This window comes from Leptonema illini DSM 21528 (genome assembly GCF_000243335.1).
Lineage (GTDB): Bacteria > Spirochaetota > Leptospiria > Leptospirales > Leptonemataceae > Leptonema > Leptonema illini.
In genome coordinates, this window is sequence record NZ_JH597773.1 from 669,174 (window position 1) to 726,844 (window position 57,671).

The following is a 57,671-nucleotide window of genomic DNA, read 5'->3' on the forward strand; positions in this document are numbered from 1 at the left end:
GCCCCGCTCGTCTCCTACAAGAAGCCCGGAACGGCTGCGGCCTTTATAGCCGCGCAGGCAGATGAGAACCGATTTTCTCTGGCTTAGCAGAGCAAGTGCAAGCTCGATCGTAACGGGCGTTTTGCCCGTACCGCCCGCAGAGAGATTGCCCACCGAGATGATGCGATGCCCGGGGAAGCTTCGCGAATTTTGCAGCCGACGGGCAAAGGTACGTTTGTGGACGGCCAGATACAGACGTGCAAGCAGTCTACACACAGCTTACACACCAGGACTTTCGTTAAACTGCATCTCGTACAGCTTGCGGTAATGCCCGTTCTTTTCGAGCAGCTCTTCATGTGTGCCGCGCTCGACGACTTCTCCTCGATCAAAGACTAAGATCATATCGGAACGGAACACCGTTCGCAGTCGATGGGCTATCATGATTACGGTTTTGATCCTTGTCAATCGGTCGATGGCCTCTTCAAACATCTTCTCACTTTCGTTATCCAGGGCGGCGGTCGCCTCGTCAAAGATGAGAATGTCGGGATCATGCAGCAGCGCTCTTGCGATGGCGATGCGCTGTCGCTGCCCTCCGGAAAGCATCACGCCGCGCTCACCGACGATCGTATCATAGCCTTCAGGCAGTTCTATGATAAAATCATGCGCATAGGCCGCCTTTGCGCATTCTTCGATTCTTTCCTGAGGCGCCCCTGGCTGAGCAAGCGCAATGTTCTCGGCGATCGTTCCGTTAAAGAGAAACACGTTCTGCGTCACCATGCCGATACATCGGCGCAGATCACGCACGGCAAACTCGCTGATATCGACGCCGTCGAGTAAGATTCGTCCTTCTTCCGGTTCGTAGAATCGCATCAGAAGGTCGACCGTCGTAGATTTGCCGCCGCCCGAATAGCCGACAAGAGAAACAGTCTGCCCTTTTTTGATCTCAAAGTCGACATGCTTCAAGGCACGCTCTTCTTTGTCTGGATAACGATACGAAACGTTATCGAATCGAATGGCAGAACGGAAGCCTTTGAAAGCCGTTCTGCCGCTTCCGGCCGCCGGCTCTGAGGGTATATCAAGTATCTCGAAAATCCGCTCTGCAGCGGCGCCTGCAGCGCTGACGAGGTTGATCATCACCGAAATCTGACTGGCCGGGCGCATGACGAACATCAGAATCAGGAAAAAAGCGAAGAAGAGACCCCGGTCGAGCTGGCCCTCTGAAATCATATAGGCGCCCCATGCGATAAACAGCATGGCCATGAGCGATACGACAACATCGGACAATGCGGGCGAGACCTGATGATAGTAATGCCCGCGATAGGTATTCTGATACAGTTTTTCGTTAATCGAATTGAAACGCATCTCTTCGAACTTTTCCATAGCAAAAGCGCGAATAACGCGAATGCCCGATATGATTTCCTGTAAATGAGCCATCATATCGGCGAGGCGCTCTTGCTGGCCGAGTGCCGCTTTTCTTACTTTCAAGGCGATACGATTCACAGGCGACATGACCAGGGGAACGCCGAGCAAAAGGACGAGTAACATCTCCCATGAAATCATGGCAAGAAGAGCAAGATGCGTGAAAATATACAGGAGATTGGTGATACCTTCTTGAAACTCGACGGATAACGATCTCGATACGAGCTGCACATCGTTCAAAATGCGGCTCATGAGAAACCCCGTGCGCCCCTGCTCGAAATAGGCGATACTGAGATCGCCGAATTTGCGATAGAGATCCATACGCAGATCGCGAGCAGCGTAGGCGCCGGCAGTGCCGATGAAATAGATCGTCAGCGTAAGACAGATAAGCTTAACGATATAGACAGGAAGGATGAACTTCGCGAGAAAGAATATAAGATCCCGGCTATTCATCGCCGCGGCCTTTTCATTTGCCGCAATTTTCAGTCCGGTAATACGTGCGGCCAGGCTCACATGCAGGGGCTGATCTCTGCCAGCCTCATAATCAGCGTAGTTGGTTTTCTCTTCGCCGCCGATATCAAATAATACGACCTTTTCATCAGAACCGAGCGCATTGAAGATCGGGACAAACGAAGTCAATGAGACGAGGTTCGTCAGTGAGACGATGAGCGACAGAAAGACGCCGATCAGCACCCTGAAGCGATACCGTAGCAGATAACGGAAGATGCGCGGAATGGCTCCCTTCATCTCCTGGCCTCAGAATCGATAGTCCCCGATTCCAAAAACGAAATTGAATTTGCTATCGCCGGGAATAGGCGCCCACCGACCATTATTGTAGGCCATCTTCTGAGCCATAAACAGACGAATCGGCAGAACGGGAATCTGGACGCGCAGACCGAATCCCCACGACCAGAGCATTCGATCGAGCGATAGGTTGCGCTGCGTCAGCACGGCCCGTCTCGGGTCGTTCCAATCATAATAGTTGTCGTATGGATACTTATTGTAGTTCACGAGGTTGTGAGTCTGCCTGAACCAAACCTCAAGAGGCGGTCGACCTTCGGCATCCTTGCTGACGGCATCGTCATACTGCTGGACGTATTCAAGGTTATTGCCTGTCAGCTCCCCGAGATTGACGAATCCTGAACCGGCGTCAACGAAAAAGGTCCACCAGAGGGTACTGGGCTCGATGGGAAGACGCAGCTCAAGCGATCCGATCACGAGATGGTTGGATCCGCCGAACTGCCACCAGGGAGCCGGAAAATTCGGGTCATTGCGGTATTCATACCCCCGCAGCGATTCATAGCCACCGAGATACAATCGGTCTCCCGCTTCAAGGAAGGGGTTGATCGTCTTATCCTGATTCTTACCAAAAGGGGCTGTCTCATGCGTGAAGGTCGCCGAAACACGGGATTCTACAACAACGCGCCATCTTTTCAGGTTACGGGATTTAAACAGGCCATAGAAGGAATAGTCGATAGGCCAGAAGTAATGGGAACCCGTAATCTTGTAACGGTTGAAGTGGTCCTGCCCGCCGAGCATCTGACCTGCCATCTCGACCGAAAGGTCAAGGTTAAAGCCCGAAGTAGGATTAAAGACGTTATCGCGGGAATCAAATATCAGTCCGTTCGTAAAGCTCGACTTGAACTGCCATCCAAGGTTGGCGCGACGGATCACTTCGTCGTTTGCAAGCGAGGTGGGGCGAGAGGCCACAGACCAGGACGGACTGTAGCGATGATAGTGCGCCCAGTTTACAAGAAAACTATGTGATACGCCGACTCCGAGTCCCATCGCATTGATGTCGTAACTGGCGCCTTCAAACATATCGTTTGAATCGTTGGAAACGGTAAGCGCCGTGGTCGGTATGCGGTAAGAGCTGTAAACCGCAGAAAGACTCAACGCCCACGGAGACGGGAAACCGCGATAACACTCTTCTTCACGCTCGATGCGGGAGCGCATCAGCGTACGAATTCGCATCTTGATGCGGTCGAGAACGATGACCGGCGCTGTTTTCGCGTTCTTTCCAAGCGATGCCGTCTCTTCGTCGATGATGCTTTTCACGACCTTGCCAAGGCTCTCGTTTTCACTGCGCAGGCTATCGGTTAAAACATTCAACTCAAGCAGACCTGGAGCCTCATCGAATCCACGCTGTTTATTATACCAATAACGTCCTGTAATACCGTCGCAGGATTCGTAGATCCAGGGCTCGATCCACGTCGTGCTGATCTGCCTCGTCGTCGGACCGTACTGTAGCTTACCCGATAGACGCTGGCCCGTACCAAACAGGTTGTTTTCGCCAAGTTCGGTATACACCGAGAATCCGGACGCCGTCCCGTAGGTTCCGCCCAGGGTAATCGTTCCCGTCGGCTGTTCGATGACAGAGATAACCAGGTTCATCTTCTTGTCGTCTGAACCCGGACGCATATCGAGGTTAACCTCTTTAAAGTAGCCGAGGTTAAAGACTTTTTCACGGCTGCGTTCGACAAGCGCCGAATTGAAAAGCTGTCCTTCTTTGATCAGAAGCTCGCGACGGATGACGTTTTCCTGCGTCTTCTTCATGCCTTTGACGATGATATTTTCGATATAGGCAAGATTATTCTCACGCACAACAAAGTGCACATGACGCAGAATACGCCCGCGCATCTTGGGATCATCTTTCAGAAGTTCACGCAGGCGACCGATATCGATGCTCTTGCCGATGTCAGCGCACTGACGGCTATCGTCAGTCGTCGGATTCTTAATCGACTGGCAGGCTTCATATTTATTCAGGTTTTCTTCGGTGAGCGGAATGTTCGTGTAATAGGGCTGTATCTGCGCAAAAACATAGCCATGCGTAGAATAGGCCTGCTGCAAAGTATTACGATCACGGAAATATTTCCCTTCATCGAAAACCTGGCCGGCATCGGAAGGTTCGAATTCGAGAAAGCTGATAAGCTGATCGGCGGTGAATACGGGATTCATATGCTCCCGCCCCTTCTTCTTACGCTCCTTCGGATTGAACTCTTCGTTGATACCCGCCGGATCATGCTCGAGAGAGTAACCGCCGAAATAGCGAATGTCGCCTTCAATCAGTCTGTAGGTTACGACGACAACCCGACCATCTTCAGGTTTCTTCGGATTGCGCCAGCGAATCTCATAGCCCGTTCCTGCCGGATCGATCTCGGCGTTTACGTAGCCGAGCGTTTTCGCATAGGCGAGGATCTTGAATTTGTCTTCCTCAAATTTCGATTCGCGAAAGATGCCGTCTTCGAGAAAACCTTCTTCTTTCTGCTCCAGAATATCGAGTAGCTCAACCGGACTGATCTTTTTGGTGCCGGTGATGTTGATTCGCGTGATGGGGATGTTCTGACCTTCGTCGACCAGATAGGTAATCGTTATCTCGCCAGGAGATAGCTCCTCGGAACGCACCCACAGCTCGGCCAGCAGAAAGCCTTCGTCTCGATACTTTTCTTTAAGCAGTTCGATACCGTCAAGGGCCTGTTGTTCATGGAAGACATCGCCTTCTTTGAAAGGCAATACCGTCTTCAGATCGGCCTCATACAGCTCCTGTTCGCCGACAAAAATGATCTCTTTAATTCGGGGAAGTTCATCAAGGATTACGGAAAGCAGTACTGTTCCATCGGACAGCAGTTTGGCCCGAATCTCAACGTCCTCAAAATCGCCCGTTGCGAAGAGGTTCTTCACCGCCTCATTCAGAGCGTCCTCTTTTAATACATCGCCGCGACGGAACGGCAGGGCATCATACACGCGATCCTCGGAAACGGAGACAAGGCCGTAAAGATCGATCTTCGAGATCTTTTTTCCGACGAAGTTTTTGCGCTCGGAATGAACAGGCAGAAAAACCATGACCAGCATCGAAGCCGTCAGGAAAGTAGCCGTTGCAAAGCGCAGTGAAAGAAGATTTTTCAGGTAGGATTTCAAAAAGTCCGCCAATTCTGACTCTGTTTCAAACAGAAATCCGGATCGGGGTCATGGCAGCAACTTAAAAAAAGGGGGGGCGAAGCCCCCGGTCAGCAACATGGAACGTAAAAAATTCTCAAGGCTCGGCGACAGAGAGCAACCCGCGCACGTGCTGCATGAGAGCGGGGTCGCTACCGCCAAGCATCCGGGCGAGTTCACGCAACCGCTCCTCGCCGCTCAGCCGCTCCACGCGAGAATACGTGCGGGAATTGCGACTGTGCTTCGAGATGCGAAAATGGAACCGGCCCAGAGAGGCGATCTGATGCAGGTGCGTAATAACGATCACCTGACTGCGCTCAGAAAGCTCTTTCAGCCGCTGGCCGATCGTATGAGCGACCTCGCCACCGACGCCTGTATCGACTTCATCAAAGACCATCGTTGCAGGCGACTGTCGATCCAGGATGACGCTCTTTAAGGCCAGCGTGATACGCGAGAGCTCGCCCCCGCTCGCGATCTTTCTAAGCGGCTGCAACGCCTCGCCTTCATTCGCATTAAAAAAGAATTCGATCAGATCAAAGCCCTTCTCGTGCACAACAAAGCGTTCCTCGGAATCGGTGGCGCATTCTCGCGAAACAGAGACCTGGATGCGAGCCCCGGGCATGCCGAGGCCGGCCAGCTCAGATGATAGCTTCTCTTCAAGAGAGGGGATAACGGATCGGCGCCGGATTGACAGCTCTCCTGCGAGTTCTTGTAGATCGGCTTCGGTGGCTGACATCTCGGATTTCAGAAGCGCTGCCTCTTCTTCGCTCATCTCTATAGAAGCAAGCTCACGCAGAAAGGAATCCCGCTTCTGTAGCACGAGCGTCGTCGTTCCGCCATATTTCTTATGCAAGCGCCTGTAGGCCTGCAATCGCTCTTCGACATCCTCAAGACGCTCCGGAGAAAACTGTAGCCTCTGACGCTGTTCACGCAGGAACTCGACTACGGCCTCCAGCTGATAGACGCTCTGACGTATCATGCTCAACTTTTCTTCATAAGACCCTCTCGTCGCATCTCTGGAGTCGCCTGCCCGGCCCTCAACAGACGAAGAAAGGTTGCCGACAAAGAGCTCACCATGCCTGTCAAGCAGACGCTCCACCTGCTCTAATCCCGTAAGTACGGCATGATCGTCTTCATAGAGTAGATTATAGGCCTCAGCCAGGTCCTGGAACACACGACCGGAGTTCTGCATCAGAGCCTTCTCGTTTGTAAGAGCCTCAAACTCACCTTCGGCGGGTTCAAGGTCTTCAATCTCGTCTATTGCAAATCGTAAGAAGTCGAGCCTCTGCTGCTTCTCTTCTTCTTCCATAGACACTGAGCGCAGGCGTTTGCGAATCTCGGTTAGCCTCTGGAACATACGCATGACGCGATCACGCAGCTCCTCGGTACCGGCATAGCTATCGAGAAAATCGAGATGATGAGCCGGATCAAGCAGCCGCTGGTGGTCGTGCTGCCCGTGGATCTCGACAAGGCCGCTGCCGATTGATTTCAGGAGCGGGCCGGTAACATTGACGCCATTCACAAGAGAGCGCGGACGTCCGGTCAGATAAAGCTCTCGCCGGAGAGTCACAAGCCCATCGGAGACGGGAATATCATGCTCGGCCAGAAGATGCAGCAGCTCTTTCTGAAAGGAAGCGTCAAACTCGGCCTCGATGAGGGCACGCGAACTGCCGTTCCGGATGAAACCCGTGGCCGCCCGCGCCCCCAGTGCCATCTGTAGAGCCTGTAGCAATAACGACTTACCGGAGCCCGTCTCACCTGTGATGGTGTTCAAGCCCTGCCCCGGCCGGAAACGTGCATTTTCGACAATGCCGAAATTCTCGATGCGCAGTTCAACTAACATGCACACAAATAAATACGTAACAAATATATGGCAATCAAATTTTCTATGGTCGTGGATTTTCCGGTACGCTCGAGGGTAGAAGGAACAAAAAAACCGCAGAGGACTCAAAGGGCACAGAGAAATCTGAGAACCAGCAAGGGACCTTCATAGAGCCTTAGAAGGCTGCTTTTTCAGCAGCCTTCTATAGTTCCGAATCCGCGTGAGCTCTCTGTGTTCCGGAATCTCTGCGCGGCAAAGGGGCTCGACCCAAAACCCCTGCGAAAAAAATAGGATCGTAATGAGACCGGATCTCGCCAAAGACCGCCAGAAATGGCTTCGCTTCGTTCGCTTCAGTCACATCCTGTGGATCCTGACCCTGATCACGATGGTGCTCGGCCCTTATGTTCGCGCCGAAGACGCCGGCCTTGCCTGCCCTGACTGGCCGCTCTGCTTTGGCCATGTCGTTCCGCCGTACGAATACAGGGTTTATCTTGAATTCATTCACCGCGTCGTTGCCGGTTTCATGGGATTGGTTTTTCTCGGATGGCTCTTCTATTTGATCTCTGTACCGAGCATCCGCCGTACCTTTATCAGACCCGCTCTGCTGGCCTTTGTACTGCTTGCCGTACAGATCCTGCTCGGAGGCGCCACCATCACCGAGCTGCTCAATCCTTACGTCGTAAAATCCCATCTGCTTAACGCCATCCTCTATCTTGCCGTTCTTCTCTATATATGGAAGAAGGGACGGGCGATCGTGTCAGATGCGCCGGCACCGATGGCCGTGCCGCCCCGCTGGCTGCAAACGGTCGTGCTTGTCGCCATTTTCTTTCAGATCTTTCTCGGCGGACGGGTCAGCACCAACCTTGTCGGCGAGGTATGCATGGAGTTCCCGGCCTGCTACGTACAGCATGTGGAGGTCGACGGAGAGGTAGTGGCGAAAACCGTATATTTTCCGTCCATGCACGATCGCCCCTACGAGATGCATATGTCGCATCGTTATATGGGTTATACACTCGTCATCCTCGTCGCCCTGCTTGCATCGTGGAGCATCGGGACGATTCTCGCCGCGCGAAACGGCCTTCTTCTTGCGCTGCTGCTCGTTCAGATCGCTCTCGGCGCCTTCAACGTAAAATGGTCGTTACCCGTTCCCGTGACGGTTATGCATTCGTTCACCGCCATCGTGCTCTTTATGGTGGCCTGGTTGAACCTGCTTGAATTCCGGTATCATGAGCATGATTCGCATACCTGAAATCAAGGCTCTCTATCAGCTTTTCAAGCCGGGTCTTGCGCTTTCGATCGTGCTGACCGTGCTGCCGGCGCTTTTTTCGTCGACGGTCATGCCCGATATCGGCACCATTCTCGGCGCCATCATCGGCACGCTGCTTTCGGCGATGGCCGCCTTCGGCTACAATCAGATCGTCGAACAGCATCGCGACGCGAAGATGGAACGCACCCGACATCGCATCCTCGTTACGGGCCAGGCGAACCCCTATACCGTTTACATCGTCTCTTCAAGCCTTCTCGGCGGAGGATTACTGATCCTCGGTATGTATGCCGGTCCGCTTGCGATGGTTTTTTCGCTTCTTTCGTTTCTAATCTACGTTTTCGTTTATACGATCTGGCTGAAGCCTCGATCGACGACAAACACGCTCATAGGCGGCATCTCAGGCGCCGTCGGACCGCTCATCGGAGAATCGGCCGCAAAAGGCTACGTTACGGAGTACGGCTGGCTGCTCTTTCTCTTTCTCTTTCTGTGGCAGCCGCCGCATTTCTGGGCACTGGCCTGCTACCGAAAAGACGATTATGCTCGCGGCGGTTTCGCCATGCTTCCGGTAGTACGCGGCGTCCGCTATACGTCCATTCAGATGGTTCTCTATCAGCTGATGTTTACGGCTCTGATGATCGCCAGCTTTTATCCGCTCGGCTACACCGATCTTCCGTTCGCCCTGACGGCCGTGCCTTTCTCGGTCTTTGTTCTCGTTTATATGATCCGTTTCGTCAGATCACAGGACATGAAGCACGCCCGCACGGCCTTTTTTCTGACCATCTTTCACAATCTGATCTGGCATGCGGCGTTAACCTTCGAGCAGCTCTACCGCCACCTCTCCTGATCTCAGGACCAGGAGATAGCCGGCGGCATCTGCGGCTAACTCCATAAAGACGCGCAGCCGCCGATCAGAACCGCGACAGACGTACGCCTTCGGCCAGCAGATCGGCGACGCGACGCATGCTTTCGCCTGTGCCGATGGAGATGCGCACAAAACGTTTGATACGCTCCGCCGAGAAATGACGCACGAGAATGTTATGATCGAGCAGGTAGTCGTACACGGCTCTGCCCTCCCCTGACGGAGGAGCGGCAAAGACGAAGTTCGCCTTCGACGGCAGAACGTCAAAGCCCATATTCGTTAGCGACTGCATGAAGACATCGCGCACCCGACAGATCTCGGCTGTATGCTCTTCGATAACGGGAAGATGTTTCAGAGCGGCCAGAGCGGCTGCCTGGGCGAGCGCAGAAAGGTTATACGAATCGCGCAGCTTGTCGATCTCGCGAATCAGATCGGGATGAGCGATCAACCATCCGATGCGCATACCGGCCAGGCTGTAGGCCTTCGAGAAGGTGCTGCATACCATGAGATGGGCGATACGGCCGGCGTCGCGCATCACGCTCTCCGTTCCAAAGGCGGTGTAGGCCTCATCGACGAGAACGGGGCGGTTCCAGCGGTCTGCAAAATCGAGCAGATCGCTCCGGCTAACCTCCATCCCCGTCGGAGCGTTTGGATTCGTGATCACGGCCAGCTTCGCACTCGACAGAAGCATCGAATCAAGATCGGCCGTCCAGTCCTCTTTCAGCGGAATACGTTGCAGGGACGTCTGAAACATCTCAGCGAGCACGGGATAAAGCGAGTAAGAAGGATCAAGAACGACCGCTTCGTCGTCGGGGCCGAGAAAGATCTGAAACAGCAATCGCAGAATCTCATCCGACCCGTTACCTATGAATACGGATTCGGCTCCGCAACCATACAGATCGCCGATACGCTCTCGCAAAGCCGATGAATCGGGGCTCGGATACAGATGCAGCCGGTTGCGATGCAGTTCCGCTTCGAGGTCGGCTAATGCAGCCGGAGGAAGAGGAAACGGGTTTTCGTTCGTATTGAGCTTGAGGATCTGCCTGTCGTTCAGCTGCAAACCCGGCACATAGCCTGTCATCGCGCGCACATGGGGCACGACAAAATCTCGAATATCCGGAGCCATGAGCCGTCTTCTCTCAGCCCCGGATACGATCTATCGAATTTTCAGGGAATCGACAGATGCGAGAAAACCAGGAATACTACCACAGAGGACCGGAGGACACAGAGTGAATGAGAAATGCAGAAGAGCTAATCTCTCTCTTCTCAGTGCGCCCTGAGTCCTCCGAGGTTTATCTCCTCCTCAGTCGAACTTCGGACGCTTGCCTGCCTTCAGGGCGGCAAAGGCTCCCTGGCATTCCGGCAGCACCATCAGCTTCTCGATCTCGTCCAGATCCTGCTCGATCAGTCGCTCGAAGTGATCCCGTGGAATCCAGTGAGCGGCGTTCTTCTTGAGAGAAAGCAACGACGTGCGCGGAAGCCCGGCGATCTTTTTCGCCATCGCCTCGGCCTTCTTAACCGTCGTCTCGTCGTCCTCGCAGATCTCGTCGACGATGTTGTAGCGCAGGCATTCCTCGGCCTTGAAAAGGTTACCCGTAAGCACGGTTTGAAGAACGTTCTGGTAGCCGATTTTGCGGGAGAGGATCTCAAGGCCCGAAGACGGAACCGTCATAGCGAGATTCACTTCCGTAAAACCGATCCGAGCCTTCTTCATGCTCATGAATCGAAAATCGCTGTAGGCGGCGATGAAGGCGCCTCCTCCGGCTGCGTATCCGGTAATGAGCGAAATCGTCGGAAGCGGAAAAAAGAACTGATCGGCGCCCATAACAAGAAGGGCCTTGAAGCTTGCTCTGATCTTATCTTTTGGAGCTCCAAGAAAAACGTCAGGATTGAAGCCGTTTGAGAAGAATCCCTCTTTTGCGGAGCGGATGACCATCACACGAGCCTCGGATTTTTCGACCTCGTTCATGGCATTGCGAAACGAGGTAAGAAAGCGATCGTCGATCGTATTCTTGTCGTCGCCGTCCATGATGAGGTTTGCAATACGTCCGTCGTATTGCAGTCGGATTGGATCGGACATGATTCTCTCCCGAAACATTGATTTATCTGTCAATTTTTCGGGCCCTGCCGAAGAAAGAAACTCGAAAAAGAAGGCGGAAACCGGGTGAACCGCTGAGGACGCGGAGGAGATAGAGGGAACCTCTGAGAGCTCAGAGAGCGCGGAGAAAGCCAGAAGAGGGTGAACCACGGAGGAGATCATGAGGGGCGTTACGTGATGATAGCGCCTCATCGCTTCTGGCAGCAAAATGTGAATGCAGGATTCGGGAAAATCCTTGTTCCGCGAAAAGCGCGAAAGACGCAAACCTCGAATACTGGAATGGAACGACCAACCTATACAGCTATAAGCAAAGCGAGAAGAATGCAGCGGTTTCAATCCATGCTCCTGGCCTTCTTTCGCGCTTTTCGCGTATTTCGCGGTCAAAAAACTCTTCCTCTTCTCTCTTCCCCCGTGCCTCCGTGGTCATTTTTTTCTTCTCTTCGCCGGGCGCAGAGAAAGCCGAAGAGAGTGAACCACGGAGGCATGAACGGGCTTTGCGTAAGAATCACGTCTCATCGCTTCGGTTAGATGGGCGAATATGTGGAGAAGGAAAACCGTTTGACCGCGAAAAGCGCGAAAGACGCGAACCTCGATTATTGGAATTGAATGGTCATCCGGTGCAGGCAACAAGTGAACCGCTATATTACAGTGAGCTCAATCCATGCTCCTGGTTTTCTTTCGCGCCTTTCGCGTATTTCGCGATCAAGAAACTCTCCCTCTTCTCTCTGTGTTCTCGGCGACCTCTGTGGTTATTTCTTCTTCTCTTCGCCGCGAGAAAGCCAGAAAAGTGTTAACCACGAAGAACACCGAGGGCACGAAGGAAATCATAAGAGGGCGGCGAAATATTAACGTCTCATTGCTTCTACACAACAAGCTCGCCAAGCGGAGCCGGCTGGCCTGTGAGGTAACCCTGCACGCTACGGCATCCGTTTTCGATCAGGAAGTTCATCTGCTCCGTCGTCTCAACGCCTTCGGCGACCGTTTCAAGTTCCAGCGTGGAGGCGATGTCAAGCGCCAGACGCACGATCTCTCGTGATTTGCGATTCTCGCCGATACGTCCGATGAAACTGCGGTCGATCTTGATCATGTCGACGGGCAGTTGCATGAGATAGTTGAGAGAGGAGTGCCCGGTGCCAAAATCATCGAGGGCGATGCGGAATCCCATCTCTTTCAGAGCCTGCAGCTTGCGACAGGACTCTTCAAAGAACTGAACGGCTGCCGTTTCGGTGATCTCAAGCACGATGCGGCTTGGGTCGATCTTGCGCGCCTCGACGCGTTCTCTGATAAACTCAAGAAAGGCGGGGTTATGCAGAAGCTTGCCCGAAACGTTGACAGAGACCTCCGGAATCGCGCTACCGGTCGCCCGTAGATCTTCGCTGACGCGTTCAAAAACAAACTCCGTTAGCCGCTGAATCATGCCTGCCTTTTCAGCAGATGGAATAAAGCGAGAGGGAGAGATCCATCCGCGCTCCGGGTGATTCCATCGCAGAAGCGCCTCCATACCAAGCACCCTGCGCGAGAGCGGATCGACCTGCGGCTGATAGTGAACCTGCATATTTACGAAACGATTCTGTATCTCGGTCTGTAGAAGGGCCTGGATTTCAAGAGAATATATTACCTCACGGTCCAGCTCGTAGTTAAAGAGGGCGAAGGCCGACCCTTCCATCTGCTTCGCTCTGTACATCGCCTGATCGGCCTGACGTATCAGGTCCGGAGGATCTTTCGCGTCGGCCGGATAGCAGCTGACGCCGATACTTGCCTGCAAGAAGACCTCGACTTCCTCAACGGGGAACGGCGCCTCAAAGGCCTGGACGATGCGCTGACAGACGACCTGAATATCCGATATATTCTCGAAGTTTTCTACAAGTATCAGGAACTCATCGCCGCCAAGCCTTGAGACCGTATCTTCGGGACGCAGCGCCTGCCGCAATCGAGAGGCTGCTTCGTGGATGAGCTCGTCGCCTGCCCGATGACCGAAGGTATCGTTGATCAGCTTGAATCGGTCGAGATCGATAAAAAGCACGGCCAGCGACGTCTGCTCCCGCTGCGCATGACGCAGGGCCGTTCGCAGACGATCATAGAAAAGGTTCCGGTTCGGCAGGCCGGTTAACGTATCATAATAGGCCATATCGGTAAGCATGGTCTCGGCCTGTCGGCGTCTGAAATATTCGCCAAGCTGAGAACCGACATCGGTTAAAGCAGCCAGGGTTTCCGCATCCTGCGCTTCGGGCGCCGCTTTATACACGAGGATGATGCCGTCCAGACCGCGTCCCGAGGCCATGACCGGGCAGGCAAGAGCTGCTTCAAACGGTCGACTATCGGGAAGAACCCACGAAAAAAGCGGGTTATTCTGCAGGTTCGTGAAAAACGTGCTACGACGGCGATGCTCGACCACGGCGACAAATCCACGGCCTGCCGGCGTCTTCGCAGCTATCATATTTGCATCTACGTCGTCGACGGACCACCGATGCGTTCTCTCATACTCGTCGGGCTTCTTAGCCCAGTATTCGACGATGCAGGCGCCCATGTGCCTGCCGATCGCATGCAATACGGGCAGAAGCCCATCCGGCGACCATGTACCAAGAAGAAGCTCCGAAATCTCAAAGCGCATACGTAGCAAACGTTCCGCCTTGCGGCGCCAGGTAACATCGCGTCCGGTCGATACGAAATGCGTTACCTGTCCTTCTGCGTCGATGATGGGCGTGATGATCTTTTCTTCAAAGTAGAAGGTGCCGTCTTTCTTTCGGTTGATAACCTCTCCATGATACGTCTGACCTATCGAAATGGTTTGCCACAAATTTGAATAGTAGTCGGAATCATGGTAACGTGAACGCAGAATGGACGGAGTCCGTCCCCTTACCTCTTCGACTGCGTAGCCCGTAATCTTTTCAAAAGATCGATTCACATACTGGATACTGCCCGAAGAATCTGTGATGACGACGATATCGTCGGTGTCGTCAAGCACAGCTTGCAGAAGCCTCGGGTCGACGTTGGTTGCGCGAAGATGATCCATATGGGCTCCTCTAAGAATCCGTGTTGAGGCGGGTTCTTTCTCTATCTGCTTCCCCGGCTGCGACAGCCTGCTCTTCCTGAGTTTGCAGCAGCATTCGATCCAGACTGATCGATAAGCTGGTTCGCTTTATGTAAGGCCCGCTGACGGAGCCTCTACAATAAGACGCTTAAATAGCTAAATTTTCTCAACTTTTCGCGGCAACGAAATAAATCAGGAATCATTCTCAGAATGTCCAGCGGATTCCAGCTCCGTAGACGGCTTCCATCGTACCTGGTGTACCGAAAAGCACCGGCTCAGGGCGTGCCTCGATCTCTCCGAAAGGGCGATCGTCATGCTTCAGGGAGCGATAGAGATAGTAGGCGGCGCCGAAAAGCGAGATCGCTCCCAGGCCGGCCAGAACCCTTCCGCTTCGCTCCCATTTCAGCGCCCTGAGGCGAGCATCCTCAAAGGTCTGATACTGGATCAGGCCATAAGAGGGATCTGGATAGAAATACGGAAGCCACGGTGATCGTATGGAATCGCGGATCTCGTTGGCCCGCACATTCGTATACGCCCATCCCATACCGAAGGCGACGCTCTGCAAAAAAAGCCCCAGCGACATATCGTCGTAGGTCCAGTCCTGGATGGCGTAACCGGGATCTGTATAGTATTCAACCGTATCGCCCGGCTTGAGCTGCGCCACGACATCGACCGGGGTTTCGTCTTTCAGCTCGACGCCGTAAAAGCCGTCGATATAGCCCTTCGCAGAAACCCTCACCCTGTGCACGCCAGGCGCAAGATCGACGCGACGCAGCGGCGTTTTGCCGAGGTATTCATGGTTCAAGTAAACATCGGCGCCGTCGGGTACCGACACGACCGATAGAATGGAGCGACCACGATACGTGTTGCACGGCGCCTGAACGTTGACGCTGTCGCCTGGCTTCCATTCCTGCCGATAGATGTTACAGCCATCCTGCTCGACGCGAACGTCGATCTTTGCGCCGGGCACGCGAACCTCAACAGGCGTCTTGCCCGCATAGGCGCCGTTTAAAAAGACAAAGCCCTGTCGGGCGCTGCGGATGCGCAGCCGATGCGGATTTGCAGCGCGTATCTTTTCATCAAGCGCACGTGCCGGCGTGCTGAAATCGGTGCCTTCGTAGGGGTTATCGGCGCGTAACGTGAACGTGTGCGACCAGAGAACGTCTTTCTTCTCAAACGAACGCAGATATAGCCTGACGATGATTTTCTCGGGCCTCTTCTCTTCGAGAAGCTTCTTCCATTGAGCGGGCAACTCTCTGCCCTCGAACTGCTTGCGCAGCTCGGCAGTGATACGAATGCGGCGGCCCTGTGCATCGACGTATTCAGGATCGGGCACAGGCTCATACTCCACCGTTCCGTAGACGAACCATTCCGCGCCGTAGCGTACGGCCGTCTCGGCCGGATCAGCGCTCTGCAGCTCCGCCTCTTTCGCCGGTATCAGCGATAGCTCAGCCGGAATGCCGCGCTGCTTTTCACGCAATGCCGCCGATCGAAAATCAAGAAGAGATGCCGTTAAAAGAACCGGCCCGCTCTGCTGCTGCGGCTCAGCTACAGGCCCTGCCGGTGTAAGCGAACGCTCCGTAAGCGCCGGGCCTTCGATTAAAAAATTCGTGCGAATGCCCGAGAAGATCAACGTCGGAATACCGTAGGATAAATAATCCAGCTCCTTTTCGCCCGTCTGATTCTTCAACGGAATAAAAAGCAGCTTTCGCGTGCGACGCTCTGAAGTCAGATGCCTTGCATCATCGGGCACAGGCTCCGCCTGAAGAATAACCGGAGAGAATAATAGGAAAAGCGCGGTAGCGAGAAGCCCGCCGCACGTTGACCTCGTTAACAATGCCATCATGTAAGACCGAGATGCTCTCGCCTCAAAGAGCCGCACGGTCCTCCATCCTTACCGATACGATTTTCGAAACGCCTGCCTCTTCCTGGGTAACGCCGAAGATCGCATTGGATTTCGACATCGTCAGCTTGTTATGCGTGATGATGATGAACTGCGATCGTGACGAAAAGCCCGAGAGCATCTTCAAAAAGCGCTGCACGTTCTGATCGTCAAGCGGAGCGTCGATCTCGTCAAGAAGACAGAACGGCGACGGACGTACAAGATAAGTCGCAAACATGAGGGCGATGGCCGTCATGTTCTGCTCTCCACCCGACAGAAGAGATAGCGATGAGTTCTTTTTACCGGGAGGCTGCACCATGATCTGAATGCCGCAGTTCAGGGCGTTCTCGGGCTCGGTCAGAGTCAGCGTCGCCTTCCCGCCGCCGAACAGGCTCTGAAAGACGCCGACGAAGTTATTCTGAATCCGTTCAAAGACGTCGAGAAAGATCGCCTTCGATTTCTCGTCGATCTTCTCGATAATATCGCGGATGTTCTTCTCGGAATCTTCGATATCCTTCTTCTGCTTGAGAAGCTCTTCAAGCGCGATCTTACTGCGTTCGAACTCTTCGATGGCAAGGGCGTTGAACTGACCGAGTGCCTGGATCTCGGCCTTGATGCGCCGGAACTCGGATTCTTCGTCTTCTATTCGCAGACGCTTCTTCTCGCATTTCTCGTAAAGCTCGCCCGGACTGAACTGAAAATCGTTATACAGCTCTTCTTCAAGAGACATCAGGGCGACTCTGATATTCTCTTCAGCCCGCTCGCGCGACGAGATTTCGGGGATCAGACGATCGATGCTTTCGCGCTCTTTACCGGCCTGCTTGCGCAGATCAAGGATTTGATCGCGAAGGCGTGAGACGTTCTTCTGCATGCCGAGCAGATTCTTGTTCAGTTCGGCCGACGATTTCTTGAGATTCTTCGCGTCTTCGCGAAGCTTCCCCTTCTGCTCTTCAAGAGCCTGTAGCTGTCGGATGGCATCCTGCTCTTCTTCGGTCAGATACTTCAGTCGATCCAGAGAGCCGTCAATCTGAGCCTGGATGCTATCGCGCGCCTCGGCCGAACTGTTCTTGCGGGCGCGGAAATCACGCAGGTTCAGCTCCATCTCCATGCGTCGCTGCTTCTCTCGCTCAATTAGAAGAAGCAGCTCTTTGCGTTTCTCGTTCAAGGAACGTATCTCGATCTGGCTTTTCTCGCGACGCTCATCAAGCTCTTTCATGCGTCGATCGATCTCGTCCTTGCGCGAAAGCAGACCGGTTTCGCCAAAAAAAAGATCGCGGAACTCTCCTTCGATACGCTGATATTCGTCAAATTCAGAAAGCACGTCAGAAAGGCGGATCTTCGCAAGCAGCTTCGTCGCCGCGGTCGCATCGCCGGCGTTCAATTTCGCAAGGGCATCGTCGGCCAGGCCGGCCTTTGTCTGTAGCTGCGAGCGAATCGACTCGCCCACCTTGCGTCGTTTCTGCTCGCCTTCGCGCAGATCTTTCTGCCGATTCTCGATGCTGACGATGAGGTCTTCTGTTATAGAACGCAGCTCTTCAAGAAGGGACTTCTGCTCGCGATCCAACCCTTCGATTTGCTGAACCAGCTCTTCTTCTCTTACAAGAGTAAGACGGTATTTCTCTTCATGCCCCTGCAGCGCCTCGCTGCTCTTGCCGATGGCCACCTGAATCGTATCGATCTCCTGACCGAGATCGAGAACAAGCTGCAACGACTCCTGAAGCTTCTTCTCGATGGAGGCATGAAACTTCTTCTCGCCCTTAAAGCGATCGCGAATCTGTTCGAGCTTTCCCCGGCGGTCTTCGATATGCGTGTCGATTTCAGTCAGACGTTGAACCAGGGATTCGATCTGACCGATGGACTGATGATACTCGCGATCGAGATTCTGCATCGATTCCAGGTCGGCCTGATTGCGTTTCTCGAGTTCTTCGGCCTCAAGCTCGCGTGCGGTGATCTGTTCGAAGATCTGGTTCTTCTTTTCAAGAAGCTCGCGCAGCTTCTCAGCCGCCTTCTTTTCTTTCTCTTTGAGATCGACATGCTTCAGGTAACGCAGGTTCACGTCATGTAAATCGAGGCGCTCTTTCAGCTTCAGATACTCGCGCGTCTTACGGGCCTGTTTATCAAGATGCGATAGTTCCTTTTCTTTCTCGCGCAGGATGTCGTTCAGACGCAGCATGTTCTGCCGCGTATCTTCGAGCTTCTTCTGCGTTTCCATCTTCTCGGCCTTGAAGCGCGAGATGCCGGCCGCCTCGTCGAAAAGCGATCGACGTTCTTCGGGCGATGCCTTGAGAATCTCAGACATCCGACCCTGCTCCATGATCGAATAGGCCGTCTTACCGATGCCCGTATCCATGAGCATCTGATCGATCTCCCGGCGCGTCGCCCGCTTGCCGTTCAGGATGTATTCGCTGGGTGAACCCGGATAGATGCGACGACCGATCGCCACCTCGTCCATATCAAGCGGCAGGCCGCGATCGACGTTATCAAAGATGATTTCCACTTCGGCCATACCGGCCGGCTTGCGCGTCTCTGCTCCGAGAAAGATCACGTCTTCCATGCTTTTGCCGCGCAGAGCCCTGCCGGACTTTTCGCCCAGCACCCAGCGCACCGCATCGACGATATTCGACTTGCCGCATCCGTTCGGACCGACGATGGCCGTCATACCGTCTTGAGGACTGACAACGGTTTCGTCGGCAAAAGACTTGAAGCCGACCATTCTGATCTTTTTAACACGCATTGTTCAAGGAAGCCCGTATCATCGATTTCATTCGTATGGAATCTTTTCTTTTCTATTTCTTTTGATAGCGTACCCGCTTTTCGGCGGGCCGCCATTGCAACAGCCAATCACGATATGGCCATTCCGTGAGTTTTCACCGACCTGGATCAGGCTCGACTGAGCGGGCGAGCCGTCAAGCTCAGAAGCCCGACCAATCGACCAATTCGACCGCTCATCATTTCTTCCTCAGCACGCATTTTTTTCTTCCGTATCACGAATATGTCCCGTATTATGTCACATATCTGGGACATAAAGTCGCCGAAGCGTTCCCGGTTTCTTTCGGAGTCTTTTCGAGCCTTATTCTTTATAGAAGCCACTGTTGAGATAGCCGAAATAGAAAAATGGATACTGCAAGCATACTGAAGCGAAAGCCTTATTTGCATTCCCTTTTCGCAGGGGCAGGGACTTTTTACCGCTTTGAGACGGCACGAAGCGGCGAACGATTCGTCGTCGGATCGCGCCCGCTTGCCTCTCGCTTTGCTCCAGGCGATGAGGCGTCGCGGATGCTTGCCGCTTACAGGCCGCAGCGCATCCTTGTAGTTTCCGGAGCCGGCAATCCGCTTGTGATCGAACGATTGCTACGGCTCAGATCAGAGACGCAAATCTGCATTCTTATCGATCACAGACAGGAGCTTCTGCGGTTCCTGGTTAACGAAGATGCCGCTGTTCGCGAATTCGCCGCCACGCCGAACTGTCATATCTTTTCGCCTTCCATGCTCGACTCTCTGTGGAGTTACCTGGCCGGCCTGCCGGTGGACGGGTTTCGCGGCGTAACCATGATCCGTCATCCGGGCAGCATGTCTGACGACCCTTCTTTCTATAGAGAAGTCGAAGGTCGGATTCACGGATTTCTGAAATCAGGGTTAAGCGACCTTCTTACAAGATTTGAATTCGAATCGCTGTGGCTGCGCAACACGCTTCTCAATCTGCGCTTCCTGCCGCCGCACGATTCCGTTCGGGAGCAATCGCCCACGCCGCAATCCGGCTCATCCCCGGAACGATCGACTCAGCTTCCCGCATCGCCCGCTCTGCTTGCGCACTGGCAGGGCTGCTGGAAGGGTCCGGCTCTGCTTGTCGGCGCCGGGCCGTCGCTGCGCGAATCCCTGCCGCTTATCAAGGCGCTCGCACCGCACTGTCTGATTGTCGCCTGTGATACCGCTCTCAAGCCTCTTCTGCGTAGCGGCATCCGTCCGCAGATCGTTCATGTGCTCGATGCCCAGCCGCATACACTGCTTCATCTGCGCGGCGAAGATTTAACCGATACCGTAATCTTTGCCGATCTTGTCGTTCATCCTCATCTGCCCGAGAAGCTGCGTGCTCCGTTTGTCTTCTCGACGACGGCGAAATATTACTTCGACGCAGCGGGGCGCTCCGTGCAGCTACAGACGCCGGGGGCCGCTCTTGCGCAGATGCAATGTGGAGAGATCGGTTCATTACAGTCCGGCGGTTCGGTGGCCACGTCGGCCTTTGATATGCTGCGTTTCTTAGAGGCGTCGGCGATTCTTCTCATCGGAACGGACATGGCGTGGACGCATCGCCAGCTGCACTGCGTGAGCACGCATCATTACGAGAAATGGGCCGGTACGCAGCATCGCCTGCAGAGCCTCGAGCATATCAATGAATCTCTGATGCAGCGACGGCAGCTGCAACCCGTCGAATCGGTGAACGGAGGCAGCACTTCAGGCGACCATGTTCTTGATCTCTACCGTCACTGGTTTGAAGAGAGCATCGGCAATCTGCCCGATCTTCCTGTATGGAATCTCACGGCAGACGGCGCTCTTATTAACGGGGCCTATCGTCCGGCCGCGCTGGATTCGCAGTCCGTGCTTGCAGAGTTGCGAGATCGACGACTGCTTTACAACGGCTCCGCTCAGCGTATATTTGCCGAAGCTCCGCCCGTAACCGAAAGACGCTCTGACATTCTGAATGCCTTCGCCCGCGACCTCGCTGAGTTCTTTTCAACAGAGCCTACCGACGAGACCCTATCAGAGTTCTTCGATCGTTATCCAGATGCCCTGGCCCTGCGCAAGAAGGCCGACTCATATATAAAACGCAATGCCGATCGGTTAACAAAGGAGCGCCGACAGGCCGTCATGCAGAAATATGTCGGCCGGGAGGTGCGACGACTGCGACGCTGGATGTACGGTAGATCAGGGGCCTGAGACGCAACGGACGGCGGCCGTGCCCGTCTTTCCCGAATCAGAGTAGCTTCCACCTGTATCAAAATTGATGGCCAGGGCGTTCAGCATGGATGAAGGGCTCGTCGTAGAAGACCAGAAAATGCCCGAGGTATTCGGGAAAGCCGACGCGTCAATCGCCGGAAACTCAGCCAATCGCAGTAGGGTCTCTAACTCCTGGATTGCCGGCAGGCGCCACCGACGACCGTCTTTGTTCAGGTTGTGGCAGTATTGTAAAGCGGAGGTCCAGTCCACAGCAGAAGGCGTGCCTGTACAGGCCTCTGTTTCATTCTGCCCTGCCGCACAGCGCGTGAAGACAAGTCCCGTATCGGCATCGCGAACTACACCTCCCGCTATTACAGCGAAGTTACCCGGATTGATAGAGGCGCCACTTACACAACGAATAGAATAGCCCGTACCGGACGTATAACTCATACCATAGTTGAAATCAAGGTACAGTGCCATTCCACCGGTCGTGCTCTCAGACCAAACTGGAACGGCTGCTCCGCCTGGAAAGGCTACCGTATCATAGTACGGTGGGGCCATTACATGAATCACCAGCGTTTTCAGATCGCGAATTGTCGGCACATGCCAGTCTGTCAATCCGCCAAACTGCCGGCTATTCAATGCGCTGCAATAACTCCGAGCAGTGGCAAGATCCGTTCCAACAGCGGGGCCGACACATGTCGATGTATTATCGGGACTGCCTCCGGTGCCCAGCAGGCAGCTCGTCCAGATCAATCCTGTTCCGTAGTCGATCGTAACCAGATCGCCGTTTGATTTCTGAATGGGAGCGCTGATAGACCGCGGCTTTGGTACTCCGACATAATCGGCATCCTGACCTGGATAAAGAGCGTTCTGGCAGGATACAGCGCTGCCCGTATCATAGCACTGGTTCTGCCCGGAATCAACGACGCGTCCCTGAGTCATCGCTCCGAATAAAAAGCCGATTCTCTCCAGGTCTTTCGAGAAATCAGCTTCTGCGCTGCAACCTGCGAGTAGAGAGAGGAGCGTCAGCATAACGGAAAAAGAGCGCATACTTACTGGGACGGCCTGCTCGGAAAGAATGGCGTTTTTTTTCCACGAGAGCCTTCGAAATTGTTAAGATAGCGTCTCAAGAGCAATTAGAAAGGCAGCCATAATGGTAGCCAGCTCCTCCTACAGGTGCCGCAACGCCAGACGGATGAGCTCCGATGCAGAAGCTCCGGGAGCCTCAGAGCGAGCAAGCAGAAGCGCCTTCTGCACCTGCGCCTCTTTATAGCCGAGCTGGACTAACGCCTGCTCGGCAAGCTCCGTCTCTTCGTCGGCGGCCGGCTTTTTCGTTTTCTGCTCTTCGGAGTCGAGAAGCTTGCGAAAGCGCTCTTTCTTCTGGTTTACCTCGAAGACAAGGCTTTCGGCCGTCTTCTTGCCGACGCGGGGGATGCGCGAAAGGGCGGCTGCATCGCCGCGCTCACAGAGATCAAGAAGGCCGCTCAGATCAAGATGTGAGAGCACCGAAAGGGCAAGCACGCTGCCGAATCCCTTCAGCGAAAGGATGGCGCCGAAAAGCTCTCGCTGCGAGGGCTGAAGAAATCCGTATAACCTTTGCTCTTCGGACGTGAAAAGATGATAGATATGCAGAAAGTGCTCGGCATCTTTTTTCTGCTGTAAGAATTCAAAAACATTCAGCGGAACGTTAACCTCATATTCGACGGAGCCGGCCAGCAGATAGACGCGTGACGCTCCGAAACGCTGCACCACTCCGCGAAGGCCCGATATCATGCGATCACTCCGGGCAGCGCCGAACCGGCTATGGCGCAGGCGATGGCATCGACCACGTCATCGGGACGAATCGGTTCTTTGATATCAAGCAGGCGCTCGACCATGATGCGAACGTCTTCTTTGGAGGCCTTTCCGCTTCCTGTTACGGCAAGCTTTACCTGCGCCGCCGTCGGCTCGATCACCTCGCATCCCGTAAAGCCGGCGGCGGCAAGCACGACGCCCCGAGCCTGAAAGACGCCCTCCGCCGTCGTCATGCTCTTGCCGGGATGAAAACGTTCGAGCACCATACGCTTCGGCATGAGACGCGAAGAGACGGCCATGAGCTGGTCGAATATGCGGTAGAGTCTTTTCGATAGCGGATCTTTACCCGACGTCTCGATCAATCCGTATTCAAGCAGGGTTAACGATCCCTTCGTATCGATGACGGCCCAGCCCGTCCGCCCGTAACCGGGGTCCACTCCAAGAATACGCATCTTGATACTCTCTTACGAGAGCGCCTCCATGATCTCGTCGCTCATCTGCATGTTATGATATACGGCCTGAACGTCGTCATGGTCTTCGAGCAGCTCAAGCAGCTTCATCGTCTTCGAGGCCTGTTCGGCGTCCACAGGCACCTCTGTGCCGTCAAGAGGCAGATACTTGATGCCCGACTCCTGAATCTCAAGGCCTGCCTTAACAAGGGCCTCGTTCACCGAGGCGAAATCGGCGGGAGCGGTCAGAACTTCAAAGCCGTCTTCGTCGACGCGCACGTCTTCAGCGCCGGATTCTATGGCAAGCTCCATAAGGCGGTCTTCATCGACGGCCTTTTTCTCGATGAGGATCTGTCCCTTCTGCATGAAAAGACGGGTGACGGCGTTCGATTCGGCAAGCGAGCCTCCGAAGCGATTGAGCATACTTTTGATTTCGGGCGTGGTGCGGCTCTTCTTATCGGTCATGGCCTCGACGATGACGCCGACTCCGCCCGGCGCATAGATCTCATAAAAGACGTCTTCGTAGGTAAGGCCTTCAAGTTCACCAGCGCCTTTCTTGACCGCACGCTCTATCGTATCGGTCGTCATGTTTGCCGATCGCGCCTTCGTCATGGCGATGCGCAGACGTGGATTGGCGTCAGGGTCTGAGCCGCCCAGCCTGGCGGAGACCATCAGCTCCTTCGAGAGTTTGGTAAAGATGCGTCCGCGGCGACGGTCCGCTCCGTCCTTACGATGTTTGATATTCGCCCACTTCGAATGTCCGGCCATGTGCCCCTCGACTGTAAAGAAATGCGTCTCAGAGCCGGCCGGCGTCGGGGACCGGATCTGAACCGTAAAGAAACAGATCGGTAACGGGCATCTATCTGGCAAATGCTTTTCAGCCGGAACGCTCTCAATCCTCGTCAGCGAGATAATCGAGGTCGTCGATGGGGCCGATGCCGGAGCGGATGAGCTTGAACTGATCGCCCTGCCCGTCAAGGATCGTCGTGTATTCGTTCTTGCGCGGACCGGCATCAAGCACGGCCTCAACCTGATAGCCGTAGATATCTTCAAGGGTTTCGGGCGAGGTGACGAAGGCCTCGACCTCACGCACGGACGTCGATACAAGCGGCACATCAAGCTGCTTCATCAACTCGATATGCAGAGGATGATCGACGATACGAATGCCCACCTCTTTGCGCTTGCCCATGCCGCGGCGATCCATGTCTTTGCTTGCCGGCAGAATAAACGTATAAGGGCCGGGCGTATGTTGCTTCATGAAGCGAAAAACGTAGTCGGGGATGTTCTTCGTAAAAAGGCCGGCCATCGAGATATCACGACAGAGAAGCGAAAGCGGCTGTTTCTCTGACATATCCTTGATGCGATACAGCGACGATATGGCCTTCGGATGCTCCAGATGGCAGATGAAGGCGTATACGGTATCGGTCGGAACGATATAGATCGCTCCGCGCGAAAGGCCGTCCAGCACCTTCTGGATCGTCCGCTTTTCCGGATTCACCGGATGACAGGGAAGGATCACGATTGCTCCTCTTCGGTTACATCGTGCTTGATCGGCCGACGGCGTCAATCGCTTCTGCAGCCATTCTCGCGGCAGTCGGACGATCCTCTTCGCGAAAAAGGACGGGAATAAGATCATCCACCGTCGGCTTCGAATGGCCCGGAATCTCGAACGACGTAGGCCCGCAATCCTGACAGAGACGCAGCCGGACCAGACGCTCCATCAGCGCCGGAGCCGCCTTGAGGACGCTTGCCGTGTCGCCGATGGCCTCGACTAAACGATAGAACATCGCATCGCCGATGATGCGCGTATACACCAGAGCGTCGCCCTCAGCGATATGCAGCGCCATCGTTTGCCAGCCTTTACTGCCATGCCTTTCGGCCTCTTCTTTATTAGCCTCTTTCTCTTTCGCACGACAGTCATACGACTGACATATCGTAGTCCCATAAAACGACGCATTCTGACTGTTCGGACGGCCGGTGCGTAGCGGATGAATCAGGCAGCCGGCACGCCCCTCTTCGATCCATCCGACGAAAGGACAGACATAGACCGTCGCATCATAACGTTCCAGCGATGCCTCGATCTCTTCTCGGGCAGAACGATAGGCGACAAGCGAGGCATGATCGGCCCTCCCTGCATCGGGACATTGAGAGGTGCGCTCCGATAAAAGATCGCGCAGCTGTTCTGCGCGCAATCGCAGGTTCAGCGTTCCGCAACAGGCGACGCAGGAGCTTTCATTCTGACACATCGACATGCATTTCAAGCTCAAACAAGGAGGATTTCAGCATCCCCTCTTCAAAAGAAAATCCGTCTGACAGATCGATCAACATCTTTCGTGAAGGAACATAAACACAGAGATGATGAGCGAAGGATTCGAGCTCTTTCTCAAGCGACGAAACCCTTGCATACGCGGGAAGAATGCGAATCGTCGACGTCTTCTGCCCGCGAAAGAGGATGGCCGGCCAGGCCGGGCCCGTATTCTGAAAGTACTCCACCCGCCCGAGAAGCGACAGGTCGACGAAAAGGTTTTCCAGTAGATATTGAAATGTGATGAGATAGGAGAGCTGCTCGGCCTGGTTATCCGCAGTATCGCTCGACTCAAAGAAGCGAATGATTTCGATCATCTTCACGATGTTGTCGCGATGAAGCAGAAGCGGCTGCACAAGCCCCGGCAGACGGCCTTCAAGATTCAGGACGTGCAGACGACGGGCGAAGCGATGGATATGAGCGGCGCAGCTTTCATAGTTACCGTCCTTCCACTGTGGCTGCTCTCCTTTCAACGCAAGCTTGCGATACAGACCAAAAAGAAGTCCGCCGGTGAAAGACATCATCCAGAGGAAGCTGCTGCGCAACAGCTTGAAGGCAGACGGATCGGGAATACCCGTCTGTTCCTGCGCCTCTACAAAACGAGCATAATGCAGGGCGACGGGAAGCGGATAATCCTCAAGAACCCGTCGAACGTTGAGCACGCTTCGCTATGCATCAAAGCTGCGACGTGCCGGATACCGAAACAGACGTTGCCCGGGATTTCCGTGCAGCGAATAAGCGGCCCACGTAAGGTCGCAAGTGCGATTCCTTTTACGGGCCTTCTGCCGCGCTTCGAAAAGCGCCTCACCGACGGAGCGCTCAAGAAAGATGTTGCGGTAGAATTCAAGGGCGAACTCGATCACCTCTTCGGTATCGGCGATATCCCACGACGTGCCGATATAACCCGAAACCCCGGAACGCAGAAAAGCTGAGGCCATTCGATTCGCTTCGTCCAGCGAATACGATCCGAAGCTCGAGCAGCTGTTGGCAAAGACGAAATTCGGAGCGCTGCGCAATTGCTCGATCTCGCTCGATCGCAGGATCTTGCCGCCATGCAGCAGCCATCCCGTTTCGCCCTCTTCGTCACGGCCCGTATGCCCGGCATAATGAACGATATCGGCTCCCTGCATCTCTTCGAGCAGCGCAAGCCTTCCTATCCGCCTGCCCGATAAGAAACGAATGTCGATCAGGTCAGAGCTGATCTCGGCATTCAGCGTCTCGTAGAGCATCTGCCCTTCGCGGGCCGCCGAAGGAAGGTCGTTCGTCGGATCAGCGACGATAAGAATACGAAGTCGGTTTCGATCCTGCCGGCTACCATCCCGGTAAGAATAGGCGCCGGCAATATTACGCCCTATGATAAAGCGGTCGGCAAGAAACGATACGCCGTCATGCAGCAGCTCCCACGGAATATGGCCAAGGGCCTGATCGACATGCAAGAAAAGCACGCCGCCCTCTGACCGGCGCAGAATGTCGCGAATGCGCTCGGGAAAGAACTGCCTGAATACGATCTCGCCCGCTCTGAAAAGATGACCGGTCAGATCGCCCTCTTCACGATCGTCATCGATGCTGCCCGAGAGCAAAGCCACACGACGCACGACGCTTAAAAAGTCGTCGATCAGATCATCCTGAACGCGGGTCTGTAGATGCGCCTCTCGTCCCGGTGTTCTTCCCGAGAACAGGTTGAAGACGTTACGATCGCCGACGCGATCGATGATGAGATTGAACGCATCCATAGCGGGTTAATCGGGCGCCTGCGCTCTTACGAGATCGGCCATCTCGCGAATGGCTCGCTCCAGTCCGACAAAGACGGAGCGACTAACGATGCCATGACCGATCGAGAATTCCTGGAGGCCTTTTATGGCGGCCAGCGGTCGTATGTTCTGATAGTGAAGGCCGTGCCCGGCGTTCATCTGAAGGCCGAGAGAGACTCCGTACGTGACGGCGAGCTCGATACGGTTCAGCTCTTCGCCATGCCTGCGCTCATCGAAAAGCTCGGCGTATCGCCCCGTATGCAATTCGACGGAGTCGGCGCCAAGAGCGCGCGCCTGCTCGATCTGATCACGCTCCGGCTCAAGGAATAAACAGGCCCGTATTCCCTCTGACTTCAAAGCGTCAACTACGGGTTTCAACGTGGAGGCCGATCGAATGGCGTCGATGCCGCCTTCGGTGGTGATTTCGAGACGATGCTCGGGCACAAGCGTTACCGTACGGGGACGTTGCTTGAGGGCGATACGCAGCATCTCTTCGGTAGGGGCCATCTCCAGGGTTACAGGCAGAAGGCTGACCTCAGAGATCAGTTCAAGATCTCGATCCTGAATATGGCGGCGGTCTTCGCGCAGATGAAGGGTGATGCCGTCCGCTCCGGCGATCTCGCAGATTCCGGCTGCCGTCGTTAACGATGGATAGGCCGTTCCTCGGGCCTGACGCAGGGTTGCAATATGATCAAGATTTACGGATAAGGCTCGCATCGCATCCTCTGTAACGGCAGCTTTTCAGGGAACGATTCTTTTTTTTCATCGCTGCAAGGCAATCCATTCCGCTCCTTGCATGTCATGGAAATAAATGGCTGACAGCCGCTTTTCCTGGAATTGATCTGACATCATGGACTCCGCTTCGCCGCAGATCTCTTCGCTACGCATCGTTGTACACGGCAGAGTGCAGGGCGTCGGATTCCGGCAATTCACGGCCGGGAAGGCCCGTCAGTATCGCATACGTGGGCAGGTGCGAAACATGCCCGACGGCACGGTGGAGTGTATCGCTCTGGCCGACGAGGCGACGATGAAACGTTTTCTCGCCGATCTACAAAAGGGGCCTCTTTTTTCGAGAGTGGATCGTGTGATAACTGAAAAGATACAGGCAACGGAGGTCCCTGACTTTCGCATAGTGTATTAGGAGATATTCTTGAACGATATTCGAACCACCATGCGCGACAGAAAGCGAATCGCTCTTGTCGCCCATGATCACAGAAAAGAGACTCTGCTTGAATGGGTGGAGTTTAACAGCGGCTCTCTCTCACGACATCTGCTCTATGCTACCGGAACGACCGGTCGCCTGATCGAAGAACGCACCGGCCTGCCCGTGCAGCGACTGGAAAGCGGTCCGCTTGGCGGCGATCAGCAAATCGGCGCCATGATCGCCGAGGGCAAGCTCGACTTCCTCTTCTTTTTCTGGGATCCTCTCATGACGCAGCCACATGATCCCGATGTGAAGGCGCTTCTTCGTCTTGCCGTCGTCTGGAATATTCCGGTCGCGATGAACCGCTCTTCGGCCGACTTCATGATCTCGTCGCATCTGATGCGCGACGAATATGATCGACTCGTTCCCGACTACCACAGCTACCGACAGCGTAAGATCGAAAGCGATTCCTGATGACGGAGCAGAACGAGCAGGATCCGCAACGACTGAGCAGTCGGTCCGGCGCCACATTCGTCTTTCGCGAAGACGGACCGATGGCGCGCATCCTCGACAGAGTAGAAAGGTACGCTCCGCTCGAACATCCCGTACTCATCACAGGAGAAACGGGCACCGGCAAAGAACAGGTGGCCCGGCTTCTGCACGCTCATTCCAGAAGACCGGGTCGCCTCGTCTCGGTTAACCTGAGCGCTATTCCGCACGATCTGATCGAAAACGAACTTTTCGGGCATACGCGCGGCGCCTTCACCGGAGCCGACGCGACGACGGTCGGCTATGTGGAGCGCGCCGGCGAAGGAACGCTATTTCTCGACGAGATCGGCGAAATCCCCCTGCCCTATCAGGTGAAGCTTCTGCGCCTCATCCAGGAAGGCGAGTTCGAGAAGGTCGGATCACAGCGCACGCAGAAAAGCACGGCCCGCTTCGTCTTCGCCACAAATCGAAACCTGGAGGACGAGGTTCGCCGTAAGAACTTCAGGACCGACCTTTACTATCGTATCAGCTCGTTCACCCTGCATGTGCCGTCGCTTCGCGAACGCAAAGACGACATCCCGCTGCTCATCGATCATTTTCTGTGGTTTGCCTGTTCGGCGGCCGGACGGCCTCTGATGAAGATCAGCTCCGCTGCTCTGGAACGCTTATTAAAATACGACTGGCCCGGCAACGTTCGGGAACTGGAGAACATCATCTACAGGCTTGTGGCGCTCGTCGATGGAAACATAATTTTGCCCGAGCATCTTCCCGATATCTTTCGCGACGATCTGTTTATTTCGAAGCAGAAGGAGCTTGACTTTCACAAACGTCGCGCGAAAGAAATCGAGCGAGAACTCTTTCAGATGGCGATGATACGATCGGGCGGGAATATCAAGCAAGCGGCGCAGTTACTCGGCATTTCGCGAACGACGCTTCAGTACCGAATGCAGAAGGCGGCGGACGATGATTGAAGAGGCGTTTGAGAAGCTCTTTCGCAACGGCTGGATCTCCAGGCGACAGTATCGCATCCTCAACGGCGAGCAATCTCGCTTTCATTCCGTAAAAGACGTCCTCGACTTCATCGAAGAACGGCAATGGACCGACGGCGCCGACCATGACGAGATACACGCCATCCTGCGACACAGCGCTCCGCCGCGAGACTTTCACCTGCTGCGCGGCTCGCTCAATCCGCGCATGGAGTCCATCTACAATACGGCGAAGAAGATGGCCGAGGTCGACACGACGCTTCTCATTCTTGGCGAATCGGGCGTCGGCAAATCCCGCCTTGCCCGCATGATTCACGAACGCAGCAAGCGCAAGAGTCATCCGTTTATTACGGTTTCTTGCGGAAGCATCCCCGAGACACTGCTTGAATCGGAGCTTTTCGGCGTCGAGAAAGGAGCCTTCACCGGAGCGCATCGTTCTCGCGAGGGCAAGTTCTTTCTGGCCAATCAGGGAACGATCTTTCTCGACGAAGTGGCCGAACTGCCGCTCTCATTGCAGGTGAAGCTGCTTCGCGTAATTCAGGAGAAGATGATCGAGCCGCTCGGCTCGGGCCAGGAGATCATGGTCGACGTGCGCATCATCGCCGCCACCAATCGCAACATCGAAGACGACGTGAAGAAAGGGCTTTTTCGCGAGGACCTTTACTTTCGCCTGAACGTCGTTCCTCTGACGCTTCTTGCGCTTCGCGAAAGACGCGAAGATATCGAAAACCTGACGCGCTACTTTCTCGATCAGTTTCAGAAGAAATACGGCCGACCTTTTGAGATCCACGATCCCATCCTCTGGAATATCCTCAACGAATACGATTGGCCGGGCAACGTGCGTGAGCTCGAGAACACCATCGAACGTCTGTGCGTGCTTGCCGAAGGCAGCCGTCTGCGTTATGAGGACCTGCCCGATCGCATTCTTGAACGCTTCCAGAAAATGATCGCCCATCAGGAATCGACGCTGCCGTTAACCGAACGTCGCCTGCGACAGGAGACGACCGGATATCCGACGCTGGAAGATATGGAGCGCGATCATATTATTCGCACTCTCGTATATACGGGCGGCAAACTCATCGAGGCCGCCGAGCTGATGGGCATCCATCGCAACACGCTTCGCCAGAAGATCGAGCGCTACGGCATCGACCTCACCCATCTTTCGATACAGAGATAACGGCGTCGAATCGTCCTGCTTACTTTCATGCCGGCGGATCTCCGTTCTCGAACGTCCTGACTGAATTTCAGTTGCCGCTATGAGCGGAATTACTATGGTGAATCATGCCAGAGACAGCCAGAGAACTCATCAACCGCTACTACAGGGCTTTCAACGACGGTAATATGACCGTATTTCTCGATCTGTTAACCGCCGACGTCGTCCATGACATCAATGAAGGCGGGCGAGAAACGGGCAGAGAGGCATTCGCCGTTTTTATGGAACGCATGAACCGTCATTACAGAGAAAGGCTTACCGATATCGTCGTCTTTGCCAGTGCAGACGGGCGTCGAGCCGCCGCCGAGTTTATCGTGAACGGAGAGTATCTGGCTTCAGACGAAGGCCTGCCCGAGGCAAAGGGCCAGCGCTACACGCTTCCCGCCGGAGCCTTCTTCGAAATACGGGACGGAAAGATCGCCCGTGTAACGAACTACTACAACTTACAGAACTGGATCAAGCAGGTCAGCCAGTGACGATCACAATCAAGCATGTAATCGGGCCCGAGCTGGCCCCGTATATCGAAGATCTGGCGCGACTGCGTATTCACGTCTTTCGTGATTTCCCGTATCTCTATGACGGCACGATCGCCTACGAAGAAAGGTATCTGAACACCTATCTGCAATCGCCAGACAGCGTCGTCATACTGGCCCTTGACGGAGAAAAGGTTGTCGGAGCTTCGACGGGCCTGCCTATGGCCGACGAAACGCCGGATTTCCAGGCTCCGTTCTTGCAGAGTTCGTTTGATGTGAACCGCATCTTTTACTGCGGAGAATCCGTTCTTCTCAAAGATTATAGAGGCCGCGGCATTTATAAAGAATTCTTCAGCGGCCGAGAAGACCATGCGCTTGCGCTGCGATTCACCTATTGCACCTTCTGCGCCGTCGAGAGGCCTGAGGATCATCCGCTGCGGCCTGCGGACTATGCTCCGCTTGACGAGATCTGGCGACGCTTCGGTTACGAAAGACACGACGAAATCCGCACACAGTATCGCTGGAAGGATATCGATAACGATGCCGAAACCGAAAAACCGATGGTCTTCTGGATGAAGCGCATCGGAGGCTTTGCCTGATGCGAATCGCTTCGGCCTCGTACGATATCGGCTTCTTTGCCGGAGCCTCTTTCTCTGACTATGAAGCGAAGATCCGGCGCTGGATCACGTCGGCGACGGGGGCGCAGCTTCTACTCTTTCCCGAGTATTTCAGCATGGAGCTTGCCTCGCTTTTCACACCGGACGTTTACGGATCGTTATTTAGGCAGCTGGCCGCCATGCAGGATCTGCTGCCCGACTTCAAAAGCCTTTTTCAGAAAGTGGCGGACGATCAGGGAGTCGTGATCGTCGCCGGCTCTTTTCCAGTCGCCGTAACGCCGACCGACTATCGCAACCGCTCCTTTCTGTTTCGTCCGGGTGCGGCGCCGGATTTTCAGGATAAGCTGCTGATGACGCGCTTTGAAAAAGAAGAGTGGAAGATCTCGCCCGGGCATGACATTCGCATCTTCAATACGGATCTCGGAAAAATCGCCATCAACATCTGCTATGACAGCGAATTCCCGATCATTGCTCGCAGGCAGGTCGAGGCCGGCGCCGATCTGATCCTTGTGCCAAGCTGCACCGATACCAGGGCCGGCTATCATCGCGTGCGCATCGGATGCCAGGCGCGGGCCCTTGAGAATCAGTGTTTTGTCGCACAGTCCTGTACGGTTGGCGAGGCGTCCTGGTCGCCGGCCGTCGATCTGAATACGGGCGCTGCAGCGATATTCACGCCCGTCGACCGTGGCTTTCCCGATAACGGAGTTCTTGCAATGGGTGCGCTGAACGAGCCGGGATGGGTTTTTGCCGACGTCGATCTGAATGATATCGATCGAGTGCGAAAGGAAGGACAGGTCTTCAATTATCGAGACTGGCCCGATCAATTCCGGGCTACAGGGCCTGTGGAGTAGCATCCCGTGGTGTGGCTCCGCCTATCGTGACTGCCGGTCGTGGCGGAAAACCGAATAAACCACTGAGGACACGGAGAGAATCAAAGGTCAGGCAAGACAATCAGGAGGAATTTACCGCAGAGGCCGCTGAGGGCTCAGAGAGAACATCATAGAAGGGATGACACCTTATTATTATGCAGGGCCCCTCAAGATTTCCTCCGTGTCGCCGTGGTTCACCTTCTTCCTGGCTATTCTATGTTGATAAAGAGAAGAAGAAATACCCACGGAGGCACTAAAGGTCGGTTATCTCTAACCCCTCACTCCCTCCTTTCTCCGCGTCCTCCGGTTTCCTCTGTGGTTAGATTCTGGTTTTTCAGCCTGTTTTTTTTCTTCAAAGCTTTCTGCAAGCGGCCGAAATTGAGAGCAGCCGCAAGAGGTGTGAACCATGCAGAACAGCGAACTTATTGAACGCACCTGGGAACTCTACTCCCAGCAGAAATTCCAGGAGATCGTTTCGGTCGCCGACGGACTGAACGATACGAGCCTCGCCGAGATTCAACATCTGGCCCTGATGGAACTCGGGCAGCATCGGGATTTCACACCGACGGGCGATGGCATGTTCGGCGAGCTCTATCGCGCCATGCACTCCTATCATAAACGCAACTTTGAAACGGCATCACGGGGCCTTGGCGGATGGATTCTCAACCGCGGATACTACGGCCAGTGGCTGCTTGATCGTTTTGTGGAGTCCTGCCGTCGCTCCTCTCAGTTTGATCTGCTTTTCAAAGTGGCCAGTCGTCTGATCCAGACGAATAAAAGCCCGCGAGTGGCCGAGGCCGTATTCCTTGCACTCTATCATCTCGGAAAATACGAAGATGCTCTGAAAATCTTCGACACGTATCGCGAACATTTCTCAGACGGTTCGCTGATGCAATATGCAGGCGAATGTCTCATGAAGCTGCAGCGCTATGATGAGGCCGAGCGCTTCTTTCTCGCTCTTTTCAAGAAGATGAGCGGAAGGGATTATCAGGATAACTACGAAGAGGTTCGGGATCGTTACGTAAAGGCGATGCCTGGCTTGAAGGCCCTCGAAAAGAAACAGGGGTTGAGCGAAGGGGAATGGATGGAAATAGGAATGGGGTATCTTTTCTCCGGTGATTACGCCCGGGCACTCGATATCTTTCAAAAGATTAAAAAGTCCAAACAGAAGGCCGCCTGAGCGGCCTTTTTTTTATCCGGAGCATAGCACGCCGATCAAGCATACCCACATGTAGCGGCTTTTCCTCTCCAGAACCTGAGTTAATTTACGCCAAGCAGCGTTAACAGTTCAGAAAAAGATTCAATGGTAGCGACGGCGCCTTCATGCTCGTCGGCGCTTCCATGGTGTCCGTAAAGGGTCGCCACAAAGGCCACATCGTTCGCCTTACCTGCATCACGATCCGTCGTGCGGTCCCCGACGATGATACACTGCTCTGGCTTCAGCCCGTAGTCCTGAAGCGTACAGGCGACAAGCTCGTTTTTGTTAAAGATGCGAACGTTGTCAATGGCAGGCACGGCCTCGAAAAGGTGATCGATTCCGGCCGCTTTCAGAATGGCATCGACGTAAGCCTTGCGTCCGTTTGATGCCGAAAAGATACGAAATCCCGCATCATGCAGCCTCTTCAGCGTATCGGCGACGCCGTCGTAATGAACGCCCTGACCTTCTTCGATGCGTTTTACAAGATCATCGAGGATCTGTGCGGCTATTTCGTCACGATCGCTCTCAGCCAGCTCAGGCAGAAGATTCTGAAAGATCTTCTTCACGGGCTGCCCGATCTGAGCCATGATAGCAGGCAGATCGGGCAGCGTTTCGGGCCTGCCATGACGTTTGCGAAAATCGACCATCGCCTCATGATAGACGTCAAGCAGCATATCTTCGCTTGAGAAGAGTGTTCCGTCGATGTCGAGAAGAACGGCCTGAATGCCGCGAAGAACTGTCATTGATGATGAAATTGCGGGCGGAGTCGTAGCGTCAAGTCGCTCTCGGGCGAGCGGCGCTACTCGATCATCTCAAAGCGGATGCGCTTCAGATGACGGACGATGCGCGTGAAGTAATCCTGGCTCCAGATCGTGTCGCCGAATTCCGGATCAATGAGATGGATCATCTCTCCAGGAACCCAGTGAACCTCCTGTCCGTCCTGGTCGCGAATACGGCCTTCGGCAAGGGCGTTTGAGATGCGACGCGCCCCATGTCTGCGCAGATCACGAATCAGGGCGCGAAAGAACGCCTCGCGCGCCGGATCATAAAACCGGAACTGCCGGTGAAAGAGAACGGCGTCGTGAAAGTACTCGGGAATATTGAAGGCGCCTTTTGCTCCGACGCCGAGGGCCAGGTTGAAGACGAAGTCGGCGATCTCGTTGAAGATGCCAAGACCGGGCATATCCTGACCCGGGAACAGCCGCTCCGCCCTGACCTTGCTTGCAAGCGGATGCCGCGTCATCAGCCAGTCGATATAAAGCAGCTTCTTGCTCGGCGCCCCGGGATTCAGCCGGAAACGAAAATGCGAGAGCTTGAGGCGCAGATGAAACAGGATCTCGGACTGCCAGCGGATCAGGATGCGCTGATCGAGCTCTGAAAGATACTGAAGTTCTACGTGATAGTCTTTGTAATCCTTGCGAGCGATTTCATGAAAGATGCCCGACCAGTCCATCAGCTCGTTGATCTCGCTCTCAGAATACTTCCCGAAAATGCGCACCTCGCCCGACGGCAGAACGCCCTGCATGAGCGGCTGCACATGAAGATCTTCAAGGATCTCCTGCTCGTCCAGATCGGGCAATTCGATCTTTTTGTCGCTATCGCGCGCCGCCTTCGCCTTGCGCAGACTCTGCGCCAGATCATCCAGTCTACCGAACAAACTCATAGCGGCCTGCATACGTCGAATTGAGCGAATCCATGCAAGGATATCGCGTCAACGGTATGACGATTTCGTTTTCTGAGCACCATCTTAGATCATTCCGGCGAGAGCTTTTGCCGTCTGTATATGCAGATCGACAGTATCCTCCGTTTTGATAGCATACCCTCCGGCAAGAACCGCGGCGATCGGAGTGTCGGCGAACATCTCACAGACCATGCGATCGCGCGCCGCCATTCCTTCTTTCGATATGGAGAGCCCGCCCAGGCGATCGTTTTCGTAAGGGTCGACGCCGGCGACAAAGAAGACAAGATCGGCTTTGTAGCTCTTCCTGACCTTCATGAGATTCGTTTCAAGCAGATTCAGATACTCTTCGTCATGCATGGCGGAATCAAGGCCGATATCAAGAGATCCCTTCTCTTTAATCGGATAATTCTTTTCTTCATGCATCGAGAACGTAAACACATGCCGGCTGTGCCGAAATATCTTCGCCGTTCCGTTGCCCTGATGCACGTCGAGATCGATGATAAGGGCGCGTTTGATGCGCTTTTGCTTCTGTAAAACACGCACCGCTATGGCGACGTCGTTTAAGTAGCAGAAACCTTCGGCATGATCGGCAAAGGCATGATGAAAGCCACCCGACAGATTCATCGCCCGCCCGTAATCAAGGGCCATCTCGGCGGCCATGATCGTTCCGCCTGTTCCCAGGAAAAAGGCATCTACAATGCTCTTTGTAAGAGGTAGCTCGCTGCGATAGACGCGGCGCGAAAAGTTCAACGTCTGTAAATCCTGTAAATAATCCTTCTTGTGAACGGTGGCTGCGTCATCGAAAGAGGCCGGCATCGGCTCGAAGAAACGATGCTGCGCAAAGGCAGGGTCTTCTTTCAGTTTTGAGTAGATGAGGCTGAATTTCACGGCCGGAAATACATGCGCCTCGAGTTGCAGGTTATAGCCGGGCGAATAGATGAATACGGGAAGGGCCAGGCCGCCTCCTTGCGCCTTTTCGCTTACGGTCTTTTTTTTAGCAGAAAACATTCTCGGGTTCCGATCTCCTGTTTGACATCATCGTCAGGAAGGGATATCAAGCAAGCAATTCATGAGCGACGAAAATCAGCAAACACCTCCTCCCTCCGACTCCTCAGACGTTCCCGTCGTCGGTCGTCGCCGTATCGCCTTGCTCGGCGGAGCATGCGGTACGGCGAAACGCGTTCGCATCACCGGACAGATTCTCGACGTCCCCGTTTTGCAGAGCCACCTGAACGAGCCGTGGAGCCGCACGGCTATGCTGCCACAATCGCTGGCCCGACGCTTTCGCGCCGTGCAGGATGCGGGCATCAACCCTGTGCGCGGGCCCCGCTTGCGCATCGAGGTGCTGCATGCCGATACCGAGCATCCGGAGACCGATGCTCCGTTCACCGTATGGGACGACATCCATGCAAAAGGGGGGACTTCTTTTTCGATTGATGCCGTCGACTTTCCGCCTCTGCCTCCTGGAGAGTATCTGCTGCGTATATCGCTTCTTGCCGTCGAGTCTATCCGGCAGCATATGACCGACCTCGCCTATCTCGGCACAGGATCGAGCCAGTATTCGCAGAAAGATACGGTCGTCGGCTACGGAAAGCTACGCGTGCTTGCCGACGATTTCGACGGCCCCGTCATCATGTCTGATATCGACCAGACCTTCCTCGATACAAAGATCGATAGCCGGCAGGGACTGATGGATGCCCTGTTCGAACGCATCGAATCGAAACGACCGTTGCCGGGCATGGAGCAGTTCTATCGCGATTTGCGCAAAGAAGGCATTCCGCTATTTTTCGTTTCGGCCTCGCCCAGTTTTTTCAGGCGCACGCTTGAAGGCGTCTTTGATCGCTTTCAGATCGGTCATGACGGACTCTTCCTCAAGAATCTGCTCGGACCGATCAATAACATCGTTCGCAAAACCTTCGAGGTCTTATCCAATATCGAAGAGTACATGACGCAGAACATGAGCGATGCGATGGAACGTTCGGCCAAGTTTCTCGGTTCGACGATGCAGAGCATGGTCGATCAGATCGCCTATAAACTCACGGTGCTGCTCGAGCAGCGAACGATGATGCCGGCACAGGCGTCCGAAATTTTGATCGGCGACAATACCGAAAGCGATTACTTCATCTTCACGATCTATCAGCATCTTCTGCTTGGCGCCATTCCTCCCGATCAGATCGAGGATTTCTTCTATCATCTGAACTTTCACGATAGAGAAGCGATCACCAGAGATTCGGCGCGACGTATCGCTACCCTTACAGAGAAAAACCTTACCGTACATGGCCCGCTTAACCCCGTTCAGGCGGTCTGGATCCATCAGGCGCGCCCCGAAACGGGAACAGACCAGATGCTTGCCTCGATAACCGAGGCCGTCGCCGAGATACGGCCTCGCATCGAAGCCGGCGAGATACGCCCGCCGATCGCCTATTCGAACGCTTTCGAACTTGCCCTGCTTGCTCTGAACGAATCGCTCTTCGATGCCGGGTCTGTCTTGCGTGTGGCGCAGGCATGTCTCGGTCAGGTACTGCGCGACGAACAACTTGACCGACCGACGCTACTTGCGGTGGTCGATCGCTTCCCGTTCAAGAAGCAGGTGCACAGAGAACAGATCAAGAAGGCTCTCGCCGAATTCTGATCAGCGATACACGGGCGGGAACAGAAAGTTGATGCCGAAGATGTTCCCGTGCTGGAAGACCTCGGGCGGAGGCGGGCCGAAGTTCTGGTTATGAAGCACGCGGTAGCAGGCCTCATCGACGGGAACCTGACCCATACTGGAAACGATGCGCACGTCGCGCACGTTACCTTCACGATCGAGTAGAAAGAGCACCTTTACGATCTGCGGCTTGATCGGCTGACTGACGACGGTACCCGCCTGGTCGCGCCATGCAAGGTTTAACCCCGGCGGGGCGAAGTTCTCGCGAATCTGGCGCATCATATCGCGAAAGTACTTATAGCCGGCAAGCTCCTGTGTGGCAATGGAGAAGGCAGGTGATGAATCCCAGCGCAGCGCAAAGTCATCTCTGAATCGGTAGTTCATGGGGATGCGCATCGGCAGATTCTCGCCGTTGCCAGGGTTACCGGGTAACGCCCGGGACTGTTCTTCTCCGCCCTGGCCGTTCGCCGATCGTCGCTCCAGTCCGGTCTGCCCCGGCGCATCGGGGTCAGAGAACTGCGAGCTGCCCGAAGAATCCTCACCGGCCGGCGACGATGAACCGCCTTCGCCCCCGCCTCCTGAAAGTGAGACAAACAGAGTATCATCGCTCGACATCGTATGAAAGCCTGACTCGGCCGTGATACCGCCTCGCCCGCCCGACGTCACATCGGAATAGGCGCGCATCTGCCCCGGCACAGGCGCCGTCGGATTCATCTGATCGACAAGCACCGGATAGATAGACGAAGCGGGATTGATGTCGGGGCCGAGGCTTTGCTGCATCATATCAAGAGAAAGCGAAGGCATCTGTCGCACGAAGACGGACGCAAAAACCGAAGAGAAGAGAATGCCCACCCACAGGGCGGATCGAAAGAAGCGCTCTTCAAACCGCTCGTCGGGATCGGCGGGAATCTCACGCAAAAGGGAGTTCTGGATCTTCTGAAGCGTCGTCATCATTTCTCTGTTTAACCGTCGCCGCATCAAGCGGATCGAGACCGAGGTATCGGCGTCCCGATGCCGAAAGCACTCGACCCTGCGGCGTCTTTTCTATAAGACCGATACGCAAAAGAAAAGGTTCATGATTCTCTTCTATTGTTCGCTCCTCTTCGTCGATCAGAGCGGCAATCGTGCGTAAGCCTACGGGACCGCCGCGATAGCGTTCGGCCATCAGATGCAGAATATGCCGGTCGGTTTCATTCAGGCCAAGCGTGTCGATACCGAGGCTCGTCATACACTGTTCTATAAAACCGGGCTCAATGCTCTGCGGGCGAGCCAGGGTAGCGTAATCCCGCACGCGTCGCAGCAAGCGCAGCGATTCGCGCGGCGTCATGCGGGAGCGTGAGGCCAGCAGCGACGCCGCCGTCTGCGAGAGTTGCAGCTCATAAATGCGGGCGGCCCGCAGAACGATCGTTGCCAGGCTCTCTTCATCATAAAAATCCAGTTTCAGATGCAGGCCGAAGCGTGCGCGAAGCGGAGCGGATAGCATGCCCGAACGGGTCGTCGCTCCGACAAGCGTAAACGGCTTGAGGTGCAGCTTCACCGATCGCGCCGACATGCCCTCGCCGAGAATGAAGTCTATGAAGCCGTCTTCCATGGCCGAATAGAGGATCTCTTCGCAGTTGCGCTGCAGGCGATGGATTTCGTCGATAAAGAGGATGTCGCCCTCTTCGAGAAGCGTGAGGATGCGAGCCAGATCGCCCGGCTTGGTTAACGCAGGTGCGCTTGTCGAGTGAAAGCGTCCGCCCATCTCGCGGGCAAGGATGGCGGCAAGGGTCGTTTTGCCGAGTCCTGGCGGTCCAGAAAAAAGAACATGATCGAGCGTTTCGCTACGCGCCTTCGCCGCCTGAAGGGCTACTCCCAGTCTTTCGCGCAGCTTCGGCTGACCGACGAACTCGGCAAGCGTTTCGGGTCTGATCCATTCTTCGGATTCGATCTCTTTCGAGCTGTCTGTGCTGCCGGCCATACCTTTCACAGATCACGGTCCCTGCGCCAGAAGTAGTTTCAGCTCTTCGAATACGGCCTCGGCTGAAATCGTATCGACGCAATAGTTATGCGAACAGGCGGGACAATCGCGCACGCATTCATCGACGTGCGGCTTTAACGATAGTCCTCCGCTAAGCTGAACGGATTCGTCGAACAGCGAACGGTCGTGACTTGCATGAAGCGTCAGCTCCTCCGCTCGACCGGCATGAAGAGAACGATACGTGAGCATGTCATGAAGGAAAACGATCTGCGATCCGCCCATCTGAGCAAGAAGCAGCTCGGGCGAAGGATTGCCGATTACGATTTTCGAGAAACGTGCGAGTGAAAGCTGTTCGTCAAAAGAAGGCGATTCGATGAGGCGGATGCCGTCAAAACCGCGCGAAAGCAACGCAAGCTCTTTGCGAAATACGGGCAGGCCTCTGAGCACCTCTCGATCTTTGTCGTTTGATTCCCGCGCCGATTTCTCATCAAGCGTTACGACAAAGGGCATGCCGTTCTGCGAAAGCATACGACAGAGGCGCATATAACTCGAGAAAGGCCACGGCGATCCTGTGAACGGATCAAGCGAAACGGGAATCCAGATGGGATGCGTCGACGGCGCAAGCGCCTCGAACATGCGCCGCATCGTTATGCGAAAACGCAGATTGTGCTGCGACAGCTGCAGATCGGCCTTCTCAAGGTGAGACTGCTTTCTGCCTTTTTTATTGCCTTTGCTCTTCCCTTTGCCGTTCCACATCGGAAGAGCATTCCAGAACGAAGGGAAGCGATGATAACTGCGATTGCGTGATTTCAGCTGAACGCTGGTGACTCCGCGAATCGACGCGGATCTCGATGAGATAAAGAGGTCGGCCCCTGTACCGCGAACGGCCTGTGATAGAGCCTTCTCTGAAGCGGCCGGCGTCAACGGGTGCATTTCTGTAAAAAGCTGCGACGATGTGAAGAACGGATGCATCGCAGGCGGCGCAAGAAGCATACGCCGATGATCTCCGCGCAGCGACGAGGCAAAGCGAATCAGTTCGAGCGCCTCTTCAAGGCTGGCCCCGTCGTCGATGTGAAAAAGCAAAGCCTTCTGTTTTTCAGCGGACGAGAAGAACATGGAAAACAGCGATTTCTTACGCTTCTTTTCTTTTATCGGAATGGATCTGAGGCCGCCGTTCTGCTGCCCCTGTTCTGGCTCTTGTTTCTTGCGTTCTGCCGTCGATTTCATGCGTTTCGTTCTTCTCTCGTTCGATCCAGTATGATCACCGGAGCGCCTTTCGGAATCTGTTTTGCCACACGCTCGGCTTCGGCCAGTCGAAAGCGAAAGACGCGCTCATTCTCGCCGCTCAGATCGATGCCGACAAACACTTTTTCGCTGCCCGGAAGGGCCTGCTTCATCTCTTCAAGCGTCTTTGCCGTACGATACGGCGTTTCATAAAAGACAACGGTTTCGGCCCTTTTTCCAAGTCCCTGGAAAAAACGACGCCGCTCCGCCGTTTCTCGAGGAGGGAATCCGGCGAAAAAGAAGGCGCCGTTAATGCCCGCCCGCACGGTCGCCAGGGTCAGGGCGGACGTTCCGGGCAGGACCGTAATCCGCCATCCGCGCTGCTCTGCCTTCACGAGCATGTTCGATCCAGGATCGCAGAACACCGGCATGCCGGCATCGGATACAAGCAGGATCTGTCGCATCGCAGAGATCTGGCCGAACAGATCCTGAACATCTGCTTCAGAGCTGTGTTCGTCCAGAATCAGGAAGTCGGCGTCGGGCCGGGCGATGCCATGCCTCTTGAGCAGCGTCTGCGCCGTGCGACGACTCTCGCAGACGACGACATCGGCGCTGCGAGCAAGGCTCAAGAAGCGGAGCGTCACATCGTCGGAATTCCCAAGAGGCATACCCGCCAGCACAAGCTCGGGCTGAGACATAATGCGTAGAGCTTTCCCGCACCCGACATCAGGTCAAGCGAGAAGCCTACACTTCTCTGTTCTCAGTTGACGTCACAGCCTCATCGTATGTGCAGATCCATGCTCTCTTTTCTCACGTCTGCCCTGCTTCTGATGCATGGCCTGATCCACCTCATTGGATTCCGTCGCCAGGATTTATCACGTCCGGTGCGCTCTGCATGGCTGGTCTGCGCCGCTCTGTTTGTCGTATCGGCGATGCTGGTTTTGCTGACAGAAAGCTGGTGGATCGTGTCTACCGTCGCCCTGCTTCTCTCACAGAGTCTGATCGCATTTCACTGGAAAGACGCAAAGGCAGGCACGATCGTGAACGTCGCCGTGCTCGTTGTAATCCTGCTCGGTTATGGCGAGCATCGCTTCAACCGCCTTGCAGCAGACGAACTCAGCATTCTCGAAAGTAATCCTATCAGAAGCGGGAAGAATCCCGAAATCACGCAGGCCGACCTGAAGCACCTTCCTGCTCCCGTAGGTCGCTGGCTAACCCGCAGCGGCGTCGTCGGCCAGAGGCGCATCACCGGGCTGAGCCTGACACAGACGGGAGAGATGCGAACCACGCCTGACGGAAGCTGGATGCCTTTTACAGCGCGGCAGCAGTTTCGCGTCGATGCGCCGGGTTTTCTCTGGATGGTTAACGTAAAGGCCGCTCCGGGTATTGCTCTTCGCGGTCGCGATCTGCTTCATTCGGGAAGGGGAAGCATGAGAATCGAATTGCTGTCGCTTTTCCCGGTAGCCGATGCAAAAGGCCCGCAGATCGACCAGGGGGCCATCGTGCGCTTTCTTGCAGAAAGCATCTGGTTTCCCACGTCGGCCCTTGAGCCGTATATGTCGTGGACTGCGGTGAGTGACAGTCAGGCGCGCGTTACGCTGAAACAGAATGCTCAGACCGTTCATGCAGATTTCTTCTTCGATGCAAACGGCGACATCATCGCCATCGAGGCCGATCGTTATATGGATCGTAACGGCTCTTCTACGCTCGAACGCTGGCGCATCGACATCGATCCGGCGAGTAAAGAGGTCTTTCCCGGACCGAACGGCATCCCCTTTCATCTACCGACAGAGAGTACGGTTACCTGGAAACTGAAAGAGGGCGATTTCACCTGGCTCAAACTGAAGGTTGCGGATTTGAAATATCAGTGACCGGCCGGAGGCTGTCGAGCAATTCTGATCTGCCGCAGGCCTCACCGCTTCTTCTTTGCAAGATAAGGCGTATGCGCAAGCGCCGACTGGCGCCCGGCTTCGAAGGCCGCTCTTCCCTCGCTCATATCGCCGGGATGAATATACGAGGTTCGGGTAACGATACGAATCAGTTGTTTGCCGTATTTACGGGCAAGCAGATCCTTCAGCTCACGCGTTTCGTTCTGGATGATCTGCGAAGAGCCGTTGAAGGCACGAAGCAACGCCTTATCAGAGACGGGGCGGCCGTTTTCGATATCGTGGATGATGATGCGTTTGATAGACGGATCAAGGATCATCTCTTTGATCGGTTCGGAGTCGACGACGCCACCGTCGAGAAACTCGTCGCCGTCGATAACAGGAATCTCAAACAGAATAGGAAAGGTCATCGATGCAAGTATCAGGTCGATGGCGTTACCCGACTTGCGCAACTCACGAATTCCGCGCGTGAGGTTCGATACGGCGACGCCCATGGGAATACGAAAATCCGATAGATCCAGGCCGCCGATATACGGTTCGAGCAGCGAACGGATCTTCGCCCCGCTCAGCATTCCCGAATAACGTCGCAGGCCGTGCCGGAGGGGCTTGAGCAACTGAGTGAGGCGATTCCCCTCCCAGAAATCGGATTTTTTCAGAGCAAGGATCATCGACGCGATATCGTCGGCATCAATGCCGGCGGCGATGAGTGAACCGATCAGCGCTCCGGAACTGGAGCCGGCAATAACGGAGGGTCGGAAGCCGATCTGTTTCAGGCCCGAGCAGAATCCTGCATGTGCGTAGAATCCGAAAAAGGCGCTGTTTAAAGAAAGGCCGTCGTAGGAGCGGCGTTTGATGATGGTCGGCGCTTGCACGTCTTTATGGGCCACGTCATAGAGAAAATCCGGGCTTTGCATGGTAAAGCAGGATTTGCGCGACGTTGCCGACCGGGCGTTCCGGTATTACCATGAAAGATGCCACCAAGCATCCTGCCGGCGCGAAGCGAACAGATCGGCGTTCTACCCGTAAAGCGGGCCCTTCCGCGACGCGAATGTCGCTCGGTCGGGCCCTTTGTTTTCGTCGATCACATGGGGCCGATCGATCTGCCGGCCGGTGCTGGCATCGATGTTCCGCCGCATCCGCATATCGGGTTAAGCACGCTCACCTATCTTTATGAAGGGTCGATGCTGCACCGTGACAGCCTGGGAACGCAGATAGAGATCCTGCCGGGCGCCGTGAACTGGATGACGGCCGGACGTGGAATCGCTCACAGCGAACGGTCCTCGCCCGCCTCCCGCGCAAAAGCGGAACGTCTGCACGGTATACAGATCTGGGTGGCGCTGCGTCGCGAAGACGAAGAATGTGATCCACAATTCGCAAGCTATGAGGCAGCCGCTATGCCTGAGTTCCAGAGCGACGGTTATACAGCCCGACTCATCGCCGGCGCCTTTGAAGGCCGACGATCGCCGATTCTCAGAGACGATATGATCTGCATCGATCTCGTTTTACAGAAAGGATCGTTTGCGCTACCTTTAGCCGAACAGCTTGCCGTCTATGTCAGCTCGGGCCAGTTCAGTATCGAAGGCCAGAGCGTATCGACGGGCGATCTTGTTCTGATCAGCGAATCAGAGTTAACCATATCGGGAGAAGGGCGTTGCATGATTTTTGGAGGTGATGCGCTTCCCGAGCAGCGTTTCTTCTACTGGAATTTCGTCTCTTCCTCGAAAGACCGCATCGTGCGGGCGAAAAAAGAATGGCAGGAGCAGAGCGGGCCTTTCGCTCCACGCCTGCCCGACGAAACGGACTGGCTTCCTTTACCGGAAGTCTGATCCCGGAACCGGTGAATCCTTTTCGATTGCGATCGAGTATCGATTCAAAACGACTCCACTTTCATACGATGTAGTATTGAGTGGGGTCAATCCGACAGCTGTGTCGACACCGTCAAACAGCCTGATCCCTTCGCCAAAAACGACGGGGTTCACTTTCAGAAGCAATTCATCGATCATACCCGAGCGTAGCAACGAGCCGGCAAGGCTGCCCCCGCCGCATAAATAGATCGAAGAACCCTGCGTGTCTTTAAGACTTCGTATCACTTCGATCGCATTCTCGCCGACGATATTCAGATCGGCATGCCTCTGTGTAAAAGACAGCGTCTTTGAAACGACGAAATGCTTCATGTTAGGGTAGGCTATATCGCCAGGCCGAAGACCGAAATCATAGCCCGCCTCATACGTGCGGCGCCCCATGACGACCGTATCGTATTCTTTCAGATGTTCGAGATAGGCGTCGACATGATCTCCCTTCATCAGGAAGCCGTCGACGGATCCGTTTTTTCGCGCGATAAAGCCGTCAACGGTGACGGCCACATGATAGATGAGCTTTCTCACAGAATTCTCCTTGTATCGAAGCAGGCACGGCGGCTTGCTTCGTTGCCATACGAATCAGAGAGACAGCAGAACCTGCGATCGGGCGCTGCTGTCGAATTGAACAGACGGACTGTTCTGGCATCAAGGACGCAATGTCCTCAGTGGAGAATCTGCATTACCATTGTTCTGTACCGGACTCCTTCAAGCACCGGCAGATCACCGTTGCTTGAGAAGATTGCCTCAATAGAGAAGACATTAACATCATCGCCGTCAAGCTTTTTTACAGCGAGGACGCCTCGAAGACAGAGAGGCTCCCTCTCTGTCTTCTGTATGGCCGGGCCTGCTTATTTACGGTATTCGATAATGATAACCGTTCGACGGTTTCTCGGTTCCGAGGCGTTCGTCTGAACGATCTTGCGATCGTCGGCAAAGCCTTTTACCTCGAGTATGCGACTCGCTGCGATGCCCTTTCTTTGAATGAGAGCCGTGCGCACCGATTCCGCTCTGCGCTGGCTGAGGCGTCGGTTCCCTTCTTTTGAGCCGGGCGTATCCGTATGTCCGTGCACCCTTGAAACCGTATTCGGATTCGCGTTCATCGCATCACCGAATTTGTCGACGACCTCAAGAGCTTTCGGCGTCAGCTCGGCGCTGCCCGTTTTAAACGAGATGTCGCCGTCAATCGTCGCCTGAAGATTGACGGTCTGTCCCTTCTCGTTCACCTCTTTCTTCACCTCGATACCGAGGGCTCGAAAGGACTTCTCGGTCTGCTCAAGCACTTCGCCTTGCTCGTTATAGTCTTTTTGTATCGAATCAAAGACGTTATTCAAATACTTTGACGATTCGTCGGTGACGCCGTTTTCCGGGGCGACCTCTTCTTTCTTCGCCGGTTCGGGCGCCTTCTCTTCGACGACTTCCTGCTTCTTTATAACGGGAGCGGCGACGTCGCCGAAATAGGCAGAGACGCCGACGCGAAGATAGAGTTCGGTACGGTACCCCTCTGACGAAGCGGACATCTCACCGAGGCCGATGAGGTTTCCCTTAGAACTGACATCGCGAGACTGGTTGGAGAGGAAGTTAAAAGACGAATAGCTGCGCTTCCAGGATTCGCGCTCAAGGCCCATAGCGATGGACCAGCGACAGTAGTTATACTCGGCCTCGATTCTGTGCATCATACCTTTATCAGAGGCCGAGCCCATCTGATAAAGACCCTCGATACGACTGCTTTCAATGCCGCTCTGATTCCTGTCCTGTATAAGCTGGTAGCCGCCGCCCGAAACGTTCCCGGATCGGTTAATGAGATAGAGGTGGTAGGTCAGGCGGAAGCTATTCAGCGGATCCCATTTCAGGCCGGCGCCGAATGCCGTTCCTTTCATATCGTATTTTAAACGAGCATCGCCGCCCTGCGCCCATGTAAGCAGCCCCGGATCAGTGGCTGCCGCCGAAGAGCGAAGCGTATAGGATCCGTAACTGATCAAAAGATCTTCGATATAGGTATGGTAGGCGACGACGGGACCGGCTCGCAGTTTATCCGTCCAGCGATGAAAGTAGCCGAACTCGTAGAATCGGGAATCATGACGGAATCGCATCAGGCGAACGCCCTCGAACAGGCTTGTCGCATACGTCGCATTGCCAGGATACAGAAAAAGAACGGCCGGCGATCCGCTGCGGTCGAACTTCTGATCGACGGTGCTGCGGCGGTAGTTCACATCGAATCGATCGCCATACGAATAACCGAGAATCGTCCGGTCGGGAAAATAGCGGCTGCCCTGGCCTTCGCCGGCCGGCAGGACGACGGGCTGCGCAGAGTTAGCTGAATTGAGTACGGAGTTGATCATCCAGGCCTGGCCAGACTCGGTCATCACGTTCTGCTTTCCCGTTGCATAGCCGCTCCCCACCGAGAACAGGATTCGGTGCATGAAGCGTCCCTGAAACGGCGTATCCTGCTGTAGAGGATCTGCCAGGAGCGACGAAGGCAAGCCTGCACCCACAAAAAGCCACAGAGCTGAAAATGCACAAAAGGGCCGAAAAGCTACGAATCGTTTCACCGAATCCACCTGAAAAGAGAGCGTTCGGGAACATTGGACGAAAAGTGCCTTTACGAACCGGCAGAAAAAACGGCAGATTCAATCCCGACAACCTGCATATCCTTGCAGTGGATACCATCTTATGACGGGAAAAAAAATCCGGAATCCCCTGCATCGCTGCGTCTTCATAACATGGTTCACGTTCGCAAAGGCGCGCCATTCCATTCAAGAGGATTTATTGCATGATTCGTACGGTTTTCGTTCTCCTGCTCGTATCGCTGACGGGGTGCGCCACGTTATCCAGGCCTCCATTCGGCTACAGCAGCTACTGGAACTGGATCTGCGGATGCGCCTCTGATCTCGCCCCTCCTGAAGGCGCCGATCCCGATGCGGCAACAGAAGAATCGTCGAATTATCTGAACAAGGTTTATTCCAGTGTGCGAAAGGATTTCAAAGATCGGGACGCAGTTCTCGAAGAGACCGAGAAGTCCTTCCGCGCGCTCGGCTTCCGACTTGAAAAAGAAACGGACGATAAAGGGCGGATCGTTTTGCTTCGAGCCGCCATCGACGGAGACATCGCCTTCAAAACAGGGAGCGCCGAGCTGACAGCGGCCGCTCTCGAAATCGTCGATAAATTCGGTGACGCCCTTGCCGCAAGCCCCGATACCATCGCAAAAGTACACGGCCATACCGATACTCCTGGCTCGAAAGAGATGAATCGACGGTTAAGCATGCGGCGGGCCCAGGCCGTCGGCGATTCTCTCGTCAAGAGGAAGGGCATCGCCCCCGCTCGTATCGTCGAGATCATGGGCTTCGCAGACGACCGTAAGATCATTCCGACCAACGCCTCAGAGCCGCGTAACCGACGTACGGAAATCCTCATCGGCTATAAGAAGGGATAAGAATCATCTCATAATTCGGGGATCTCGAACCCCACTATCACAGCCCAACACGGCTGTGATAGTAAGAGACAAGTTCTGCAAGGGTTTCGGCGCCGATTTTTTCTTTTAGATTCGCCTTATGAAAGGCCACCGTCCGCAGAGAGATATCAAGGCGCTCGGCGATATCACGATCGCGAAACCCGTTTGCGATCAGCTCCAGCACCTCTTTCTCGCGGGCCGTGATCTCCACTCCGGCCTTCTGTTCGGCCTGTGCAAGCAGCTCCATCACGCGATCCGATTGCGCCGTTTCGCCGCTCATCACGCGATTCACGATATCGAGGATTCGCTCGGCCTTATCGGTCTTTAAGAGAAAACCGTCCGCTCCGGCCCGGATCACGGACGTGATGATATCGGTGTCTTCATACTGCGTTACGATTACGATCTTAAGATCGGGAAAGCGCAGCCGGACGGTCGCAAGAACGATGGCGCCACCATAAGAGCTCAATATGTTTTCTTTCGAGAGAAGAAATCCACCCTTTTCGATTTCCGGAACGACCAGGCCTTCCTGCCAGGAAAGAGGCAACCCCAGATCGAGTAGCATGAACGAAGGCCGATGCTCTTCAATGAATGGAAGTACGACCTCGCCCGTCGCCGCCTCGGCGACGACGCTGTATAAACCGGATTGCTCGATGATGTATTTCAGTCCGGCCCGCATGAGCGGATGATCGTCGACGATGATGACTTTATGCATGTTCAATCGATTACCGGCATAGCTTCCACGATCCAGCCTTTTTCGTGCGCCTTCGTGCGCAGGGTGACGCTGCCCCGATCAAGGACCATCGCCGACTGCGCCTCTTCCAGAAGCGGAAGATCCATCATCGAATCGCCGGCGGCGAAAAGCAACGGCTCCTCCGTGATCCGTCGCAGGGCCTGCACCTTTCCTTCTGCACAGGGGTACGGCTCGACGATATGCGGTCCGAAACGGCCGTCGTCCATGCGCCGTAGCTCCATACCGATTACGTGCTCGGCCGGCAGATTCCATCGATGTGAGAGAACGGCGATCGGAATGCGAGGCGAGGCCGTTACGATGTATACAGTCCACTTCCGGTCAAGCATCGCATGCACCAATTCCTGCATGGCCGGGCGAATGCGGATGCCGACGGGTAACTCGCGACCGCTCGGCAATCCGACTGATGAACTGGCCGTCAGCTGATGATCAAAAACCTTTCTTGAAAGAGCGCCCATTTCTTCTTCATGAAAACCGGCGAAAAAGATAGAACTCCAGCGATAGGCGGCCTCGGTTCCATGTTCGTTTCGGATGGCCTCGTACACGTCGATCATGCCGTCCATCCACTCGACAAGCAGAAGCGGATCATCAAAATAACGAAAGCGTTCGTATGCGGCCCTGAGCTCGTCGCGATGACGATGCGTCGACGTCGGCCAGTGCTCCCAGAACCAGGGCTCATCGGCACGAACATGACCGCCAAGAACGATCTCGTTCATCAGCGCTTCGCCCTGATCTCCCTGAATCAACGTGTAGTCAAAGTCGAAGGCGGCAAGGCCGGGCGGGCCTTCAAGCAGAGAGGTTAACTCGCTGAAGGCCTTTGCTGACCAGTGGGATGGATTCATAACTCAGAAAGCGTTCGTTCGAGGAGGAAGGGAGGAAGAGGCGCGAATATCGGGCAGCGTTTCTGTTACGGCGATTCCCGTTGCATCTTCTCTTACGATGATCTCGGACTGATGATAGCCATACGGCAGAAAATCTTCGGGATTCAAAGCGACGTCCTGATAGCGCACCTCGAAGTGAATATGCGGCCCCGTCGAGCGCCCCGTCGAGCCCGAGAAGGCGATGATCTGCCCTCTGTTCACGCGCTCCCCTACTTTTAACAGCAGGTCGTTGTTATGCGCATAGACCGTCTTCTTTCCGTCTGCATGCGTGATGACGACGGCCTTACCGAGTCCGCCCATCCATGACGAGCCCGTAACCTCTCCGTCGTCGGCGGCAAGAACAGGGGTGCCAATCGGAGCAGCCACATCAAGGCCCATGTGCATCTCAGAGAAACGTCTTCCAAAGCGCGACGTGTATTCGGGCGTTTCTGCAGGCCAGGTCAATCGACGCGGATCAATCTGAAGAATGCGGCGGCCAAACCCTTTTTTCAGCAGGGATTGATAGAACTCCTCGCCCATCGGAATGAAGACGAAATCGCTGCGAGAGAAGGTGTTATCGTTAATGATGAGGATTTCGGTCGGTGTGGTGCCGAACTCACGTGCCAGCTTTTGAATGCTATCGCCGTCGGGCTTTACCCAGCGACCGATTCGGCCTCTGTAGGTTTGAATATGCTTGTTGTCGACAGTGACGGTGATGCGAGCTCCGGTCACGGCTTCCAGTGATGGAAGTGCAATCATCACGGCCCCGAAAAAAGCAGAGGCCAGAAAGAATCGTTTCATAGTAGTATTCCGTTTCACAAAGTATCTTTTTTAATCGGTCTCTTTCTTTTAAAAGAGCCTCGCCTGTTTCGAAACCAGCTCTTTCCAATACCAGAGCCATTTCAGAACATCCGCTTTTGCCGTTTTTCTGAGGACGCACCAGAAAATTACAGCTTTTTTCTATTGTCGATCGTCTACGCGCCGACTGGCGACAGGATATTCGACGATCTCCAGAGACTGCAACCTTTTTTCGACCGGCCATGAGGGCCAGTCTTTTCACAGACGACCGCCCACGCAAACCTCTCTCCCGCAGACCTTTCGAGTGTTCTCGACGATTTCTGGTTTACAGACGGCATCTTTCCAGTCATCCTGACCATCGATGGATATTCGACTCGGAAACGGACTTGACTTTCACCGCCTCATCCAGGACTCCCATCGTCCCCTAATTCTCGGCGGAGCGACCATAGAAAGTGAGTTTGCGCTTGAGGGTCATTCCGATGCCGACATAATCCTTCATGCCCTTGCCGACGCCATTCTCGGCGCCCTGGCCGGTCCCGACATCGGGGAGCTTTTCCCCGATACGGATCCCGCTTTGAAGAATATGGATTCGGCCCGCATCATCGAGAAAGCCAGGTCCTTCGTTACCGATAGAGGTTTTTCTATTTCTAACGTCGATATTACCATAATCGGCGAGCGGCCTAAGATCAAGCCCCACAAAGAAACGATCCGGCGCAGCCTCAGTCGATTACTCGCCATCGACGTAGAACGCATCGGCATCAAGGCGACGACGACGGAGAAGATGGGATTTGCCGGAAGAGGAGAAGGACTCGGATGCCTGGCCACAGCCTTACTCATAAAACTCTGAAGTCAACGCGAAGAACAGCAGCGCTGTTGTTTCTGATCGTCAGCTCTCCTCTTCTGGCAGAGGTCGGCTATCCGGTCGATCTCAACTCACTGCCCGTTTATATTCGCGCCGGATTCTCTCTTGAAGATGGGAGCATCCCTTCGCCGGACGAAGAGATCGGCGATGACTTCCTGCGACTTCCGGCGGCGAGAAATCGTCCGGTTATCGTTCCCGATCTGAAGCTGCCCGGCATGCCCGAGCGTGAATTCCCCGAACTGCGTTCCCTGCCACCGGTAGATTTCACGCTGCTCTGGCGTTTCACCCTGACCGACGAAGATCTGACGCATATGCATAACCCTGTTCTGCTTTTCGCGCAGATCGGTGAAGGGTGGAAGATCTTTATCAACGGAAGACTTCTACAGAAGAGTATGGACTCTCATCCGGTGAACCGCCGACTTCTTCGCGTCGCAGTTAATCCGCGCTTCCTTGTGAGCGGAACGAATCAGATCGTCATCCATTTGAAGGGAGATCCGCTTTCGCGTGAGACCGGCCTCTACTACGGCTCTCCTTACCGCATCGAAGAGGCGGCCGCCGCCGAGGCCGACGTCGATCAGACGCTGTATATCGTTCTGATCACGATTTACTCGTCTATCGGTCTCTTTCATATTCTTTTTATCTTCGGCGACCCGAAACGACGCTTCAATCTGCACTTCGGAGTTTTTGCTCTCACTCTGGCGACCTACTTATTTACAAGATCGACTCTGCCCTATCAGTTTACGGATAACGCAAATCTCATCTTTCGTATTGAGATGGCGTCGCTGGCTCTCGGATTGCCGGCCTTCATCAACTTCAGCATCAGCCTGCTTCCTTTTCGCAATCGCGCCTTTCAGCTGCTCGGTGCGCTCGTCGTATTGCATGGCTTCACGATCAGCGGTCTGTCGATCGTTCTGCCTGTGAATCCGCTCTATGATCTGCTTGTGGTATGGCAGTTCACAAGCCCGCCGCTTCTCATCGTCATGGAGGCCTTCCTTCTCGCCTTCTTCTTTCATGATCTGCGCCGTCTTTTCAAATTGAGAGGACTTCCTGTCGGATTGTACCAGGCGCTGACAGCGAGGATTCCGGGGAATCTCGTTCTCGGAACCACCGTCGTCATGGTCACAAGCGTGTATGATATCTATGCGGCTCTTGTTTTGCATACGAGCCCGGGGCTGTCGGCCTACGGACTTCTCTTCTTCCTGACTGGATCGGCCGTGCGTATCGCTTACGATCTGCTGCAACTTCTAAAGACGAATCAGAGATTGAACCGATCGATGCGCCAGAGCTTCATGAACCTGAAACGTCTTCATCACACGCTGACCCGATCCGAAGAGAAATACAGGCGTCTCATCGAAGAAACGAACGACATCGTACTGACTCTCGACGCGAAGGGAATCGTAACGGCAGGGAACAGCTCTCTTTACAGAGAACTCGGCATTCGCCCCTCTGATCTGATCGGACGTCCATTCAGCGACCTTTTGAAGAAGGAGACTGCAGAAGACGGGCCCTTCAGTCAGAGCTTTACCGTCGATCGTGTTCAGGACTTTTTTGCTCACGGAGACACCCTGAATATTCGTGTTCCGCTTTTCGCAGAGCAGAAGCGAGGTCATGTTTTCTTCGACATCAAATTCGAGAAGATTCGCTCCGAAGACGAAACCGACATTATCGTGAAGGCGTCGACGGTTGAAGAAGATCCGGCGCTGAAATATCTCGTTCGAGAGAGCGTCAGCTTCGAGATGAATAACGACCTTTTCGCCATCGAAGACATGGTGCGACGTCTTATCGTCGACCTGCCGCGTTTTCTCGACGAATACGAGATCAGCATGATTCGCATCGGTCTTCGCGAGATCATCGTCAACGCCATCGAACACGGCAACCTCGGCATCACATACATCGAAAAAACCGATCTCTTGAATTCCGGCAATTATCAGGAAGAGATACGCCGTCGCCTCATGACAGAAACGAATGATCGAAGAAGAGTACGCATCAGACTGACGCTGACGCCGACGCAGATCCGATATCGCATCAGCGACGAGGGTATGGGTTTCGACCATAACAGATTCGGCTTTCATATGGACCCCGAGCAGGTCGAGGCGTCGCTGCATGGCCGCGGGATCTTTATTACGCGAAACGCCTTTTCGCGAGTGCTTTACAACGAATCGGGGAATTCCGTGCTTTTGATCCGCGATTTTCCCGACAGAGCGGAGCCTGCCTGATCGACGACAGCTTCGATCGGCATTATCATGACGACATGCAAGAACTCATTCTGAAAAGCGAACCGCAGTTTTTCGAGGGAATGGCCTGGTACAGACCTGCGCCGGGCAACGGTCCTCCGCTTCTCTGTCTGTCTGGCTATCAGGATACTGCAAAGACCTTTCTTTTTCTCGATGAAGTGCTTGGCCGATTTGATCCGATCCTGCTCGACTGGCGCGGCCAGGGTGCATCCATGCGCCGCGAAAGGATGTATACGATACAGGAGGCCTTTGCCGACCTTATACGCTTCATTAGCATACAGCTACCTCAGGTAACGGAGGGGCCCGTGCATATCCTGGCGCATAGCATGGGAGCGGCTCTCGCCGCGCGCTTTGCCGGCACGCTGCCAGAAAGGGTGCGCTCTCTTGTTCTCGTCGAAGGCTTTTCGGGCATCATCACAGCCGATGCTGAGGCGGATCGACTGCGATCCTGGGCCGAGCATCTGACCGAAGACGTCGATCGTGACGGAAGGACTATGAACGATATCGCCGACGTCGAACGGGTCCTTTCGCGCATCCATCGCGGAGTGCGTAAAGACCGCATTGCCGTGCTTGCCCGCCTGCTTGCCCGTCCGCAAGCCCCCGCAGAACCCGATCGTAACTTTGTATGGGTTCATGATCCCTTCTTGAAAAACGGCACCGTCCCTCTCTCGTTTGCTCCTGAGATCAGCAGAGCCCTGTGGCGACGCATTGCTGTTCCCGTGCTGCTCTTTCTTGGCAAGAAAAGCCATCTGCATCCGGGACCGGCTCGCCTTCCTGAAATCCTGTCACATTTCAAAACTCTGGAGCTATGTGAGGTGGACGGTGCCGGGCATAACCTGCATCATGATCAACCCGAGGCGCTCATTCCCGAGATGCTCGCTTTTTATCGAAAACATGGTTTTCTCTGAACAAGGGTGAGGACTTTTTGACCTGTGACCCGTATCCAGACCATTATCATATTGAGCATCGCCCTCATCGCAATCCCGCTTGCCGGCTACGGAGGCTATCGCTACGTATCGCAGCAGCGAAAGATCGAAGCAGCGGCCATAGAGGCCTACTTCGATCAGGCCCGCGCCTTCGAACGTCGCATCATCGATGGATTCCCCATCTATCAGGACTGGGCGACGCCCGATCGAGAACGACAGCTTCGCACACATCTGCTCGAAGATCATCTGGCCGTCGTACGTTCGATGAACCTTACGGCCATCGAAGATCGCATCGAGCTGGATGCCCGACTGAAAGCGGGAACGTTAACCGCTCTTGAACAGAACAGAGAGACGCCTTACTTTTTCTATAACGTAAAGAAAGAACACCGGGCCCTTCTACCGATGGCCTCGGAGGGATTGCACCTCATCGCCGAACGTCTGAACAAACGAACGGGCATGAAGGACGTAACCGTGAAAATGGCGATCTCGTCCGTTCTGCGCACGGTGGAGTATCAGGATGGACTCCGCGACCGTAATGCGAACGCATCGCTCATCTCTTCTCATAGCTACGGCATCAGCTTCGACATCTTTTATGATAACTTCTTCGTTTCCCTTGCTCCGCTGCCCGATACGGGCGATGTCGATGTGAACCGCTCTCTCGAAACGATGCGACTGCGCACGGGCTATTGGCTCGGCGACGCTCTGCGCCGTCAGCTGCACGCAATGTTAGCCGAAACGCTGATCGAACTGCAAAACGAAGGCAAGCTGTATGCCATTCTCGAAAAGAATCAACGCTGCTATCATGTGACGATTCGACCGCAATAGGGACTGTCGGGCCATGCCGTGAGCGGCGACCTTTGAAGCTGAGCTGTTAACAGACTGCTTTTTCAGCAGGCTGCTAAAGCCCGAACGAATCGATAAATTTCCCGATCACCTCAATATGCTCCTGCTCGGGGCGGTCATAGCCTCGGGCCGCCGTGTACAGGTGCTCGTCGAAGATGTGAAAATCGAAAACTTTAAGCTCGAATTCCGGAATGGTGATAATAAGGTTCTCGGTATGGATATCGAGAATGAGCTTTTCTTTCTCGGCAAGCGCTTCCGTAAAACCGACAAGACGCAGCAAATCATCGCGAATCTTTTCGAGCTGTTTTTTCTTCACGGCGCCGAAACGACCGATATCGAATTCAAACTCGAATTTCGGATTAAAGAACTGCCCGACCCTGCCCTGCTTCGCTTTTTTCCCCGATACCGCCAGCTCTTTCAGATGCTTGCCCACCAGCATCAGCTGCGTATCCATCGGACGCATCGTCTCCGTATGTCCGCGACCGAAAAGAGATCGGCGATACCGAATGCCCATAAAAAAGCGGGTCGGCAGAACCATGTCGGGTAACCCCTGCTTGACGATGGCATAGCTGTACCGCTCCAGTCCGAGCCTGAAGAAATTGAAGCGGATCTTTTCTTTACCCGCCGTCGTGCGGCCACGGCATAAAAACTCCATTAACTCCAGCTCTTCCTTTTTTAGAAACTTCTCGGGTTCGCGCGCCACCTCGCGGAACAGAGACCCACAGAGCGGATCGGAGGGCATGATATTCTTCCCGACCTTGACGACCATCCGCCAGGGAAGGCTGTACACGAATTTGTAAGAGCCGCGGCCGATATAGCTATCGGGACCGACGGGCATGAAGTCGTCGAGAAACGGCCGCTCGTAGCGCATCTGCAGACGCATCACATGCGACAGGGGCACGACGCGCTCGTAGATGCGACGCGGCAGGGAATGCTGTCTGAGCTGAAAATCGACGGGAATGAGCTCTTTTCGCGGGGCGAGCGTTTCGCGCGCCTTCTCAAGGGCGCGATCGATCCATTCTTCGTCAAAGGCCGAACGCATGACGACGGCCGCCTTCTGTCCCTGCTCGCCGACGCGCTCCCGCGCCTCTCTGACCCTGCTTCGAACCCTGCGAAAAATGTCTCGAATTTCCATGCAGATGCATCGTTCCATGCACGGTCGGGCGGCAAAGT

General features: G+C 54.7%; 51 protein-coding genes (1 of these 51 only partly in view). 19 read left to right on the top strand and 32 right to left on the bottom strand.

The window, feature by feature from the left end; translation table 11 throughout:
- The 4 genes from lpxK to recN all read right to left on the bottom strand — a co-directional run.
- Positions 1-255: the 5' portion of a tetraacyldisaccharide 4'-kinase gene (lpxK, locus tag LEPIL_RS03030; protein WP_002769820.1), read on the bottom strand. Its footprint begins 771 nt before the window's first position; the window shows 255 of its 1,026 coding nt (coding positions 1-255); its start codon is at positions 253-255; its stop codon lies off the left edge, out of view.
- 3 nt (positions 256-258) lie between these two features.
- Positions 259-2,145: an ABC transporter ATP-binding protein gene (locus LEPIL_RS03035; RefSeq protein ID WP_002769821.1), complete on the bottom strand. Its 1,887-nt coding sequence runs from the start codon at positions 2,143-2,145 to the stop codon at positions 259-261.
- 9 nt (positions 2,146-2,154) lie between these two features.
- Positions 2,155-5,316, bottom strand: a complete 3,162-nt coding sequence (locus LEPIL_RS21515; protein ID WP_002769822.1) for a BamA/OMP85 family outer membrane protein — start codon at positions 5,314-5,316, stop codon at positions 2,155-2,157.
- A 115-nt stretch (positions 5,317-5,431) separates the two neighbouring features.
- Positions 5,432-7,177: a DNA repair protein RecN gene (recN, locus tag LEPIL_RS03050; protein WP_002769823.1), complete on the bottom strand. Its 1,746-nt coding sequence runs from the start codon at positions 7,175-7,177 to the stop codon at positions 5,432-5,434.
- Between the two features lie 277 nt (positions 7,178-7,454).
- Between recN and LEPIL_RS03055 the strand changes: the two genes are divergently transcribed.
- Together LEPIL_RS03055 and cyoE are read left to right on the top strand one after the other, a co-directional pair.
- Complete coding sequence (locus tag LEPIL_RS03055) at positions 7,455-8,405, top strand: COX15/CtaA family protein (protein WP_002769824.1); 951 nt, start codon at positions 7,455-7,457, stop codon at positions 8,403-8,405.
- Positions 8,383-9,267, top strand: a complete 885-nt coding sequence (cyoE, locus tag LEPIL_RS03060; protein WP_002769826.1) for a heme o synthase — start codon at positions 8,383-8,385, stop codon at positions 9,265-9,267. The genes LEPIL_RS03055 and cyoE overlap by 23 nt, the downstream gene beginning before the upstream one ends.
- Before the next feature lie 64 nt (positions 9,268-9,331).
- Here the strand turns inward: cyoE and hisC are convergent, their stop codons facing one another.
- The 5 genes from hisC to LEPIL_RS03090 all read right to left on the bottom strand — a co-directional run bounded on the left by hisC (position 9,332) and on the right by LEPIL_RS03090 (position 19,027).
- The gene (gene hisC / locus LEPIL_RS03065; protein ID WP_002769828.1) at positions 9,332-10,408 is read right to left on the bottom strand and encodes a histidinol-phosphate transaminase; all 1,077 of its coding nucleotides are present in this window, start codon (positions 10,406-10,408) and stop codon (positions 9,332-9,334) included.
- A 177-nt stretch (positions 10,409-10,585) separates the two neighbouring features.
- Complete coding sequence (locus LEPIL_RS03070) at positions 10,586-11,362, bottom strand: enoyl-CoA hydratase/isomerase family protein (RefSeq protein WP_002769832.1); 777 nt, start codon at positions 11,360-11,362, stop codon at positions 10,586-10,588.
- A gap of 880 nt (positions 11,363-12,242) precedes the next feature.
- Positions 12,243-14,393 (bottom strand): sensor domain-containing protein, encoded by a 2,151-nt coding sequence (locus tag LEPIL_RS21520; RefSeq protein WP_002769834.1) that lies wholly within the window; start codon positions 14,391-14,393, stop codon positions 12,243-12,245.
- A gap of 223 nt (positions 14,394-14,616) precedes the next feature.
- Entirely contained in the window at positions 14,617-16,164 is a 1,548-nt protein-coding gene (locus LEPIL_RS03085) for a PEGA domain-containing protein (protein ID WP_040918235.1), read from the bottom strand.
- A gap of 115 nt (positions 16,165-16,279) precedes the next feature.
- Complete coding sequence (locus tag LEPIL_RS03090; protein ID WP_002769839.1) at positions 16,280-19,027, bottom strand: chromosome segregation SMC family protein; 2,748 nt, start codon at positions 19,025-19,027, stop codon at positions 16,280-16,282.
- A 380-nt stretch (positions 19,028-19,407) separates the two neighbouring features.
- On the opposite strand from LEPIL_RS03090, the gene LEPIL_RS03095 reads away from it, so the two are divergent.
- A complete protein-coding gene (locus tag LEPIL_RS03095) occupies positions 19,408-21,228 on the top strand; it encodes a motility associated factor glycosyltransferase family protein (protein WP_040918239.1) in 1,821 nt (606 codons plus the stop codon).
- On the opposite strand, the gene LEPIL_RS03100 is transcribed toward LEPIL_RS03095, so the two are convergent.
- From LEPIL_RS03100 to LEPIL_RS03140, 9 genes are all read right to left on the bottom strand, one after another.
- The gene (locus LEPIL_RS03100; RefSeq protein ID WP_179117353.1) at positions 21,217-22,173 is read right to left on the bottom strand and encodes an Lcl C-terminal domain-containing protein; all 957 of its coding nucleotides are present in this window, start codon (positions 22,171-22,173) and stop codon (positions 21,217-21,219) included. The two genes, LEPIL_RS03095 and LEPIL_RS03100, sit on opposite strands and share 12 nt — an antisense overlap.
- 228 nt (positions 22,174-22,401) lie before the next feature.
- Complete coding sequence (ruvA, locus tag LEPIL_RS03105; protein WP_002769845.1) at positions 22,402-23,004, bottom strand: Holliday junction branch migration protein RuvA; 603 nt, start codon at positions 23,002-23,004, stop codon at positions 22,402-22,404.
- Positions 23,001-23,477 (bottom strand): crossover junction endodeoxyribonuclease RuvC, encoded by a 477-nt coding sequence (locus LEPIL_RS03110; RefSeq protein WP_002769847.1) that lies wholly within the window; start codon positions 23,475-23,477, stop codon positions 23,001-23,003. Before LEPIL_RS03110 ends, ruvA begins: the two co-directional genes overlap by 4 nt.
- 12 nt (positions 23,478-23,489) lie before the next feature.
- A complete protein-coding gene (locus LEPIL_RS03115) occupies positions 23,490-24,242 on the bottom strand; it encodes a YebC/PmpR family DNA-binding transcriptional regulator (RefSeq protein WP_002769849.1) in 753 nt (250 codons plus the stop codon).
- A 124-nt stretch (positions 24,243-24,366) separates the two neighbouring features.
- Entirely contained in the window at positions 24,367-24,993 is a 627-nt protein-coding gene (locus LEPIL_RS03120; protein ID WP_002769851.1) for an L-threonylcarbamoyladenylate synthase, read from the bottom strand.
- A gap of 16 nt (positions 24,994-25,009) precedes the next feature.
- Positions 25,010-25,720: a hypothetical protein gene (locus LEPIL_RS03125; protein WP_040918241.1), complete on the bottom strand. Its 711-nt coding sequence runs from the start codon at positions 25,718-25,720 to the stop codon at positions 25,010-25,012.
- Positions 25,707-26,441 carry a hypothetical protein gene (locus LEPIL_RS03130; RefSeq protein ID WP_040918242.1) on the bottom strand — a complete coding sequence of 245 codons (735 nt, stop codon included), beginning with the start codon at positions 26,439-26,441 and terminating at the stop codon, positions 25,707-25,709. The genes LEPIL_RS03125 and LEPIL_RS03130 overlap by 14 nt, the downstream gene beginning before the upstream one ends.
- Before the next feature lie 6 nt (positions 26,442-26,447).
- Positions 26,448-27,512 (bottom strand): CHAT domain-containing protein, encoded by a 1,065-nt coding sequence (locus LEPIL_RS03135; RefSeq protein WP_040918244.1) that lies wholly within the window; start codon positions 27,510-27,512, stop codon positions 26,448-26,450.
- A 6-nt stretch (positions 27,513-27,518) separates the two neighbouring features.
- Positions 27,519-28,247 carry a pyridoxine 5'-phosphate synthase gene (locus LEPIL_RS03140; RefSeq protein WP_002769855.1) on the bottom strand — a complete coding sequence of 243 codons (729 nt, stop codon included), beginning with the start codon at positions 28,245-28,247 and terminating at the stop codon, positions 27,519-27,521.
- 133 nt (positions 28,248-28,380) lie between these two features.
- On the opposite strand from LEPIL_RS03140, the gene LEPIL_RS03145 reads away from it, so the two are divergent.
- From LEPIL_RS03145 to LEPIL_RS03180, 8 genes are all read left to right on the top strand, one after another.
- Positions 28,381-28,671, top strand: a complete 291-nt coding sequence (locus tag LEPIL_RS03145) for an acylphosphatase (RefSeq protein WP_002769857.1) — start codon at positions 28,381-28,383, stop codon at positions 28,669-28,671.
- 30 nt (positions 28,672-28,701) lie between these two features.
- Positions 28,702-29,148, top strand: coding sequence for a methylglyoxal synthase (locus LEPIL_RS03150; RefSeq protein WP_040918246.1), 447 nt, complete (start codon positions 28,702-28,704; stop codon positions 29,146-29,148).
- A complete protein-coding gene (locus LEPIL_RS03155) occupies positions 29,148-30,134 on the top strand; it encodes a sigma-54 interaction domain-containing protein (RefSeq protein ID WP_002769861.1) in 987 nt (328 codons plus the stop codon). The genes LEPIL_RS03150 and LEPIL_RS03155 overlap by 1 nt, the downstream gene beginning before the upstream one ends.
- A complete protein-coding gene (locus LEPIL_RS03160; RefSeq protein ID WP_002769863.1) occupies positions 30,127-31,326 on the top strand; it encodes a sigma-54 interaction domain-containing protein in 1,200 nt (399 codons plus the stop codon). The genes LEPIL_RS03155 and LEPIL_RS03160 overlap by 8 nt, the downstream gene beginning before the upstream one ends.
- 104 nt (positions 31,327-31,430) lie before the next feature.
- Entirely contained in the window at positions 31,431-31,838 is a 408-nt protein-coding gene (locus LEPIL_RS03165; protein ID WP_002769865.1) for a ketosteroid isomerase-related protein, read from the top strand.
- Complete coding sequence (locus tag LEPIL_RS03170; protein ID WP_002769867.1) at positions 31,835-32,434, top strand: hypothetical protein; 600 nt, start codon at positions 31,835-31,837, stop codon at positions 32,432-32,434. The genes LEPIL_RS03165 and LEPIL_RS03170 overlap by 4 nt, the downstream gene beginning before the upstream one ends.
- Positions 32,434-33,303, top strand: a complete 870-nt coding sequence (locus LEPIL_RS03175; protein WP_002769869.1) for a carbon-nitrogen hydrolase family protein — start codon at positions 32,434-32,436, stop codon at positions 33,301-33,303. The genes LEPIL_RS03170 and LEPIL_RS03175 overlap by 1 nt, the downstream gene beginning before the upstream one ends.
- Before the next feature lie 424 nt (positions 33,304-33,727).
- Complete coding sequence (locus LEPIL_RS03180; protein WP_002769871.1) at positions 33,728-34,501, top strand: tetratricopeptide repeat protein; 774 nt, start codon at positions 33,728-33,730, stop codon at positions 34,499-34,501.
- Between the two features lie 80 nt (positions 34,502-34,581).
- Here the strand turns inward: LEPIL_RS03180 and LEPIL_RS03185 are convergent, their stop codons facing one another.
- From LEPIL_RS03185 to LEPIL_RS03195, 3 genes are all read right to left on the bottom strand, one after another.
- Positions 34,582-35,262 (bottom strand): HAD family hydrolase, encoded by a 681-nt coding sequence (locus LEPIL_RS03185; protein WP_002769873.1) that lies wholly within the window; start codon positions 35,260-35,262, stop codon positions 34,582-34,584.
- Positions 35,263-35,318: 56 nt separating this feature from the next.
- Positions 35,319-36,182, bottom strand: coding sequence for a hypothetical protein (locus tag LEPIL_RS03190; RefSeq protein ID WP_002769875.1), 864 nt, complete (start codon positions 36,180-36,182; stop codon positions 35,319-35,321).
- Positions 36,183-36,266: 84 nt separating this feature from the next.
- Positions 36,267-37,208 (bottom strand): histone deacetylase family protein, encoded by a 942-nt coding sequence (locus tag LEPIL_RS03195; RefSeq protein ID WP_002769877.1) that lies wholly within the window; start codon positions 37,206-37,208, stop codon positions 36,267-36,269.
- 61 nt (positions 37,209-37,269) lie between these two features.
- Between LEPIL_RS03195 and LEPIL_RS03200 the strand changes: the two genes are divergently transcribed.
- The gene (locus LEPIL_RS03200; protein ID WP_002769879.1) at positions 37,270-38,832 is read left to right on the top strand and encodes a phosphatase domain-containing protein; all 1,563 of its coding nucleotides are present in this window, start codon (positions 37,270-37,272) and stop codon (positions 38,830-38,832) included.
- Here LEPIL_RS03200 and LEPIL_RS03205 read toward each other — a convergent pair whose 3' ends face one another.
- From LEPIL_RS03205 to rsmI, 4 genes are read right to left on the bottom strand one after another with little or no spacing between them, the layout of a single operon-like run.
- The gene (locus tag LEPIL_RS03205) at positions 38,833-39,804 is read right to left on the bottom strand and encodes an energy transducer TonB family protein (protein WP_169314792.1); all 972 of its coding nucleotides are present in this window, start codon (positions 39,802-39,804) and stop codon (positions 38,833-38,835) included. It lies immediately after the preceding gene.
- Entirely contained in the window at positions 39,761-40,810 is a 1,050-nt protein-coding gene (gene ruvB, locus LEPIL_RS03210) for a Holliday junction branch migration DNA helicase RuvB (RefSeq protein ID WP_002769881.1), read from the bottom strand. Before ruvB ends, LEPIL_RS03205 begins: the two co-directional genes overlap by 44 nt.
- A gap of 12 nt (positions 40,811-40,822) precedes the next feature.
- The gene (locus tag LEPIL_RS03215) at positions 40,823-42,037 is read right to left on the bottom strand and encodes a hypothetical protein (protein ID WP_002769882.1); all 1,215 of its coding nucleotides are present in this window, start codon (positions 42,035-42,037) and stop codon (positions 40,823-40,825) included.
- On the bottom strand, positions 42,034-42,732 hold the full coding sequence (rsmI, locus tag LEPIL_RS03220; RefSeq protein ID WP_002769883.1) for a 16S rRNA (cytidine(1402)-2'-O)-methyltransferase: 699 nt from the start codon (positions 42,730-42,732) through the stop codon (positions 42,034-42,036). Before rsmI ends, LEPIL_RS03215 begins: the two co-directional genes overlap by 4 nt.
- 99 nt (positions 42,733-42,831) lie before the next feature.
- Here rsmI and LEPIL_RS03225 point away from each other — a divergent pair, with 99 nt between their 5' ends.
- Positions 42,832-43,905, top strand: coding sequence for a DUF6544 family protein (locus LEPIL_RS03225; protein WP_002769884.1), 1,074 nt, complete (start codon positions 42,832-42,834; stop codon positions 43,903-43,905).
- A gap of 41 nt (positions 43,906-43,946) precedes the next feature.
- Here the strand turns inward: LEPIL_RS03225 and LEPIL_RS03230 are convergent, their stop codons facing one another.
- A complete protein-coding gene (locus LEPIL_RS03230) occupies positions 43,947-44,834 on the bottom strand; it encodes a patatin-like phospholipase family protein (RefSeq protein WP_002769885.1) in 888 nt (295 codons plus the stop codon).
- A gap of 57 nt (positions 44,835-44,891) precedes the next feature.
- Here LEPIL_RS03230 and LEPIL_RS03235 point away from each other — a divergent pair, with 57 nt between their 5' ends.
- On the top strand, positions 44,892-45,746 hold the full coding sequence (locus LEPIL_RS03235; RefSeq protein ID WP_002769886.1) for a pirin family protein: 855 nt from the start codon (positions 44,892-44,894) through the stop codon (positions 45,744-45,746).
- On the opposite strand, the gene LEPIL_RS03240 is transcribed toward LEPIL_RS03235, so the two are convergent.
- Both LEPIL_RS03240 and LEPIL_RS03245 read right to left on the bottom strand, forming a co-directional pair.
- Complete coding sequence (locus LEPIL_RS03240; RefSeq protein WP_002769887.1) at positions 45,732-46,304, bottom strand: dihydrofolate reductase family protein; 573 nt, start codon at positions 46,302-46,304, stop codon at positions 45,732-45,734. The two genes, LEPIL_RS03235 and LEPIL_RS03240, sit on opposite strands and share 15 nt — an antisense overlap.
- A gap of 323 nt (positions 46,305-46,627) precedes the next feature.
- Entirely contained in the window at positions 46,628-48,199 is a 1,572-nt protein-coding gene (locus tag LEPIL_RS03245; RefSeq protein ID WP_143464593.1) for an OmpA family protein, read from the bottom strand.
- A 350-nt stretch (positions 48,200-48,549) separates the two neighbouring features.
- Between LEPIL_RS03245 and LEPIL_RS21525 the strand changes: the two genes are divergently transcribed.
- Complete coding sequence (locus tag LEPIL_RS21525) at positions 48,550-49,209, top strand: OmpA family protein (RefSeq protein WP_002769889.1); 660 nt, start codon at positions 48,550-48,552, stop codon at positions 49,207-49,209.
- 37 nt (positions 49,210-49,246) lie between these two features.
- Here LEPIL_RS21525 and LEPIL_RS03255 read toward each other — a convergent pair whose 3' ends face one another.
- From LEPIL_RS03255 to LEPIL_RS24015, 3 genes are read right to left on the bottom strand one after another with little or no spacing between them, the layout of a single operon-like run.
- Positions 49,247-49,939, bottom strand: a complete 693-nt coding sequence (locus tag LEPIL_RS03255; protein ID WP_002769890.1) for a response regulator — start codon at positions 49,937-49,939, stop codon at positions 49,247-49,249.
- A gap of 2 nt (positions 49,940-49,941) precedes the next feature.
- A complete protein-coding gene (locus LEPIL_RS03260; protein ID WP_002769891.1) occupies positions 49,942-50,817 on the bottom strand; it encodes an HAD family hydrolase in 876 nt (291 codons plus the stop codon).
- Between the two features lie 3 nt (positions 50,818-50,820).
- Positions 50,821-51,636 carry a M23 family metallopeptidase gene (locus tag LEPIL_RS24015; protein ID WP_002769892.1) on the bottom strand — a complete coding sequence of 272 codons (816 nt, stop codon included), beginning with the start codon at positions 51,634-51,636 and terminating at the stop codon, positions 50,821-50,823.
- 358 nt (positions 51,637-51,994) lie between these two features.
- Here LEPIL_RS24015 and ispF point away from each other — a divergent pair, with 358 nt between their 5' ends.
- The 4 genes from ispF to LEPIL_RS03285 are packed head-to-tail and all read left to right on the top strand — an operon-like array spanning position 51,995 to position 56,480.
- Positions 51,995-52,480, top strand: coding sequence for a 2-C-methyl-D-erythritol 2,4-cyclodiphosphate synthase (gene ispF / locus LEPIL_RS03270; RefSeq protein ID WP_002769894.1), 486 nt, complete (start codon positions 51,995-51,997; stop codon positions 52,478-52,480).
- A gap of 26 nt (positions 52,481-52,506) precedes the next feature.
- Positions 52,507-54,711: an ATP-binding protein gene (locus LEPIL_RS03275; RefSeq protein WP_040918251.1), complete on the top strand. Its 2,205-nt coding sequence runs from the start codon at positions 52,507-52,509 to the stop codon at positions 54,709-54,711.
- Between the two features lie 35 nt (positions 54,712-54,746).
- The gene (locus tag LEPIL_RS03280; RefSeq protein WP_002769898.1) at positions 54,747-55,637 is read left to right on the top strand and encodes an alpha/beta fold hydrolase; all 891 of its coding nucleotides are present in this window, start codon (positions 54,747-54,749) and stop codon (positions 55,635-55,637) included.
- 24 nt (positions 55,638-55,661) lie between these two features.
- On the top strand, positions 55,662-56,480 hold the full coding sequence (locus tag LEPIL_RS03285; protein WP_002769900.1) for a DUF5715 family protein: 819 nt from the start codon (positions 55,662-55,664) through the stop codon (positions 56,478-56,480).
- A gap of 73 nt (positions 56,481-56,553) precedes the next feature.
- On the opposite strand, the gene LEPIL_RS21530 is transcribed toward LEPIL_RS03285, so the two are convergent.
- Positions 56,554-57,633, bottom strand: coding sequence for a hypothetical protein (locus tag LEPIL_RS21530; RefSeq protein WP_002769902.1), 1,080 nt, complete (start codon positions 57,631-57,633; stop codon positions 56,554-56,556).
- Positions 57,634-57,671: the final 38 nt, after the last annotated feature.

Coding starts and splice junctions, on each gene's coding strand:
- LEPIL_RS03035 (WP_002769821.1), bottom strand. CDS start 2,145: ATGAAGGGAGCCATTCCGCGCATCTTCCGTTATCTGCTACGGTATCGC.
- recN (WP_002769823.1), bottom strand. CDS start 7,177: ATGTTAGTTGAACTGCGCATCGAGAATTTCGGCATTGTCGAAAATGCA.
- LEPIL_RS03055 (WP_002769824.1), top strand. CDS start 7,455: ATGAGACCGGATCTCGCCAAAGACCGCCAGAAATGGCTTCGCTTCGTT.
- cyoE (WP_002769826.1), top strand. CDS start 8,383: ATGAGCATGATTCGCATACCTGAAATCAAGGCTCTCTATCAGCTTTTC.
- hisC (WP_002769828.1), bottom strand. CDS start 10,408: ATGGCTCCGGATATTCGAGATTTTGTCGTGCCCCATGTGCGCGCGATG.
- LEPIL_RS03070 (WP_002769832.1), bottom strand. CDS start 11,362: ATGTCCGATCCAATCCGACTGCAATACGACGGACGTATTGCAAACCTC.
- LEPIL_RS21520 (WP_002769834.1), bottom strand. CDS start 14,393: ATGGATCATCTTCGCGCAACCAACGTCGACCCGAGGCTTCTGCAAGCT.
- LEPIL_RS03090 (WP_002769839.1), bottom strand. CDS start 19,027: ATGCGTGTTAAAAAGATCAGAATGGTCGGCTTCAAGTCTTTTGCCGAC.
- LEPIL_RS03095 (WP_040918239.1), top strand. CDS start 19,408: ATGGATACTGCAAGCATACTGAAGCGAAAGCCTTATTTGCATTCCCTT.
- LEPIL_RS03100 (WP_179117353.1), bottom strand. CDS start 22,173: ATGACTCAGGGACGCGTCGTTGATTCCGGGCAGAACCAGTGCTATGAT.
- ruvA (WP_002769845.1), bottom strand. CDS start 23,004: ATGATATCGGGCCTTCGCGGAGTGGTGCAGCGTTTCGGAGCGTCACGC.
- LEPIL_RS03110 (WP_002769847.1), bottom strand. CDS start 23,477: ATGCGTATTCTTGGAGTGGACCCCGGTTACGGGCGGACGGGCTGGGCC.
- LEPIL_RS03115 (WP_002769849.1), bottom strand. CDS start 24,242: ATGGCCGGACATTCGAAGTGGGCGAATATCAAACATCGTAAGGACGGA.
- LEPIL_RS03125 (WP_040918241.1), bottom strand. CDS start 25,720: ATGTGTCAGAATGAAAGCTCCTGCGTCGCCTGTTGCGGAACGCTGAAC.
- LEPIL_RS03135 (WP_040918244.1), bottom strand. CDS start 27,512: ATGGATGCGTTCAATCTCATCATCGATCGCGTCGGCGATCGTAACGTC.
- LEPIL_RS03140 (WP_002769855.1), bottom strand. CDS start 28,247: ATGCGAGCCTTATCCGTAAATCTTGATCATATTGCAACCCTGCGTCAG.
- LEPIL_RS03145 (WP_002769857.1), top strand. CDS start 28,381: ATGGACTCCGCTTCGCCGCAGATCTCTTCGCTACGCATCGTTGTACAC.
- LEPIL_RS03150 (WP_040918246.1), top strand. CDS start 28,702: ATGCGCGACAGAAAGCGAATCGCTCTTGTCGCCCATGATCACAGAAAA.
- LEPIL_RS03155 (WP_002769861.1), top strand. CDS start 29,148: ATGACGGAGCAGAACGAGCAGGATCCGCAACGACTGAGCAGTCGGTCC.
- LEPIL_RS03160 (WP_002769863.1), top strand. CDS start 30,127: ATGATTGAAGAGGCGTTTGAGAAGCTCTTTCGCAACGGCTGGATCTCC.
- LEPIL_RS03165 (WP_002769865.1), top strand. CDS start 31,431: ATGCCAGAGACAGCCAGAGAACTCATCAACCGCTACTACAGGGCTTTC.
- LEPIL_RS03175 (WP_002769869.1), top strand. CDS start 32,434: ATGCGAATCGCTTCGGCCTCGTACGATATCGGCTTCTTTGCCGGAGCC.
- LEPIL_RS03180 (WP_002769871.1), top strand. CDS start 33,728: ATGCAGAACAGCGAACTTATTGAACGCACCTGGGAACTCTACTCCCAG.
- LEPIL_RS03185 (WP_002769873.1), bottom strand. CDS start 35,262: ATGACAGTTCTTCGCGGCATTCAGGCCGTTCTTCTCGACATCGACGGA.
- LEPIL_RS03190 (WP_002769875.1), bottom strand. CDS start 36,182: ATGAGTTTGTTCGGTAGACTGGATGATCTGGCGCAGAGTCTGCGCAAG.
- LEPIL_RS03195 (WP_002769877.1), bottom strand. CDS start 37,208: ATGTTTTCTGCTAAAAAAAAGACCGTAAGCGAAAAGGCGCAAGGAGGC.
- LEPIL_RS03200 (WP_002769879.1), top strand. CDS start 37,270: ATGAGCGACGAAAATCAGCAAACACCTCCTCCCTCCGACTCCTCAGAC.
- LEPIL_RS03205 (WP_169314792.1), bottom strand. CDS start 39,804: ATGATGACGACGCTTCAGAAGATCCAGAACTCCCTTTTGCGTGAGATT.
- ruvB (WP_002769881.1), bottom strand. CDS start 40,810: ATGGCCGGCAGCACAGACAGCTCGAAAGAGATCGAATCCGAAGAATGG.
- LEPIL_RS03215 (WP_002769882.1), bottom strand. CDS start 42,037: ATGAAATCGACGGCAGAACGCAAGAAACAAGAGCCAGAACAGGGGCAG.
- rsmI (WP_002769883.1), bottom strand. CDS start 42,732: ATGTCTCAGCCCGAGCTTGTGCTGGCGGGTATGCCTCTTGGGAATTCC.
- LEPIL_RS03225 (WP_002769884.1), top strand. CDS start 42,832: ATGCTCTCTTTTCTCACGTCTGCCCTGCTTCTGATGCATGGCCTGATC.
- LEPIL_RS03230 (WP_002769885.1), bottom strand. CDS start 44,834: ATGCAAAGCCCGGATTTTCTCTATGACGTGGCCCATAAAGACGTGCAA.
- LEPIL_RS03235 (WP_002769886.1), top strand. CDS start 44,892: ATGCCACCAAGCATCCTGCCGGCGCGAAGCGAACAGATCGGCGTTCTA.
- LEPIL_RS03245 (WP_143464593.1), bottom strand. CDS start 48,199: ATGCACCGAATCCTGTTCTCGGTGGGGAGCGGCTATGCAACGGGAAAG.
- LEPIL_RS21525 (WP_002769889.1), top strand. CDS start 48,550: ATGATTCGTACGGTTTTCGTTCTCCTGCTCGTATCGCTGACGGGGTGC.
- LEPIL_RS03255 (WP_002769890.1), bottom strand. CDS start 49,939: ATGCATAAAGTCATCATCGTCGACGATCATCCGCTCATGCGGGCCGGA.
- LEPIL_RS03260 (WP_002769891.1), bottom strand. CDS start 50,817: ATGAATCCATCCCACTGGTCAGCAAAGGCCTTCAGCGAGTTAACCTCT.
- LEPIL_RS24015 (WP_002769892.1), bottom strand. CDS start 51,636: ATGAAACGATTCTTTCTGGCCTCTGCTTTTTTCGGGGCCGTGATGATT.
- ispF (WP_002769894.1), top strand. CDS start 51,995: ATGGATATTCGACTCGGAAACGGACTTGACTTTCACCGCCTCATCCAG.
- LEPIL_RS03280 (WP_002769898.1), top strand. CDS start 54,747: ATGCAAGAACTCATTCTGAAAAGCGAACCGCAGTTTTTCGAGGGAATG.
- LEPIL_RS21530 (WP_002769902.1), bottom strand. CDS start 57,633: ATGGAAATTCGAGACATTTTTCGCAGGGTTCGAAGCAGGGTCAGAGAG.